Here is a 57,022-nt window from a genome sequence, read left to right on the forward strand (position 1 = left end):
GCCGATGCCGGGAGCGAAGGGCGCGTTCGAGCCGGACAGCAGGTCTCCGGTCTCCTCGCCATGGGCGTAAGCGGGCGTGACAACGATACTGACCCGCGGCGTTCGCGGCTCACCTTCCAGAACGATCTCCGCGATATCCACCTGCCCGGCGGCCGGTGCCAGGATGCCGTGACCGGTGGGTGCCAGCTTACCCCCCACAGGCACCGCGAATTCGAGTGTATCGTCGTCGAAATTGACTTCGAGCTGTTCACCCTCGAGTTGGATCTCCGCCTCGTGCCAGGCGCCGCGGGCGATATTCGCGCGTTCGTCCCTCAGGACGGTTTCCCGGCCGCCAACGACGCGGATGACGCGAATATGCCCGTCGGGGTCGAACTGGATACGGCCGTGATTGTTGGCGTCGACATAGCCGAAGACTAGAGCGAAGCCCTCGCGGGCATCGACCGGCAAACGGAAGCGGGCGCCCAGGGTGAACTCCGGCAGCGGCCAGGGCGCCTCGTACAGAGCCACCATCCCGCGCTGGCCTCCGCCGGCTCGCATCACGCGGCGAGGTCCGTCTTCGACGACGGCCAGGCCTTTCGGCGCTCCCGCCACAACGACCCACCCCGGCGGCGTCGAACCGGGAGCTCCCTCATCGAAGTCGAGCTTCAGCTCGCGTTGGGGATAGGGAAAGTCGTGCGCTTCCACCGTCTCCCAGCGCCCCCCGTTGCGGCGCGCCTGCAATCGGTAGTCCGCCGGGGCCCGGCTCTGCTCGATCTCCATCCGCAGCCGGAACGGCCGGTCGGCCGGCACCGTGACCTCCGCGTTCGGCTCGCCCGCCCAGCCGGCATCGGCATTGAGCGGCGCCTGAAAATCGGAGCGGATGCGAAAGGCGGGGTCTTGCGCATGGGCGGCGCCCGCCAGCATCAGGGCCGCTGCCGCGCTCGCCAGCCGGAGGTGCCGCAAACGGTGTGCGCTCGCATCGATGGGATGAGCCAACGGGTCTTCTCCTAATCTATTGCTTCATCGAAAACGGGGCGCGCCCGTGGAGACGGCGCACGAAATTGTCCGGGGGGCGCGGCCGATGGCTTGCCGCCACCGGATGCACCCGGTGACGGCGGCACGACCAATCGGAAAATCAGTTGCCCGGCGTCGTATCCGCCTTCCAGCCCCAGGCGCCCAGCATCACATCGAACAGATAGGTGTTGGGGAAGTAGCCACGAACGCGTTCCGCCCCGGCGCCGATCGCCAGCGCGGGGACTTCCTCGGCGGTGTGGCTGTCATTGACGAGCACGTTCTTCAGGCGGACGATGCCCTCCTCGGTCCCGGCCGCTTTCCACGCGTCATAGCCTTCCAGCACCTCGCCGCCGCGCGTGCCGCCATCGACCTGGAGGCCGAAGCTATGGTCGGCAGTGAACAGCAGCAAAGTATCGTCGAGGTCGACGCGCTTTTCCACTTCGGCGATCAGCTTGTCGAAATCGACGACGTTCTGCAGGCCCTCGCGCGGGTCATCGGTGTGAGCATCCCATTCGACGACCAGGAAATAGCCATTGGGCGACTTCTCCAGAATATCGAGCGCGCGATGAGTGGCCGCGCGGACATCCATCTGGTCGGCGACGACCACGGGCCGTATATTGGAAACGGGCACTTGCTCCAGCGCCGAATAGATCGGGCGGCGATGATTCTCGCTCAACGCGTCGAAGCTGGTGCCCTTCACGGTCAATTGCTCGCCGATCTTCCGCCGGCCGGCGCCGAACATCACGTCCACTCCGTCGCCGAACCGCGGCGAAAAGGCCTGTGGGAAGATTTCACCCCACTTCCCGCGATCGTTGGAATGGGCATAAGCGGCGGCCGGCGTCGCATCGGCGATGGATTGCGTCGAGATCACCCCGGTGAGCAGCCCGCGCTCCTCGGCATATTCGAGCAAAGTCTTGGTGGGCGCGCCGTCCCTTTCCCGGCGCACGGCATCGGCGGACTGGCTGATCACTCCGTTGCGCGTCTTGAAGCCGGTCATGATCGAGGACATGCCATTGGCCGAGTCCGACACGAACCCGTCCACCGGCGAAGTCTCGCTCAAGCCGAGATGCGGCCATTGCTGAATTCGCAGCTTCAGAGGCTCGCCATAGCCCATCAGGCTGGCGCCGTTGATGGTCGACACGCCGCCGGCGTCGGCGAGGAACAGGATGACGTTCCTCGCTTGCCCTGTATCCCGCGCCTGGGCTTCCTGAGCCTGAGCCTGAGCCTGGGCATTGGCCGCGGGCGCCACCAACAGGGTGGCCGCCAGCAGCGGAAAAACGGAACTGAACATAATATTTCTCATGGCAATGCGCTTCCCCATCAGAACGTATATTGAAGGCCGATATTATACTTCCGGCCTGCGAGGCTGGCGTCTTCGACAAACTGCCGATAGCCTTGATAGGAGACCTGGGGCTCATCGGTCAGGTTGGTGACGGCGGCGAAGGCTTTCAGGCCGTTGAGGAAAGTGTAGCCCGCTTCGATGTCCACCCGCTGCTCGGCGGCATAGAATTCGTCGCTCTCGATATCGTCGCCCAGACCTTCGATATAATCGTCGCGGTAACGATAGTCGCCACGGATGTTGAAGCCCTTCCAGACCCATTCCAATGTTCCGGTAATCAGGAACTTGGAGAAGCCGGGAACCGGCAGTTTCCGGTCGTCGGCGCGATCGGGATAGGTCGCTTCGCTGTCCGAGAAGGTCGCGCTCACGGCGGCGCTCAGGCCACGGAGCGGGCCAGGCAGAAAGCTCAGGCGCTGCCGCGCAATCAATTCGATGCCGTAATTCTTCGCGGTCGACCCGTTCGTCGGGCGCTCATATTCGAAATCGCCTTCCGGATCCCGTATCGGAATGCCGTTCGCATCCAGCTCATTGAAGTTGTAGACGCGGGTGAAGGAGAAATCCTTCACGTCCTTGTAGAACAGGCCGACGGAATACAGGCCGCCGTTGCTTGTATAATATTCCAGCTGGACGTCGAAATTGTCCGATATGGCCGGCTTCAGGTTGGGGTTGCCTTCATAGATATCGCCATCTTCGTTGACGAACCGTCCCTCGGTGAGTTCTCCCAGACGCGGGCGCCCATAGCTTCTGTTATAGCTTTCACGAAGGATCAGGTTGGGCACAAGCTCGTGGCGGAAATGAATGCCCGGCAGCCAGTGGCCATAGGAATCGCCGGAGCGGATTTCGGTTACGGCGGCTTCTCCGTCGAGATAGCTTACGAACTTGTTGGTGTTCTTCCAGTCGACACGCTCGTAACGCACACCGGCAAGCACCGAATGGCCGTCCAGCCGCCAAGTTCCCATGACGTACCCGGCAGTGGTCTGCTCAACCGCATCATAGTCCGAGAAATTGCTGTCCTCCAGCGAGTCCTCCTCCTCGAACTCGAAGAGGTCCGGGCGTGAGGAAAGGAGCGCCAGTCCGCTCCTGGGGCTGACTTCGAAAATTCTTGTCCCGCCCAGCAGGACCTCGTCATTGCGGGTAAGGATTTCCGCGTAAGGGAAGCTCTCGTCCATGCTGTACACGTCGGTGCGCTTGTCGAAGCGGGGGGCGCTGCGACGATATTTGGCGCCGGTCTTGAACGTAAACACGCTCGGCCCACTGTCGAAACTACGCTCCCAATCGGCCTGGGCGCTGAACACCGTCTCGGTCTTGACGGAGGTTTCCGCGATCAGCTCGCCTTCCGAGATAAGGGACAGATCGCCGTGATCCTGCCCATCCAGCGGATTGATGATGACCTCGCCGCGAGAAACGTTGATGAGCTCATATTCGAAAAGGAGCCATGGATCCGTCGGTTCCATCAGCACGCTCAGTTCGGTGTCGCTGGTCACCGTCTGCTTGCTCCTCGAGTAGAACAAGTCATAGGTGAGCAGGCTGTTGGGACGCTCATGGCGGCCGCCGAAATTGATGGAGTAGAGGTCGTTGTGGCGGTCGTCTTCCGTGCCGATCCAGCCGCGCGAACCTTGCGAACCGTCGTCGCCGGGGGTGCCGCGCCCATAATCGGGGGTCAGTTCGCCGTAGGTCTTGTCCCCGTCGATCGCATCCTGGAACTGGGTATCGATATCGATATCGCTCTCATTCTTCACGCCCTTGCGCTGCGCATTGCTGTAGAAGCCGCGAAGATAGAAGGAATTGAAAGGATCGGCCCTGAAGTCCAGCGCGGCGTTCACGGTCGTGGTGTCGGTTACCCGGCTATCATATTCCCAATGCGATGATTCCATGAACCACACCGGTCGGTCATACTGATCGAGGCCCAGGCTGGGGTTGTTCTCGGGGGTGACCTGCACCCAGTCCATGTCGCGGTTCCTGGAAGCGCGATCGGTTCGATAGCTGCTGACGGTCGCGCTGATGCCGAGATTCCGGTCGCCCCCGCCGACGCTCAGAATATCCGAATATTGCAGGCTGCCCGAATGGCCCCAGCTGTCGGGCAGGTCGCTATAGACGCCGCCGGCCGTGATCTTCACCTCCCGGCCGCTTCGCTCGAAGGCGCTGCGGCTGATGACGTTGATGATGCCGCCGATGGCATCGCCGTCGCGATCCGGCGTGGGCGCCTTGATCACCTCGATATTGCTGATGCCGTCCGCGGCGAGCTGGCGGGTGTCGAATCCGCGGCCCCCGCCGGAGGTGGGCATGCGATTCCCGTCTACCTGGAACGAATTATAGTCCGCTCCGATGCCGCGGATGTTGATGCCCGCGGCGGATCCGTCCTGATCCTCGTTCACGCTCAAGCCGGGCAGGCGCTGCAGGGCAGCGCCGATATTGCCGTCCGGCATCTGGCCGAATACTTCTTCGGAGATTATGTTGACGATGCCCGACGCGGTTTTCTGCTGGTTGATGGCGAGAGCCTGTCCGCGGGCCGAGGCACGCACGATGATGTCTTCACTGGCGAGCGCCTCGCTGACCAGGCCGACATTTGCCACCGCATTGCCGCCGCTGGGCACGGTCACAACGTGGAGGACTGTATCGAGGCCCACATATTGGATTTGCAGCGTGACCTCGCCGGCGGGCGCGGCCACCTGGAAACGGCCATCCTCGGTGGTATAATCCTGAACGTTGGTGCCGAGCACCCGCACGACGGCCCCACGCAGGGAGGCGCCGGACTCGCTGTCATAGATTCGGCCCGTTACCGTGCCTTCGCCAGCCTGAGCCAATGCCATTGCTGGAAATGCACAGGAAATAGAAAGTGCTGCGATAATATTGCGCATCAGTTTGCCCCGTTTCAGATGTGATGGAGGGCGAACTAGAAGCGCACAGTTGCATTTTTGTTGCGAAACGATAAGTCAGAATTGTTACATTTCTATTTAACGAGTAAGAACATGTACTGTACAACTACACGATGCCAATAATGACTTAGGGACGCATTTCGGCATAGTGAGAACGATGTTGATAGCCCGGAACAGATATACGTTAGCTCGGCAGTATGAAGACGATATTTAACTTTTTCGGACGGGCTGAACGGTCGCAACGGGCCGATCCCGTTGAAAAACTCACGCTGACCATGGTGAGGAAGCGCTGATGTCAGCATTCCCAACGACCGCGGAGCGAAGCCGATGATGGGCGAACGAACCGCGATGCAGAAGCCGTTGCTCGACGCGTTCAATCCGGAGCGGCACTGCCGCCTGGCCACCTGCTTCGCTCGAGCGGCCGCTTCGTCGACCTCAGCGGCATTCGCGAGCATCTGCGAGCCTATTATAGCGATACAGGTCCGCCATCGATCGATCGAGAGTTCGACGCCATCAGCCGCTTCAGATGATCCGATCGGTCGAACCACCCAGCCTGAATAGGAGCCGAAGCTGAGCGTCTTCTGGAGCGGCTTTCCGGCGGCATTCTTACCCGCAGCCGCAAGGCGGCCATCCCCTACAACCGCGACGCTTATCGCGCCCGCAACCTCGTCGAACGTCTCTGGTGTCGCCTCAAGGACTGGCGAAGGATCGCCACCCCGATACGACAAGCTCGCCGCCAATTATCTCTCTGGCGTCTTCCTCGCCGCAACCATCGTATTCTGGTGCTGATCGAGTCCGGAGCCTAGTCTTGAGAACTCAAGGATTTGTGGACTGCTGCGAACGGAAGCGTTCGCAAAGTTGGCGGAGACGGAGGGATTCGAACCCTCGGTAGGAGTAATCCCCCTACGGCGGTTTAGCAAACCGCTGGTTTCAGCCACTCACCCACGTCTCCGCTAAGCGCCGAACCGCGGGCTATAGCGGGGGGTTCGAGACTGTTCAACCGATGACATGCAACCGTTCCGGCGCAAGATCGACTCGCCTCGTCGCCCGTTCATTGCGGGGCAAGGCGGGAAAAGGTTAATCTGCGCAAGCGAGGTTCGGGGGACGATTATCATGTTGAGATCCGCTTTTCTTACACTGCTGGCCGCGGCCGGCCTGGCCGTGGCGGCGACGCCGGCGGCGGCCCAGATCACCCAGATCGATCCCAACAGCGCCGACCAGTATCAGGTGCCGGCGGAGGATCCGTATGCCGATCCCTTCGTCGATCCTTACGCGGCCGATACCGCCGCGACAGTGGACGAGGGCCAATACCAACCGGTCGATCCGGGGGCGCGGGACGAGCAGGCCGCCCAGGCCGCACCGGCCATCGTCGCGAAGCCCGGGCAGACCGTTCCCCGCGAAGACATTTTCAGCGCCGCCGAGGGCGTGTTCGGCCAGGGTGCCGAGGGCCTCGCCGGCATCATTGAGAATATCCTCCGCGACCAGGGCGAGCCCGTCGCCTACATCACCGGCCGGGAAGCGGGCGGCGCGTTCGTCTTCGGCGTCCGCTACGGTTCGGGCACGATGCACCACCAGGTCGAGGGCGAGCGCATCGTCCATTGGACCGGTCCGTCGCTCGGCTTCGACTTCGGCGCCGACGCCAGCAAGGTGTTCGTTTTGGTCTACAATCTCTACGACAGCCAGGACATCTTCAAACGCTATCCGGGCGCGGAGGGGAATGCCTATGTGCTCGGCGGCTTCACCGCCAGCTACCACCGCAGCGGCGACGTGGTGCTGATCCCGGTGCGGCTCGGCGTCGGCCTGAGGCTCGGCGTCAACGCCGGCTATATGCGCTTCACCGAGAATAATCGCTGGCTGCCCTTCTGAACAGCTCGTCACCCCAGCGAAGGCTAGGGTCTCGGGCCGGAAAGGACCCGGCGTCTTTCACTCGCTGAGATCCCAGCCTTCGCCGGGATGACGGCTAATCGGCAAAGCGCCAAGCGAGCGTTTCGCCGGCATGGAAGGGCACCAACGTGCTTCCGGCGGCCGGGAGCTTCTCGGGAACCTCGACCGGCACGCGCTCCAGCGCCACCCGCCCCTCGTTCAGCGGCAAACCGTAGAAGAGCGGGCCGCTCTCCGAGGCGAACTTTTCCAGCCGGTCTAGCGCGCCTTCTTCCTCGAACACCTGAGCGTAGGATTCCAGCGCGAACGGGGCGTTGAAGATGCCGGCGCAGCCGCACGACGCTTCCTTGCGCTCCACCGCGTGCGGCGCGCTGTCCGTGCCCAGAAAGAATTTGGGCGAGCCCGAGGTCGCGGCGCGGCGCACGGCCAGCCGGTGATGCTCGCGCTTGGCGACCGGAAGGCAATAAAAATGGGGCCTGAGACCGCCGGCGAACAAGGCGTTGCGATTGATGAGGAGATGCTGCGGGGTGACGGTCGCCGCGATGTTCGGCCCGGCGGCTTCGACGAAGGCCACGCCCTCGGCGGTGGTGATATGCTCGAACACGATCTTGAGGTCCGGCAGGTCGCGAACGAGGCCCGACAGGATTCGGTCGATGAACACCGCTTCGCGGTCGAAGATGTCGACTTGCGGATCGCTTACCTCGCCATGAACGAGGAGCGGCATGCCGATCCGCTGCATCGCCTCCAGCGCCGGATAGAGGGTGCGGACATCGGTCACGCCATGAGCGGCGTTGGTGGTGGCATGGGCGGGATAGAGCTTGGCGGCGGTGAACACGCCTTCGCGAAAGCCGCGCTCGATCTCGGCCGCGTCGGCATGGTCGACGAGATAGCAGGTCATCAGCGGCGTGAAATCGCTGCCCTCGGGAAGGGCTTCGAGGATGCGCCGGCGATAGGCCAGCGCGTCGGCCACGCCGATCACCGGCGGCACCAGGTTCGGCATCACGATCGCGCGGGCGAACTGCCGCGCGGTATATCCGGCCACGGCTTTCAGCATCTCGCCGTCGCGAAGGTGGGCGTGCCAGTCGTCGGGCCGGCGGATGATGAGGCGGGTGGGTTGGGTCACGTATCGCTTCGCCTTTAGTTTCTCGGCGGATGCCCTTAACAGGCCTCCATGAGCGGAACCACCCTGACCGACCGTGCCGTCCTCCGCCTGTCCGGCGAGGATGTGCGCGGCTTCCTGCAAGGGCTTGTCACCAACGATGTCAATCTGCTGCCGCGACCGGTCTGGGCCGGACTTCTGACGGCGCAGGGCAAGGCGCTGTTCGACTTCATCTTGTGGGCGGACGGCGAGGACGTGCTGATCGATTGCGAGGCCGAACAGGCCGAAGCGCTCGCCAGGCGCCTCAAGCTCTACCGCCTCCGCCGGCCCATCGCGATCGAACAAGACGAGAGCCTGGCTGTCCATTGGTCGCTCGGTTCCCCGGCGCAAGCCGGGGCCCAGTCCGGCGCCCACACTGGACCCCGGCTTGCGCCGGGGAACGACCCGCGCCTTCCCGAACTCGGCCAGCGGTGGCTCGGCCCACCGTCCGACCCCGCTTCAGGCTGGCTCCAGCATCGCCTTTCGCTCGGCGTCGCCGAGGGCGTGGCGGAGCTGGGCTCCGACAAGATTCTCTGGCTCGAATGCAACGCCATCGAATTGAACGGGGTCAGCTTTTCCAAGGGCTGCTATGTCGGCCAGGAAAATACCGCGCGGATGAACTACCGCAACAAGGTCAACCGCCGCCTGGTCGTGGTGCCCGCGGACACGCTCGGCCCCCGAGTCCGCATCCACTATCCGGACCTTGGCCTCGCTGTGGAACACCGCCGCGTCGACGATCTCGGCGAGGCGGTCATTCCGGCCTGGCTCGCTCCCGCGCTCAGCTGATCTCCGCGAAAGCCCGCACGGGGAAGGTGCCCATGCCGGCGATCTTCGGCGGGACGGCGGTGAATCGGAAGCCGTCGTCGGGAAGCGCGCCGAGGTTGGTCATATGCTCGCAAATGAGGATGCCGGCGCCGAGCAGGATCGAATGGACCGGCCGGGCACGGACCCGTGTATCGTCGATATTGTGGGAATCGATCCCGACCAGCCTCGCGCCGCCTTCCACCAGCAGGCGCGCCGCGGCGGCGGTCAGGAACGGATGGTTCGCCTGATAGGCGTCGGTGCGCCAATGCGCGTCCCAGCCCGTGTGGACGAGCACGGCCTTGCCGCGCACGTCGAGGCCGCCAATGTCGCGCGTATCGACCGTCAAACCTTGAGCGTGCGGCTTGCGGACCACGATCCCGTCGAGCGCGGCCAGTTGCTCGAGCTCCAGACCCGCCAGGTCCACGCCATCCTCATAGCGATGAAAGGGCGAATCCAGATAGGTGCCGGTGTTGGCCACCATGTCGATGCGGCCGATCTGGAACGTGGCGCCGTCGTCGTAATGCGCGGCCGACGTCTCGCGCGTCCAGTAATCGCAGATCGCCGGGCCGGGCAGACCCTTGTAGGTCGTCATGCCAGCCTCGATCACATGGCTGAGGTCGACGAGTCTCTTTTCCCGATCCGCCATAAGGCCACCGCTCCGATAAGCATCCAGATCACATTCAGCGACGCCGAAGGCAAGGCGCCATGCCACCAGCCGTTGATGGTGAAGCCGGCCGCCCCGACGACGTTCATCCACTGATAGAGCGGCGAGCGCCCCGTCAGCCTGCCCATCGACAGCAGCAGATAGGCGAGCAGGATCACGACCGCGCCGGCCCAGCCCGCTATCTCGACGAGGAGCGCCTCGGTGCTCAGGCAGCCAGATTCCTGAGCACATAATGGAGGATGCCGCCGGCGCGGAAATATTCGAGCTCGTTCAGCGTGTCGATCCGGCAGCGGGCCGTAAAGGTGAAACCGGTACCGTCGGCGCGGGCGACCTGGACGATCACGTCCTGGCGCGGCTGGAGATTCTCGACGCCGGCGATGGTGAAGGTCTCGTCGCCGCCGAGGCCGAGGGTCTCGCGATTGTCCGTGCCGGTGAACTGAAGCGGGACAACGCCCATGCCGACCAGGTTGGAGCGGTGGATTCTTTCGTACGTCTCGGCGATGACGGCGCGGACGCCCAGCAGGTTGGTGCCCTTGGCCGCCCAGTCGCGCGAGGAGCCGGTGCCATATTCCTTGCCGGCGATGACGACGAGCGGCGTCCTCGCCTCCTTGTAGCGCATGGCGGCGTCGTAGATCGGCATCACCTCGCCGGTGGGCACGTGCTTCGTCACGCCGCCTTCGATGCCGGGGGTCATCTGGTTCCTGATGCGGATGTTGGCGAAGGTGCCGCGCATCATCACTTCATGATTGCCGCGGCGGGCGCCGTAGCTGTTGAAGTCGGGGCGGGCGACCTGGTGGGAGGTGAGATAGGAGCCGGCCGGGCTGTCGAGCTTGATCGCGCCGGCGGGGCTGATGTGGTCGGTGGTGATGCTGTCGCCGAAGATGGCGAGGGGGCGGGCGCCGATGATGTCGGTGATGCCGGCGGCGGTCATCGACATGCCTTCGAAATAAGGCGGGTTCTGGATGTAGGTGGAGCCGGCCGACCAGGCATAGGTGTCGCCGCCGGTAACGTCGATCGCGCGCCACTGGTCGTCGCCCTTGTAGACGTCGGCGTAGCGGGCCTTGAACATGTCGGCGTTCACATGTTGATCGATCAGCGAGCGGACCTCGTCGTTGGTCGGCCAGATGTCACGCAGATAGACCGGCATGCCGGCCTTGTCCGCGCCGATCGGCGACGAGACCATGTCCTCGGTGACGGTGCCCTTGATCGCATAAGCGACGACGAGCGGCGGCGAGGCGAGATAATTGGCGCGGGTGTCGGGCGAGACTCGGCCCTCGAAATTGCGGTTGCCCGAAAGAACCGAGGCGGCGACGAGATCATGCTCGCGGATCGCCTTCGAGATCGGCTCGGGCAACGGACCCGAATTGCCGATGCAGGTGGTGCAGCCATAGCCGACCAGGTCGAAGCCGATCGCATTCAAATCCTCGGACAGGCCAGCGCGGTCGAGATAGTCGGTGACGACCTGGGAGCCGGGCGCGAGGCTGGTCTTGACCCAGGGCTTGCTGTCGAGGCCCCGCTCGCGCGCCTTGCGCGCGACGAGGCCGGCGGCGACGAGCACGGAGGGGTTAGAGGTGTTGGTGCAACTGGTGATGGCGGCGATGACGACGTCGCCATGGCCGAGATCGTGATCCTCGCCCGGAACCGGGTAGCGCTTGGCGGCATCCCCATTCTGGTCGAATTCGGTGCGGAGGTCTTCTAGAAAGGCGGTGTCGAGCTCGGAGAGCAAAACCTTGTCCTGGGGCCGTTTCGGACCCGCGAGCGAGGGCATGACCGTGGACATGTCGAGCCGGAGCGTATCGGTGAAGACCGGCTCCACCGCCGGGTCCAGCCACAGGCCCTGTTGCTTGCAATAGGCTTCGACGAGCGCGATCTGATCGTCCGGGCGTCCGGTGAGGCGGAGATAGTCGAGCGTCTTGCCGTCCACCGGGAAGAAGCCGCAGGTCGCGCCATATTCGGGCGCCATATTGGCGATGGTGGCGCGGTCGGCGAGTGAAAGGGCGGAGACGCCGGGACCGTAAAATTCCACGAACCGCCCGACGACGCCCTTGGCGCGCAGCATCTGGGTGACGGTGAGGACGAGATCGGTGGCGGTGATCCCCTCGGCGAGCGCACCCGCCAGGTGGAAGCCGATTACTTCGGGGATGAGCATCGACACCGGCTGGCCGAGCATCGCCGCTTCGGCCTCGATGCCGCCGACACCCCAGCCGAGCACGCCGAGGCCGTTGATCATCGTGGTGTGGCTGTCGGTGCCGACCAGAGTGTCCGGATAGGCCACCTCCACGCCCGACGCGTCCCTGCTGCTCCAGACGGTGCGGCCGATATTCTCCAAATTGACCTGGTGGCAGATGCCGGTGCCCGGCGGAACGACCTTGAAATTGTCGAACGCGGACGCCCCCCATTTGAGGAACTGGTAGCGCTCGATGTTGCGCTCATATTCGAGCGCCACGTTCTTCTCGAACGCGCGCGGCGTGCCAAACTCATCGACCATCACCGAATGGTCGATGACCAGGTGGACGGGGACTTGCGGGTTGATCTTCTGCGGATCGCCGCCGAGCGCCTTCATCGCGTCGCGCATCGCGGCGAGATCGACCACGGCGGGGACGCCGGTGAAATCCTGCATCAGGACGCGCGCCGGACGATACTGGATTTCCTTGGACGTGGCGCCCTTGTCCTGGCTCCAGTCGACGATCGCCTGAATGTCCTCGCGGGTGACAGTGACGCCGTCCTCGAAGCGGAGCAGATTCTCGAGCAGCACCTTCATCGAGAAGGGGAGCCGCGAGACGTCGCCGAGCGCGGCGGCGGCCTTGGCGAGGGAGTAATAAGCGTAGGTCTTGCCGCCGACGTCCAGGGTGCTGCGGGTGTTGAGCGTGTCCTGGCCGATGGCTGTCATGGCGCCTTTTTCCTTCTGTCGCGGGGCGTGAGTTTCGGCCGGGCTTTAGCAAGCGCGCGCGGGCGGGGGAAGGGCAGGCCGCCATGCCCCGATTGATAGCGCAGGCGCGCGGCCCATGGGCTTTGCTCAGGCGCAGGGAGGCCGCGGCTTCAGCCGTAGCGCTCGACGCATTGGCGCATGATCGCGACGGGGGAGCCGAGCTTCGCGAACTCGGACAGCGCCACCCGACGCGCCTGCTGCTGCGCCTCCAGGCCGGCGCCTGCCCGGCTGCGGAGGCCCGGACCGAGCGTCTGGTCCAGATTGCGGGCGACGGCGCGATACTCGCTGAGCTGGGCGCCATAATCGGCTTCCTGGCTGCGCAAGGCCGCACTCATGAAGTCGCCGATCTCGTCGCAGCCGAGCTGCGCGTCGAAGCGGTCTTCGGGGAGGGTCACGTCCTCATTCTCTACGACCGGAAAGGCAGCGCGACAGGCGGGCCCCAATTCCTCCCACTTGCCGCCGGTAATCTCTTCCTGCAGCTCCGACATGCGCGCATTGACCCGGGTCGCGGCCTCGGCGGAGAATTCCTCCCCCGCCGCGCCGGCGAGCAGGGCATAATGGAGGATGCGGCCCTGCGCGGTGAAAGGCAAAGGCTGGGTGATATCCGGGGTAGCGGCGCGCGCCTCGGCCGCCGCGACGACGCCGCATGTCGCTGCCCGATCGACCGGCTCCGCCGGCAGCGCCAGCGTCTTGGGTCCGCAGGACGCAAGCAGGAATGCCGCGCCTGTCGCGAGCGTTGTGGAGAGCTTCATCCTGCCGCCTTTCCGACCGTTTCGGCCTCACAACGGACGATGAATGCGGCTGTTCCTTCAGATGTGGATCGGCTTGCCGGTCACCGCCATCGCCGCTTCCTTCATCGCTTCCGAATGGGTGGGATGGGCGTGGCAGGTGTAGGCGATGTCCTCGCTGGTCGCGCCGAACTCCATCGCTTGGGCGGCCTGGGCGATCATCGTGCCGGCGACGGAGGCGATGATGTGGACGCCGAGGACGCGGTCGGTTTTAGCGTCGGCGACGATCTTGACGAAGCCGTCGCCCTCGCGGTTGGTCTTGGCGCGGCTGTTGGCCATCATCGGGAACTTGCCGACCTTTATCTCGCCCCGCTCCTTCGCCTCCTCCTCGGTGAGCCCGACGGCGGCGATCTCGGGCATGGTGTAGACGACGCTGGGGATGACGTCGTGGTTCACGATTCCGGTCAGCCCGGCGATATTCTCGGCAACCGCGATGCCCTCGTCCTCGGCCTTGTGGGCGAGCATCGGGCCGGGCGCGACATCGCCGATCGCCCAGATGCCGCGCACCTTGGTTTGGAAATCATGGTCGATCTCGACCTGTCCGCGCTTGTTCGTCTCGAGGCCCGCCTTGTCGAGCGCCAGTCCGTCCGTGTTGGGCCGCCGGCCGATCGAGACGAGGACGGTGTCGGCCTCGATCGTGGTCGTCTCGCCCCCCTTGGCGGGCTCCACGGTCAGGACGACGCCCTTCTTGGTGCGCGCGGCCTTGGTGACCTTGGTGCCGGTCTTGATGTCGAAGCCCTGCTTCTTGAAGAGCTTCGCCGCTTCCTTGCGGACCTCGCCGTCCATACCGGGCAGGATCTGGTCGAGATACTCGACGACCGTCACCTTGGCGCCGAGCCGCCGCCAGACGGAGCCCAGTTCCAGCCCGATGACGCCGCCGCCGATCACGACCATGTGGCCGGGCACCTTCTTCAGCTCCAGCGCGCTGGTCGAATCGACGATCGCCTCATGGTCGATCGTGACGCCGGGGAGCGGCGTGACCGAGGAACCGGTAGCGATGACGATATTCTTCGCTCGAACCTCGCGGTCGCCGACTTTCACTGAATCCTTGCCGGTGAAGGCAGCGTGGCCCTTCAGCCATTCGACTTTGTTCTTCTTGAACAGGAATTCGATGCCGCCGGTCAGCCCCTTGATCGCCTCGAGCCGCGTGCCGTGCATGGCATCGAGGTCGAGTTCCACGTCCCCGGTCTTCACGCCCCATTTGGCGAGCGTCCCGTGCGCGGCTTCCTCGAAAAGCTCCGACGCGTGGAGCAAAGCCTTGGACGGAATGCAGCCGACATTGAGGCATGTGCCGCCCAGGGTCTCGCGGCTCTCGGCGCAGGCGGTCTTGAGCCCCAGCTGCGCCGCGCGGATCGCGGCCACATAGCCGCCGGGGCCGGCGCCGATCACCAGAACGTCGAAGTCGTATTCAGCCATAGTCATTTCCCTTTGTCGTCATTCCGGCGAAAGCTGGAATCTCCCTTCTCGAGAAAAGTGAGACCCCAGCTTTCGCTGGGGTGACGGTGAAGTTCACAGATCGATCAGAAGCCGCGTCGGGTCTTCCAGCGCTTCCTTCATGCGGACGAGGAAAGTGACCGCCTCGCGGCCGTCGACCAGGCGGTGGTCGTAAGAGAGCGCCAGATACATCATCGGGCGGGCGACGATCTGGCCGTCCTTCACCACCGGCCGCTCCTCGATGCGGTGCATGCCGAGCACCGCCGACTGGGGCGGGTTGATGATCGGAGTGGAGAGCAGCGAGCCGAACACGCCGCCGTTGGAAATGGTGAAGGTGCCGCCCTTCATGTCCTCCATCGTGAGCGTGCCGTCCTTGGCGCGCTTGCCGAAGTCGGCGATCGTCTTCTCGATCTCGGCGAAGGACAGCGCCTGCGCGTCGCGGATCACCGGGACGACCAGGCCGTTGGGCGCGCTCACCGCGACGGAAACGTCGAGATAGTCGCGATAGACGATCTCGTCGCCCTCGATCGAGGCGTTGACCGAAGGAACGTCGCGCGCGGCGAGCGCCGCCGCCTTCACGAAGAAGCCCATGAAGCCCAGACGGATGCCGTGCTTCTTCTCGAACAGATCCTTGTAGCGGCTCCGCGCCTCCATGACGGCCGACATGTCGACATCGTTGAAGGTGGTGAGCAGGGCCGCCGTATTCTGCGCCTCCTTGAGCCGCTTGGCGATGGTCTGCCGGAGCCGCGTCATGCGCACCCGCTCCTCGCGCCGCTCGCCGACGACGGCGGGCTTCGCCTGCTCGGGAGCAGGGGCCGCAGCCGGCGCGGGCGGGGCCTTTTCGGCCTGCGCGGCAGCGAGGACATCGTCCTTGGTCAGGCGGCCGTCCTTGCCGGTGCCCTTGATCCTGGAAGGATCGAGGCCGTGCTCCAGCACCACCCGGCGCACCGCCGGCGACAGCGTCAGCGATCCCGCCTCGCCCTCGGCATGGGGCGCCGTCTCATCGTCCTTTGGCGCGGGAGTCTCGCCCGGCCCCGCGGGGTTGACCGCGCCCGCCTCGGCCGGCGCTTTCGCCGGAGCGCCCGCGCCTTCCTCGATACGGGCGATCAGCGCGCCGACATTGACGGTATCCCCTTCGGCGACGACCTGCTTGCTCATCGTACCCGCGACGGGCGAGGGCACCTCGACGGCGACCTTGTCGGTCTCCAGGCTGGCGATCGGCTCGTCGGCCTTTACCGCGTCGCCCGGCTGCTTCAGCCACTGGCCAAGGGTCGCCTCGGTGATCGATTCGCCCAGCGTCGGTACAATTACGTCGGTCGCCATTCTCTTTCCTCTTAGCTCGCCTTGCGCCGCGGTTCGGCTTCGCTGCCACCGGCCCCCGACTTTGTCGAGGGGTGGCCCAGCGCATCCGCGATCAGGGCCGCCTGCTCCGCCGCGTGCCTCCGGGCGAGCCCGGTGGCGGGCGAGGCCGACGAGGCCCGGCCCGCATAGGCAGGACGCGCCGGCTTCGCGCCCGCGTCGGAGAGGCACTGCTCGATGAAGGGCTCGACGAACGTCCAATAGCCATTGTTCCTCGGCTCTTCCTGCGCCCAGACGACCTGTTCGACATTGGTCATCTTGCGGAGGCGCGCGGTGAGCGGCTCCGACGGGAAGGGATAAAGTTGCTCGACCCGGACGATGGCGGTGGACCGGTCGCCGGCCTGGTCGCGCGCCTCCATCAGATCATAGGCGACCTTGCCCGAACAGAGGACCAGCCGCTTCACGTCCCCGTCCGCCGGCGCCGCGGGATCGGACAGGATGCGCTTGAAATGGCTGTCGCCGCTGAAATCGGCGAGCGTCGAGACCGCAGACTTGTGCCTGAGCAGCGATTTCGGCGTCATGATGACCAGCGGCTTCCTGAAATCGCGCAGCATCTGGCGGCGGAGCAGGTGGAAATAATTGGCCGGGGTCGTGCAGTTGGCGACCTGCATATTGTCCTGCGCGCACAATTGCAGGAACCGCTCGGGCCGCGCCGAGCTATGCTCCGGCCCCTGGCCCTCATAACCGTGCGGAAGCAGCATCACGAGCCCGCTGGCGCGCAGCCACTTGGCCTCGCCGCTGGCGATGAACTGGTCGATCATCACCTGTGCGCCATTGACGAAATCGCCGAACTGCGCCTCCCACAGCACCAGGGTCTTCGGATCGGCGATCGCATAGCCATATTCGAAGCCGAGCACGCCGAACTCCGACAGCGGCGAATCGCGCACCTCGAAGCGTCCTCCGTCGACTTGGGCGAGCGGCACATATTGGCTGCCGTCGCGCTGATCGACCCAGACCGAGTGCCGCTGGCTGAACGTGCCGCGGCCGCTATCCTGGCCCGACAGGCGAACGCCGTAGCCGTCGCCCAGCAGGGTGCCGAAGGCGAGCGCTTCGGCGGTCGCCCAATCGAAGCCTTCGCCGGTTTCGAACATCGCCCGCTTGGCGTCGAGGATGCGGCCGAGCGTCTTGTGGATGTCGACCTTATGCGGGACATGGGTGAGGATGCGGCCGATAGCGCGCAAACCGTCCTCGCCGACCGCGGTGTCGACGTTGCGCCGCTCGGTCTCGTCGGTGGCCGGCTTGCCAAGGCCCGCCCAGCGGCCCTCGAACCAGTCCGCCTTGTTGGGCAGATAGGATTTGGCGGCCTCGAACTCGCCCTCCAGCAGGTTGGTGAACTGCTCGACATGGGAGTCGATCCAGGCCTGGTCGACGACTCCTTCCTCGATCAGGCGGGCGCCGTAGAGGGCGGATACGGGCGGGTGCTTGCGGATCGCGGCGTACATGAGCGGCTGCGTGAAGCTGGGCTCGTCGCCTTCATTATGGCCGAACCGGCGGTAGCACCACATGTCGATGACGATGTCGCGCTTGAAGGTGTGGCGATAGTCGATGGCGAGCTTGCAGGCGAAGGTCACCGCTTCGGGATCGTCGCCGTTGACGTGCAGGATCGGCGCCTGGACCGCCTTGGCGACGTCGGAGGGATAAGGCGACGACCGCGCGAATTGCGGGCTGGTGGTGAAGCCGACCTGGTTGTTGATGATGAAGTGGACACAGCCGCCCGTGTCGTAGCCGGGCAGGTCCGAAAAGCCGAAGCATTCCGAGACGATGCCCTGGCCGGCAAAGGCCGCGTCGCCGTGGAGGAGGACGGGCAGCACCTCGCTGCCGTCCTCGTCGCCGCGCTGCGTCTGCTGGGCGCGAACCTTGCCGAGCACGACGGGGTCGACCGCTTCGAGATGGCTCGGATTGGGAACCAGTGACATGTGGACGCTGATCCCGTCGAACTCGCGGTCCGACGAAGTGCCGAGATGATATTTGACGTCGCCCGATCCGCCGACATCCTCGGGGTTGGCGGAGCCGCCGGCGAATTCGCTGAAGATGGCCCGGTAAGGCTTGGCCATGACGTTGGCGAGGACGTTGAGACGGCCCCTGTGGGCCATGCCGAAGACGATCTCGCGGACGCCGTATTGGCCGCCATATTTGATGACGCTTTCGAGCGCCGGAACCATCGATTCGCCGCCGTCGAGGCCGAAGCGCTTGGTGCCGACATATTTCTTGGCGAGGAATTTCTCCCACTGCTCGCCCTCGATCACCTTGGCGAGGATCGCCTGCTTGCCCTCGGGGGTGAAGTGGATGGCGGCGTCGCGCCCCTCCATCCGCTCCTGTAGGAAGCGCCGCTCCTCGACATCGTTGATGTGCATATATTCGAGGCCGACGCGGCCGCAATAATTGGCGCGCAGGATGTCTACGAGCTCGCGCACGCTCGCCTGTTCGAGACCGAGCGCGCCGCCCAGATAGACGGGCCGGTCGAGCGCTTCGCCCGTGAAGCCGTGATATTCGGGCGTCAGATCGTCCGGCATCTCGCGCTGGGCCAGGCCGAGCGGATCGAGATCGGCCGCGAGATGGCCCCGCACCCGGTAGGTGCGGATCAGCATCATCGCGCAGATCGAATCGTCGGCGGCCTGGCGGATGGCGGCCTCCGACTTGCCGCTGGCGGCGGCCACGTCCCGCGCCTTCGCCGCGACCTTCTCGATCGTCATCAGCGTGGGATCGAGGCCGGCATTGACCTCGTCCAGCACGCTCAAGGGCCAATTATCACGCGCCCAGCTCGGGCCTTCCTTCCGCTCGATCTCGCCGAAACTGTCCACGATCACTCGCTCTCTTCGCTGGCGCCTGCCCGGGGCGACCAATTATCCGATTGTACCTAAGCCTGCAAAAGCCCGGCCAGGGTAGTCCCGAGCTCAGATGGGCTCGGGCTGACCGTAATTCCAGCCGCTTCCATCGCCGCGATCTTGTCCTCGGCGCCGCCCTTGCCGCCGGCGACGATCGCCCCGGCATGGCCCATGCGTCGGCCCGGAGGCGCGGTGAGGCCGGCGATGAAGCCGACCATCGGCTTCCTGCGCCCGCGCTTCGCCTCGTCGGCGATGAACTGCGCCGCTTCCTCTTCGGCCGAGCCGCCGATCTCGCCGATCATGATGATCGACTTCGTCTCGTCGTCGGCCAGGAACAATTCGAGCACGTCGATGAAGTTGGTGCCGTTCACCGGATCGCCGCCGATGCCGACCGCAGTCGTCTGTCCCAGGCCCGCATTGGTCGTCTGGAACACCGCCTCGTAGGTGAGCGTGCCCGAACGGCTGACGACGCCGACCGAACCCTTGGAGAAGATGTTGCCCGGCATGATGCCGATCTTGCACTCACCCGGCGTCAGCACGCCCGGGCAGTTCGGCCCGATGAGGCGCGATTTAGAGCCGGAAAGCGCCCGCTTCACCCGCACCATGTCGAGCACCGGAATGCCTTCCGTGATCGCGACGATCAACGGCACCTCGGCATCGATCGCCTCCAGGATGGAATCGGCGGCAAAGGGCGGCGGCACATAGACGACCGAAGCATCCGCTCCGGTCTTCTCCACCGCCTCGGCGACCGTGTTGAACACCGGCAACCCGATATGCGTCTGTCCGCCTTTGCCCGGCGTGACGCCGCCGACCATCTGCGTGCCGTAAGCCAACGCCTGCTGCGTATGGAACGTGCCGGTCTCGCCGGTCATGCCCTGCGTGATGACTTTGGTGTTCGAATTGACGAGAATACTCACTGCTATTCCTTGTCTTTAACCATGCGTGCTACTTCGTGGCACGCGCTGCTATTGAAATTTGGAGAACCTTCAGGCCGTCCTTGTTCGATAGCCGAAGGAAAAACTGCGCTTCTCCTTCGGCTGTAGAAACATTCCATGTCAGGCCATCGGGAATCGCTTCATGGCTTACAGGCAGTTCGACCGATTGAGCTAACAAGCGCTGAGCCGTCTCGAAATCAGCTTCGGCGGCAACTCCACTCATCACGTAGCAGAGATTGACTTCGCCATCTTTTCTTAATTGAAGTTGTATCGGCCACGCATTGAACGTTTCCCGGTCTGGTATACGAGGGACCAACTGGTATCGCCGGGAGGATTCAGATATCGCCTCCCTTTGCGCGTCCTGATCCCTCGGGTGGGCCGCGCAGATGTTTGCGAACTCGTTGACAACGACGGCGACGTCGGAAATCTCGTTAGCATTTGCGGCGGTGGGGCTGCCGAGGCAACTTGCTAACAATAGCCAGATTCCCTTAATTCTCATTCGAGCCGCCGTCAGGCTAGCGAGCTATCGATGCCCTTGCAGGCAACCAAGAGCTCTTTCACCGCATCGACCGAGACCTCGAAATTCTGCTTGGCGGTCTCGTCCAGTTCGATCTCGACGATGCGCTCGACGCCGCCCGCGCCGATCACCACAGGAACGCCGACATAGAGATTGTCGACCCCGTACTGGCCGGTGAGGTTCGCAGCCGCCGGGAGGACGCGCTTCTTGTCCTTGAGGAAGCTCTCGGCCATCATGATCGCGGCTGTCGCGGGGGCGTAATAAGCCGAGCCGGTCTTGAGCAGGCCGACGATCTCGCCGCCGCCGCTGCGGGTGCGCTGGACGATGGCGTCGATCTTCTCCTGCGTGGACCAGCCCATCTTGATGAGGTCGGGGATCGGGATGCCGCCGACGGTCGAATAAGCCGGGACCGGGACCATCGTGTCGCCATGGCCGCCGAGCACGAAGGCAGTGACGTCCTCGACCGAGACGCCGAACTCCTCGGCGAGGAAGTGGCGGAAGCGGGCGCTGTCGAGCACGCCGGCCATGCCGACCACCTTCTCCGCCGGAAGGCCGGAGAATTCGCGCAGCGCCCAGACCATCGCATCGAGCGGGTTGGTGATGCAGATGACGAACGCGTCCGGGGCGTGCGCCTTGATGCCCTCGCCGACGGCCTTCATCACCTTCAGATTGATGCCGAGCAGATCGTCGCGGCTCATGCCGGGCTTGCGCGGCACGCCGGCGGTGACGATGCACACGTCCGCGCCGGCAATGTCGGCATAATCGTTGGTGCCCCGAAGGTTCGCGTCATAGCCCTCGACGGGTCCGGCCTGCGCCAGGTCCAGCGCCTTGCCCTGGGGAATGCCCTCGGCGATGTCGAACAGGATGATGTCGCCCATCTCGCGGATCGCGGCCAAATGGGCCAGCGTGCCGCCGATCATGCCGGCGCCGATAAGCGCGATTTTCTTCCGAGCCATGCGGAGTGCAGCCTTTCTTCTCTACCAGCGGGATCGGCCGCACACGGCCGCAAGAATAGTGGCGCCCGCTTAGCCCCAAGGTGCAGGAGGGGCAACCGCTCTATTAGCCTTACCGTCATTCCCGCGAAGGCGGGAGTCCAGCCTGACTCGGTGCAGGCGGCGCCGCATGGATTCCCGCTTTCGCGGGAATGACGAGGTTAGGGCGCTTGGGCATCCTCGCCGTGTCCCTTGGCCAGATAATCCTCCGACTGCATCTCGATCAGCCGCGAGGCGGTGCGCTCGAACTCGAAGATGCCGTCGCCCGCCGTGTAGAGCTCGGCCGGCGCCGCGTCGGCGGAGGCGAGCAGCTTGACCTTATGCTCGTAGAGCGCGTCGATCAAAGTCACGAACCGCGCCGCCTCGTTGCGATTCTCCGGGCCGAGCCTGGGGATGCCGACGACGATGACCGTATGATAGCGCCGGGCGACGGCGAGATAATCGGGCGCGCCGCGCGCCTCGCCGCACAGCCGCTTGAACGAGAAGACGGCCACCCCCTTCAGGCTCTTGGGCACATGCAATGTGCGGCTGCCCTGAACCGGGATATCCTCGGACGGGACATGCGCCCTGTCCTCGGGCGGAAAGTCGGTCAGGCGGAAGAAGGCGTCGCGCATCGCCACCGTCGCGACGGGACCATTGGGCACATGCCAGGTCGGCATGCCGCCGAGGCGCTCCAGCCGATAATCGACGGGGCCGTTCAGCGGGACCACGTCCATCTGCTTCTCGATCAGGTCGATGAAGGGCACGAACAGCGCGCGGTTGAGGCCGTTTTTGTAGAGGTCGCGGGGCGGACGGTTGGAGGTGGTGACGACGGTCACGCCTTCGTCCAGCAGCTTCGAGAAGAGCCGCGACAGGATCATCGCGTCGGCGGTGTTGTTGATGACCATCTCGTCGAAGGCGAGGAAGCGCGCATCCGCCGCGACCGCCTGAGCGACCGGCGGGATCGGGTCGCCTTCCTCCTTCGCCCGCTCGGCCCGCAGCCGCTCGTGCACCTCGAGCATGAATTCGTGGAAATGGACGCGGCGCTTGGGCGAGACGTCGATCGTCTCGAACGCCAGGTCCATCAGCATCGATTTGCCGCGTCCGACGCCGCCCCACATATAGACGCCGCGGTGGCCGTCCGGTTTCGCGCCGAAGAGGCGGGAGAGGAAGCCGGGCCTTTCCTGACGGTGAAGATCGGCGGCGAGGCGATCGAGCACGGCGACCGCGCGGGCCTGGTCGGGATCGGGCTTGAGCTCGCCCGAGGAAAGAAGGGCCTGATACCGGGCTGAGACGGCGGTCATTCTGCTTCCCCGAGCCCGCTCGTCCCGAGCGTAGTCGAGGGGCGCTGCCACGGAGTCATCACATGCGCCCCTCTACTTCGCTCGGGACGAACGAAATCCTTTGCGAACCGGTTCTGACCTATACCGCCCGCTCGACCAGCATCTTCTTGGTCTCGGCGATCGCCTTGGCCGGGTTCAGCCCCTTGGGGCACACGTTGGCGCAGTTCATGATCGTGTGGCAGCGATAGAGGCGGAACGGGTCCTCCAGCTCGTCCAGCCGCTCGCCCGTCATCTCGTCGCGGCTGTCGGCGAGCCAGCGATAGGCCTGGAGCAGGATGGCGGGGCCGAGGAACTTGTCCGAATTCCACCAATAGCTCGGGCAGGAGGTCGAGCAGCAGGCGCACAGGATGCATTCGTAGAGGCCGTCGAGCTTGGCCCGGTCCTCCGGCGATTGCAGCCTTTCCTTGCCCGAAGGCTCGGGCGACACCGTCTTCAGCCACGGCTGGATCGACGCATATTGCGCGTAGAAATGGGTAAAGTCCGGCACCAGGTCCTTGACGACGTCCATGTGCGGCAGCGGGGTGATGCGCACTTCGCCCTTCACATCCTCGATCGCGGTGGTGCAGGCGAGGCCGTTGCGACCGTCCATGTTCATCGAGCAGGAGCCGCAAATCCCCTCGCGGCAGGAGCGGCGGAAGGTCAGGGTCGGGTCCTGCTCGCTCTTGATCTTGATGAGCGCGTCGAGGACCATCGGCCCGCAGCTGTCGAGATCGACCTCGAACGTATCGTAGCGCGGATTTTCCGCCGTATCGGGATCGTAGCGATAGACCTTGAACTTCTTCACGCGGGTGGCGCCGGCCGGAGCCTTGTGCGCGCGCCCCTTGCTTTTGATCTTGCTGTTCTTCGGAAGCGTGAATTCGGCCATGTCTTTTCCCTTGCTGCGGGCGGGATAGCGCGTCGCGGGCGTTCGCTCAATGGGCCGATGGACAGGTGTCGTTGACGCCCTCCTCCGTTGGCCCTGAGCTTGTCGAAGGGCTGCCCTTCCCTTTGGCGCTCAAGGAAAGCGAGGGCTTCGACGAGCTCAGCCCGAACGGATGGAGTTGCGAGTCTATGCCTCCAGCAATCCGTGCCGCCTCAGACTCTCGCACAGGATCGTCTCGATGAGCTGCTCCTGCGTCCACCCCGCCGCTTTGGCCGAGCGCCCATAGACCTTCTCCGACCACAGGTTGCAGTTGAGATTGACCTCCAGCATCCGGACCTCGCCTTTCTCGAGATCGAGCCGGAATTCGTAGCGGCCATAATCGAAGGGACGGAAGACATCGACCATCTTGCGGGTCAAAGCGTCGATCTTCGGCTGCCACTCGGCGTCGTCGAACTCGATCAGCCGGTATTTCTGGGCGCGATCGACCAGGTCGCGCTTCTCGTAATAGGTGCGAAGGTGCGACGGGTCGGCCTGCTCGAACAGCATCATCGGCATCACCACCGGCTCGCCGCCGACCGTGATAACCGGCACCTCGACATCGCTGCCGTTGAGGAACGGCTCGACGATCGCGTCATGACCCTCCGCGTGGATGCCGGCGACGGCCTCGGCCACCCCCTTCCAGTCGTGCGCGTCGGACACGCCCCAGCTCGCCGAGGAGGCGTTGGGCTTGATCACCATCCGCTCGGCCATCGGGCAGTCCGCTTCGCGCACCGGCGCGCCGCGGCGGTAGATCGCCCAGGGGCTGGTCGGCACGCCGCGCGCCTTCGCTTCCAGCTTGGTCGAATGCTTGTCGTCCGAAATGCCGCGCAGGATCGGGCTCGCGCCGAGGAAGGGGATGCCGTGGCGCGTGCACAGCAAGGGCAGCATCATCTCGCTGTTGAGGAAGCCGCCGCGGTTCAAAAGCGGGAAGACGAAATCGACGTTGGGCTTGTCGAACAAAGCCTCGTAGCGATTCTCCAGCACCAGGTTCAGCCCGAGCCCCTGCAATATCTCGCGCACCTCGACATGGTAGAGGGCGTGATTGCCGTCCTCCGGATGCAGCCCGCCGCCCCATTTGGCGTGCTTGGCGATGAACATGATCTTCAGGCGCCGCTTCGCTTCGTCGGGAAGGGTGAGCGGCCGGACGGACTGGAGCACTTGCGAATTGCCTTTCGAGGGTCGGCGGCCGCGGCAGAGGATGCCGAGCCGGCGCCAGAGCTAATAGTGCCGAGATGGACCAAGGCCAAGGGGCGGCTTATGGGGAGACGATGAAGCAGGACAGTGCCGCCAGCAGGGCGATGACGGAGGGCGGCGACGCCCGTCTCCATCTGGACCCGCAAACGGGTCTCAATCGCTATTTTTCGGCGCCCCGGCCGAGCGACGTGCTCGCTTATGCCTCCTCGACCGCCAACGACATTTCGGCGGACGCCTTCGTCCATGTCGACTCGGTGATGAAGGAGTTGGCGCCCGGCGGGGAGCTTGCGCCCAAAGGCTATGCGGCGCATCTGGAGCAGCTTCGCCGGCGGATTCGGCAGGCCTATTCCATCCCGCATGACGTTGAGATCGTCTTCGCCCCCTCGGGCACGGACCTTGAATATGTCGCGCTCGCCTGCGTCGCCGGCAAGGCGGCGGGCGGAACCCACAACATCCTGCTCGGCGCCGACGAGGTCGGGAGCGGCTGCATCCACTCCGCCCATGGCCGCTATTTCGCGAACGAGACCGCTCTCGGCGTGGCGACGAAGCCCGGCGAGGGTGTGCCGGGCCTCGACGACACCCATGTCGACCTGATCGACATTCCGGTGCGCGACGCGCGCGGCTATGGCCGGCCATCGTCTGACATCGCCGCCGCGACCGAGGAAGTGATCGGCGCGGCGCAGGCGGCGGACCGCCATCCCCTCATCCACGTCGTTCACGGCTCCAAGACCGGGCTGATCCTGCCCTCCATGGCCGATATCGACCGCCTGCGCGCCGCCCATGGCGAAGACGTCACCTTCGTCGTCGACGCCTGCCAGGCGCGGATCACCTCCGCCGCCATCGCCGATTATCTGGCGCGGGACGCGATCGTCTTCATCACCGGCTCGAAATTCATGGGCGGCCCGCCGTTCAGCGGTTTCGCGCTGGTGCCGCCGTCGCTGGCGAAGGGCGCGGCCCCGCTCCCCGCAGGCCTCGCCACCATCTTCCGCCGCGCCGAATGGCCGGATGACTGGCCGGGCGCGGGGCGGCTGCCGGACGGCGCCAATCTCGGCCTGTCGCTCAGGCTGGAAGCGTCGGTGTTCGAGCTGGAGCGTTTCCAGGCGCTGCCGCTGGAGACGGTGACGCGAGTCATCCTCTCCTTCCACGCCGCCGTGCGGGGGGCGATGATCGGGCCGCTGCCTATCCGCCGCGTCGCGCCCTATCCGCCGGGCGACCGCGCCGAGGCCGACAGCCACCCGATCGAGATGCGCACCTTGTCCACCCTCGACCTCTCGGCGCTCGGCGGCGGAGCGACCTTCGAGGACGCCCAGCGCTGGCACAGGGATCTCCTCGCCCACGGCATCCGCCTGGGCCAGCCGGTCAAATGCGTGACGCTCCCCGACTCCGGATCGGCGTCCGGGGCAGGCGGCCGCTGGGGCGCGACCTTGCGCATCGGCCTGTCGATGCCGAACATTGTGGCGCGTTCGGCCTTGTCGGACGCCGCGCTCACCCGCGCCTTCGAGGCCGACATGGACAGGATCGAACTGGCTCTGGCCGCGGTCTCCGGCCAGCAAGGCAGGCCGCCACTCGCCGAGGCCTGTTAGAGCGACGTCTCGACCGTTCGTGTCGAGCGAAGTCGAGACACCCCTTCGAGCGAAGTCGAGAAACGAGCCTCGGCTACGCTCGGCAGAGCCCCTCGACTTCGCTCGGGGTGAACGGACCATTGAAACCGAGTCGATCCGTTCGCTTCAGACGGACCCCTCCACCGTCTCCCTCGCGCCCCAATTGAGGTTGCGGGTCAGGTACATCACCGCCGCCAGCGCCGCGAACAGGAGCAGCGAGCCGATCAGCAGCGAGAAGGCCTCGAGGCTCAGGAGCACGTAGAGCACGACGTAGAGCGCAACGAGCAGGGCGCCGATGAACAAGGCGCGCCGCCAGCTTTTCAGCACCGCCGCCGAATAAGCGGTGACGAGCCCGATGATCGCCGCGCTCGCCGCCACATAAGCGGCCGCGAAGCCGATCACCTCGGCAAAAGCGAGCAGCAGCACGAAGAACAACACCAGACCGGCGCCAACCAGCAGATATTCCACCGCCGACACGCGGACGCCTCCGATCACGTCGAACAGCAGGAAGGCGAGGAAGGTGAAGCCGATGAACAGGAAGCCGTATTTGGTGGCGCGGTTGACGCGGGAATAGAGATCGACCGGCTGGACCAGATTGATCCGCGCCTCATAGCCTCCAGCAGGCGCGCCGACGGCATAGGGATCCATGACCGGCTGGCCCGGCGCCCGCTGCGTGTCGGCCGGTGCCCCCGTCCCGACCAGCGACTGGCCGAGCGCGAGGTTGCCGACCCGGTAGGTGGCGGTGAAGCCCTGTTCGGAAACGCTCCGCTCGACCGGCAGGAAACCGCCCTGGAAAGAGGGATGCGGCCACGGCGACGTGACGCGCCACCTTGTGTCACCCGCCTGCGGCGAGAGGCTCAGCCAGCCATTGCCGCGAAAGTCATAGGCGAAATCCACGAGGATCGGCGATCCCGCCAGCGCGGCCGCGTCGAGCCAGGCGAAGAAGCCGGAGCCGCCCGTCGCCGGCGTGCCGCCGCCCGGCTGGAGCCGCAAGGCCCGTCCTGCCACCGACACGCGCGGCGGCTGCCCGAACAGCCCGCGCGGATCGCCGAGGCCGAAGCGCAGCTCGGCGCGGTCGAGCGCCATGTCGGACACGGCGACTCCGAAGCGCGACAGGTCGGCGGGCATGGCGAAGCGCGCCTTGCCGCTCATCGTGGCCTCATAGACCACCGCCTCATAGATCGAACGCTGGCGCCGCTCCGGGCGGATCGCGGTGGCGAGGTCGGCGGTCTCCGGAGAGAGGCTGAGCTCCTGCCAGACCTGCCGCGAACGCACCACCGGCCGGCCGGCCTCGGTCACCGTTTCCGTCACCGTCGCGCGATAGGGAATGACGAGCAAAGGCCCGGCCACCTGCTGCGGCCCGCCCCAGCCCTCGGCAATCGACGCCCGCGCCGTTTCCGACTGCATCTGGCGGTCGTAGACCAGCAGCCAGACCGAGAAGAGCGGGATGGAGAGGAGGAGTCCGATCAGGATGGTGAGGCCCAGCTTCGCGCCGGGTGAACGATCGGCGGCCAAGATTCCCATGCGGCGATTCCTCTTTCTTGCTCGATTCATCGCTGCTTATGCACGGTTCGTCGACAGGATGCCAGAGCCAATATCATGCGGGCGGGCAAAAGCGCCGCCGCTCCTCGGGCGCCGAGCGCAGCCGCGTGTCGAGATAATAGCCCGCCATCTCCGCCACGCGCGCCTGGTCGCTAGCCGGAATGAAGCGCGCCGCGTCGCGCTGCCAGCCGGCGACGCATTCGGCCCTGCTCCGGTCGGACTCGGCGCAGTTGAGGAAGTGATTATAGGCCGCGCGCCATGCCAGGAAATCCGAGCGGTCCATCACGTCGCCATGGCCCGGCACCAGAATCGTGAACGGAGTCGCGGCGATGGCATCGAGCGCATCGCGCCAGCCTTCGGGGCAGGCCGTGTCCATGAACGGCACCAGCCCGACGACGAGATCGCCCACCACGGCGAGCCCGCTGGCTTCGTCGAATATCCAGATGTCGCTCTCTGTGGCCGCATAAGGCGCGAGGTTCACCGCCAGCGTCCGTCCGGCTATCGTCATCGTCCCGGATCGGCTGACGATATCGGTGGCGCGGAGCGAATGCGGATCGTCCATCGCGGCGAAGTCGCGTCGGATCTCAATCTCCCGCTCGGCGCTGGCCTGCCCCGATTCGAGATAGGCCTCGGCCGCGGCCCGGCTCTTCGGGAAGAAGTCCTTGAGCGCGCCCTCGACGGCGGCGCTCGCATAGAGCTTCGCGTTCGGATAGGCGGCGCGAATCTCGGCATTCCCGCCATTGTGGTCGAGATGCCAGTGGGTGTTGACGATCGCGACGATCGGCCGGCCCTTCGCCTTCGCGAAGGCCAGCAGCTTCCCCTGATGCACCGAATGACGCCCGGTATCGACCAGGATCAGCCCCTCCGGCGCGTCGAGGAACACGCTGTTCCCGTCCGGCCCCCTGCCCGGAGCGAAGCTGCCGGGAATTACATGATAACCGAGCGGATCGTCGGCTTTCGCGGCGATAGGCGAGCAAGCCGCGAGCACCGCCGCAACGGCCCATCTCCATTTCCCGACAATCGACATGGCGCCCCTCCCATGCGCGCGCCGGATCGTGCGCGCGTAGATCGACGCCGAAATCGAACGTCGCTTCGCGCCAGCACTCTGATTCAGCCGGTATGATTCTCCACCCGCTCTTCGGCGGATGCGATCGTTGGTTCGACCAGATGCAGATTGGACCCGCCCGAGTCATCGCGCGGCGATCTCGCGCCAAAGGAATTAGCCGCTAAAGTTTGTGGCTGATGCCGGCCTGCTTCAATATGCGCATGGCCGCCTTACGAGACCGAGTCCCCCGATCCACGCTCACCCGTCGACCCGTGGCGGGATTGGTCCAGATTTCGTGATTGCCCTTCGCATGACGCAGGAACTCCCAGCCATTGTCCGCCAATATCCTCCCCAGGAGCTTTCCATAGCCCTCGACCATCAAGCAGCGGCGGGTCGCTGCAGTTCGTGATGTGCGACGAGCCTGAATTCATGAGGCCCCTGGCGCCGCTCCGGGGCAATGAATTGCCCGTTGGCATCGACCATCTCCGGCACCAGATATTCCAGCTTCTCGGCGAGTTGCTCGAGCGTGTCCGCTTCGGCCACAAGCCCGGGCACCTCGCTGTCCGAGGTCCACCAGACCTTTGCCTCGGGATCATAATCGGCTCGAATCGTCCACAATGTCATGGCTGCCTCGCGCGGTGAGCTTTCGACAGTGAATATGTATGCGCCGGCCTGGCTTGCAACCACGGCCGATCATGGGAATGCCGGTCTGGCGCCGTCAAGCCTCCGCGCGGAGCCGCGTCTCGATGCCTCTTCGTAAATCCGAAAGACGGCGATGGTCGTCGGACTGGATGCAATCACGCAAATTGAGAGGCGGCGCGAACCGAGCGATCAGCCGGGGCTCAATCTGGGCTGCCTCGGCGCAAGGCACGACCGACACATAGAGATTCCGGTGCATCCATCGATCGAGCGCGGCCTCGGACGCCTTCTCGAGCGCCCATGTCTTATAGGACCCGTCGCGCGCGTTCACGCGGCGAGGCGCCAGCTCCAGAGTCTGGACCAACAGGGCGGCGAGGCTCTTGCGCGGCGAATGATTTCGGGTCTTGCCGTTGAAGTGGCATCGGGTCGCGAGACCGCCGGCCCCGTCGGCCTTGCCGATGTATATCAGACCGTCAGGGCCGGGGCACACAACCGGCAAGGAGCATCCCGCGCGCAGGAAAAGCGCATAGAGACCCGGCGACCCATCGAGCGTCTGGTCGGCGCGCGGCTTGCGGTTGGCCGGCTCGAACAGCCGGACAACCACATTTTCCATCAATAAACCCGTGCCTTGGGCTTGATGTAGGCGATGTCGTCCGTGAGCGTGTAATCGTGGACCGGGCGGTAGTCGATCGTCACCCGCCCCTTATCGAACCACGCCACTGTATGCTTCATCCACTCGGCGTCGTTCCGCTCCGGATAATCCTCGTGCATGTGGGCGCCGCGGCTTTCCTTGCGGTTGGCGGCGCTGTGCATCGTGACGACGGCCTGCGGGAGCATGTTGTCGAGCTCCAGCGTCTCGATGAGGTCGGTGTTCCAGATCAGGCTGCGGTCGGTGACGTGGATGTCGGCGAGGCGCTGGTGCACCGCGTCGATCTTCGCCTTGCCCTCGTTCAGCAGGGCCTCGGTGCGGAAGACGGCGCAGTCGGACTGCATCACCTTCTGCATGGCGAGGCGCAGGTCCGCGGTCGGGCTGCCGCCCTTGGCGTGACGGTAGCGGTCGAGACGGCCGATCGCCTTTTCTTCCGAGCCCCTGGCGAGCGGCCGGTGCCTGGCGCCCTTGTCGATCACCTCGCCGAGGCGATGGCCGGCGGCGCGGCCGAAGACGACGAGGTCGATCAGGCTGTTCGAGCCGAGGCGGTTGGCGCCGTGGACGGAGACGCACGCCGCCTCGCCGACCGCGAAAAGCCCGGGGACGACGCTGTCGGGATTGCCGTCCTTCAGGGTCACGACCTCGCCGTGGAAGTTGGTCGGGATGCCGCCCATATTATAATGGACCGTCGGCACCACCGGCAGCGGCTGGCGGGTGAGGTCGACGCCGGCGAAGACCTTGCCGGTCTCGGTGATGCCGGGAAGGCGTTCGGCGAGCACCTTGGGATCCAGATGATCGAGGTGCAGGTAGATATGGTCCTTGTCCTTGCCGACGCCGCGACCTTCGCGGATCTCCATCGCCATCGAGCGGGAGACGACGTCGCGTGACGCCAGATCCTTGGCGGACGGGGCGTAGCGCTCCATGAAGCGCTCGCCTTCGCTATTGGTGAGATATCCGCCCTCGCCGCGCGCGCCTTCGGTGATGAGGACGCCGGCGCCGTAGATGCCGGTCGGGTGGAACTGGACGAACTCCATGTCCTGGAGCGGCAGGCCGGCGCGCAGCACCATCGCATTGCCGTCGCCGGTGCAGGTATGCGCGGATGTCGCCGAGAAATAGGTGCGGCCATAACCGCCGGTGGCGAGCACGACGGCCTGCGAACGGAAGCGGTGGACGCTGCCATCCTCCATGCACAAAGCGATGACGCCCCGGCACTCGCCGCCCTCCATGATGAGGTCGAGCGCGAAATATTCGATGAAGAAGTCCGCGTCATATTTGAGGCTCTGCTGATAGAGCGCGTGGAGCATGGCGTGGCCGGTGCGGTCGGCGGCGGCGCAGGTACGCTGGGCGGGCGGGCCTTCGCCCATATTCTGCATCATGCCGCCGAACGGGCGCTGGTAGATGCGGCCCTCGGTCGTCCGGCTGAACGGCACCCCGGCATGTTCCAGCTCATAGACGGCGGCCGGCGCCTCGCGGCACAGATATTCGATCGCATCCTGGTCGCCGAGCCAGTCGGAGCCCTTGACGGTGTCGTACATGTGCCAGGTCCAGTGATCCGGGCCCATATTGCCGAGGCTCGCCGCGATTCCCCCCTGCGCGGCGACGGTATGGCTGCGGGTCGGGAACACCTTGGTGATGTTGGCGGTCTTGAGCCCGGTCCCGGCCGCGCCCATCGTCGCGCGCAACCCCGCCCCGCCGGCGCCGACGACGACGACGTCATAATCGTGATCGATGATCTTGTAGGCGTCGGCCATCGCGCATTCCCCAAAAAGTGATGGGACGGATCCAGAGCGGCTTCCGGGGGAAGCCGCGCCATCCCATTTTACGGGGGCCCCAGAGGAACAGGTGAAAGCGGCCCCGCGGAGTACCCCGTCTGCGGTGCTTTTAGGACTAAAGCGGGAGGTTGCAAGGGTGGGGGCTATGGATGGCTTCCTGGCGGCGATCGGCCAGAGTGAGCGACCGCCTCTCCGCCATAGCGATCGACCAAGATGCGGGAGAGGGCGATGACGTTCTTCGCCTTGGCCCCCTATCCCTTTGCCCTTACCGCCGCGCCTGCTAGCAGAGCGGCCGGAAGGATATTTCATGCCGACGCTGGAGTTCAAGGGTAAGCCATTCGTCTATTCGCACCATCTGTCGGTGCCGTTCCGCCAGTTTGTGATCGATGCGGACAAGTCGCTGCCTTCGGAGGGCAGCGCTCCATCGCTCGACGACAATCTCATCATTCACGGCGACAATCTGGAGGCGCTGAAGGCGTTGCTGCCGCGCTACGCCGGCAAGGTCGACGTCATCTATATCGATCCGCCCTACAATACGGGCAACGAAGGCTGGGCCTATAACGACAATGTAAATGCGCCCCAGCTAAGGGCGTGGTTGGGCAAGGTTGTCGATGCCGAAGACATGGAACGCCACGACAAATGGCTGTCGATGATGTGGCCGCGATTGCAGTTACTGAAGGAATTACTTTCGCCGAACGGATACATGTTCATCAGCATCGATGACAAAGAGGTTCACAGATTGCGGACCATCGCGGAAGAAATTGGCTTCTTATTGGTCGTTGAACTCGTGTGGAAAAGTCGAAAATTTGTAGACGCGCGGGCAAAAACAGGTGTGTCTAATGACCACGAGTATATCCTCACATTCGCTTTAGACGAAGCTGAGGGCTTCCGCGGCGTTGAACGTGACGAGTCTAAGTTCTCCAATCCGGATGGAGACCAACGCGGAGACTGGATGAGCCGCAGTATTCTGGGTTTGGCAAACCCAGAGCAGCGTCCCAATCTACATTTTGAATTTACTGATCCAGAGAGCGGCTTCAGCTTTTCACCTCCCCAACAGACAGGATGGCGTTACAGCAGGGAACGGATAGCGACGATGATTGCAGAGAAACGGATTCTCTTTCCTGCGACGCCTGACGGTAGGCCACGAGAGAAGAAGTTTCGATCCGAGATGTCACGCGAGTTTTCGACGTTTCCGTCAATCATCGATGACGTATTCACGTCGGATGGAACGGCAGAAGCACGATTGATCATTCCCGAGCAATCGTTTGATTTCCCAAAACCGTCTCAGCTCGTTCAACGTCTTTTGCGGCAGGTCGATAGTAACGACGCGCTGATCCTCGACTCCTTCGCCGGTTCCGGAACCACCGGCCACGCTGTCCTCGCGCTCAACAAGGCCGATGGCGGCAACCGCAAGTTTATCCTGATCGAAACCGAAGATTACGCCGACGCGCTGACCGCCGAACGGGTGCGCCGCGTCATCAAGGGCGTGCCGGGGGCGAAGGATGCGGCGCTGAAGGAAGGGCTGGGCGGCAGCTTCACCTATTGCGACCTGGGCGAGCCGATGGACCTTGAACGCTTCTTCGGTGGCGAGGGGACGCCGCCGACATTCGAGCAGGTGGCGGATTATGTCGCCTACACGGCGACGGGGAAAACGTTGGAGCGCGCGAGCGGCCAGGACGGCTTCGTCGGCCATGCGGGAGGATATCGGCTGCATCTGATCTATCGCCCCGATCCCAAGTGGATGCGCGGGGAGGAGGCTAAGCTCGACCTGACCGTTGCCGAACGGATCGCCGCAGCGGCGAAGGCCGATGGCGGCAAGCCAGTGCTGGTCTTCGCTGCGCAAAAGATGATGGGGCAGCGCTGGCTGACCGATCTCGGGATTACCTTCTGCCAGCTTCCCTATTCGATCCACCGCATACTTGGCGACGGCAGCGAGGGGGTAAGCGGGGTCGATGCGGCTTAAGGAATATCAGCTCGATACGCTCGATACGCTTGACAAATTCGTCGAGCGTTTGGTGGCGGCGCGCAGCGACCTGACTGGCACGATTGCGGCACTCGCCAATGTGCCGGAGCCAACCCGCAGCGAACTCGTCTCAAAGCTCGATGACCCGGCAGTCGCAGCCTGGAACAAGGCCCGCGCAGATGGCGTCGCAATCTCACCCGCCGATTGGCGACCGCTCGCGGACGGGCATGGAGAGCAAGTGCCGCATGTCTGCCTGCAACTGCCGACGGGTTCTGGGAAGACGCTGATCGCGGGCCATGCGGTCGGGCGCGTGCTGTCGGGTCTCGACAAGGCGATGACCGGCTTCGTGTTGTGGATCGTTCCGTCCGAGGCGATCTACAAGCAGACGCGGAGAGCGCTGCGTGACCGGGGCCATCCGCTGCGGCAAGCATTGGAGGTGGCGAGCGGCGGGCGCGTCAAGCTCCTGGAGAAAGGCGACGACTTCACCGCCGCCGATGTCGCCAACGAGCTGCCGGTGATGCTCCTGATGTTGCAATCGGCGCGGCAGCCGAAGGCCACTTCCGAGCAAAAGGCGCTCAAGGTGTTTCGCGAGAGCGGCAATTACGCGAGTTTCTTTCCCGATGCCGACGACGCCATCGCGATGGGCAAGCTGCGAGCGGCGGTGCCCAATCTCGAAAGCTACGATCTGGGCGGCGGTGGCGTTGCGGGGGCGGTGATTCAGAGCCTCGGCAACACGTTGCGGATCGTCCGTCCGCTCGTCGTGCTCGACGAAGGCCATACGGCCTACAGCATCGACCGGCGCAAGCTGCTCGGCACGTTCAACCCTCGCTTCCTGCTCGAATTGACAGCAACGCCATCGGCCGAACATTCGAACATCCTCGTCAAAGTCGGGGGCAAGCGACTTCGCGATGCCGAAATGATCAAGCTGCCGATCGAGCTGATCGCCGACCATAAGGCGCAGTGGAAGGACACGCTAAAGGCAGCACTCGACAAGAGGGCGGAACTGGAGACGCGGGCACGCGAAAACCATGCGCGCGGCGGGGCCTTCATTCGCCCGATCATGCTGGTGCGAGTCGAACGTACCGGCAAGGACCAGCGTGACGGCGTGCATATCCATACCGAAGATGTCGTCGCCGCCTTGAACGACATGGGCGTGCCAACCGGGGAATGGGTGCGGCGGCAGACCGCGAGCGTCAAAGAACTCGACGGCGAGTTGATGAGCGACACGAGCCAGGTACGTGTGATCGTCACCAAGGACGCATTGCGCGAGGGCTGGGATTGCCCGTTCGCCTATGTGCTGGCTTTGCTGTCGAAGACCCAGGCCCGCAACGCTCTGACACAGATGATCGGGCGAGTGCTGCGCCAGCCGTTTGCCAAGCGAACGGAGGTGGACGATCTCAACAGCGCCTGGGTCTATTGCGCCGATCTGGCGGTCAAGGATGCTGTCGAAAGCATCCGCAAAGGCCTCGAACAGGAAGGCATGGGTGACCTCAAATATTCGATCAAGGGAGCGGGGGCGCCGGCCGAGACGAAGCGGATCGAGCGGCGAGACGTGTACAAGGGCGAGCGTATCCTGATCCCGCGCGTGACCCATGTCGACGGCAAGGGTGGCTGCCGAGAACTCGATTTCGACCTCGACATCCTAAGCGAGGTGCAATTCGATGCGCTGACCTATGACAAGGCCGCGACGCTGACGCTCGACGATCTGGGCGCGCAGCGGCGGGCGGCGCGGTTCGATTATTCTGACGAAGGCGCGATCGAGCGGGTGGGCGCGGTGGTCCGCGAGACGCTTGGCAACAGCATCGACAAGCCTGACCTTGCGCGCCGACTGCTCGGGCTAATCCCCAATCCCTGGATCGGTTACAAGCTTGTCGACGAAGCGGTGGCGACGCTGAAAGAGCGCGGGATCGACGAGGCGGAAATCGCCAAGGGCCGGCTCGATTTGCTCGATTCGATGCGGGTCGAGCTGGCGGCGAAGGCCGACACGGCCGCGCGGGCGATCTTCGAACGCAAACTGAAGACCGGAGTGATCGCATTCCGGCTGACTGGGGCTAAGGCCGATTGGGAGATGCCCCCTTGGGATGAAGTCGAATTCAGGCCCTTGTCGGACACTTGGGAAACCGATGCCGACGGCGAGCTCTTGCAGCGCACTCTTTTTGAGCGGATTAAGCATGGCGAGTTGAACGGGTTCGAAAGGGACGTTGCCCTCTATCTCGACGGCTCGAACGCCATTGCCTGGTGGTGGCGGCTTACTTCTCGCGGCGCATGGGGCCTGCAGGGCTGGCGGAGACATAAGGTCTATCCCGATTTCCTGATGCGCCTCTCGGGCGACGGCCGGCGGATGGTGGTGCTCGAAACCAAGGGTAAGCAGCTCGACAATGAGGATACGGCTTTCAAACGCGAGCTAATGGAGGCGCTTGGAGCGACCTACCAAAAGCCGTCACCGGGCGAAGAGGAGCTGTTCGACGATTCGCCTGACGCCATTCGGTTCAGGATGCTGATGCAGGAAGAGAATTGGAAAACGGAACTCAGCACTGAACTGACTTAGGAGCGCCAATTATAGCACGTCGCGACGATGTGCTGAACGTCGCCTGAGCTATCCAGCATCCCCGCCAAACGCGATCTTGAGGACCGCGAAGAAGGCCAGCGCGCCCACCGCGATGGTGAAGAAATTGAGCAGGGTGATGGAGAAGAATTTCATCCCTTCCTCATGGACATAATCCTCGATCACCACCTGCAGGCCCAATTTCAGATGCCAGAAGGTCGAGACGATGAGCAGCAGCATCGGCACCGCGCCGAGCGGGGCCGCCAGCCATTCGGTCACCGCCGAATGTTCGAGGCTCGGAAGACGCAGCAGCGAGACGACGAACCAGACGAACAGCAGCAATGTCGAGACCGAGGTCAGCCGCTCCAGCCACCAATGATGCGCGCCGGAACGGGCCGAGCCCAGCCCGCGCACGCGCGCGATCGGCGTCTCCATCCTCATGCCCTCACTCCCAATATATAGAGCCAGGTCAAAGCGGTCAGCACGATCGCGACGGCGACCGTCACATTGGCCCAGAATTTGTTGGTGGAAAGCTCATAGCCCGCGCCCATATCCATCACGAAATGGCGAAGGCCCGAGGCGGTGTGCTGGAAGAAGGCCCAGGTGAGGCCGATCCACACGACGATCCCATACCAGCTGCGCGCATGGCCGACGAAACTCTCATAAGCCTCCGGCCCGCTCGCCGTCGCCGCCAGCCACCAGGTGAACGCGAGCGCGCCCAATGTGGCGAGGCCGGTGCCGGTCACCCGGTGCAGGATCGAAACCAGCATCCCCGGCCCCCAGCGCCAGATGCTGAGGTGGGGCGAAAGCGGGCGCGACGGATTGCGGTGCATGGACTTGGCTTCCCCTGTGGACGCGCCCCGCTATTACGCGCGACGCGGTAGGTTGCAAGGGCGCGGCGTCGCGATATCGCCCGCGCCCTGCGGGAAAGCCCGCGTCGTCACCCGGGCCGTTTCACTCGGCGGCGGCGGTCGCCACGTCCCGGCGCGGGCGGCGGCTCGCCCGGAAGCCCAGGATGACGATAGCAAGCGTCAACAGCTGGGCGCCAACGGCCTCGGCGGTCGGAACGACGCCGAGGATCGGGATGCGCGGCACCGAATATAGCAAGGTCACCGGGATCATTCCGGCCTCCTGCAACGCGCCCACGCCCTTGCCGGCGAGGACCACGGCGAGGATCGCGATCAGGATCGAGCTATAGGCGAAGAATTGCGTGATCGGCAGCTTCCGGCTGTAGCGCAGCATGATCCAGGCGATGATCGTGAGCAAGATTGTGGCCGTGAGGGCCCCGGCGAGGATCGTCCCGCCATTCCCCTGCGTCCACAAAGCGGCGAAGAAAAGGATGGTCTCGAAGACTTCCCGATAGACAACCACGAAGGCCAGCCCGAACAGGAACCAGGCCGAGCCGCGCGACAGCGCCTTGTTCATCTTGGCGCTGATGTAGCGCCGCCATTCGTCCGCCTGCGACTTGCCGTGCATCCAGATGCCGACGGAGAGGAGCACGACCGCCGCCAGCAGGGCGCCGAAGCCCTCGGTCATTTCCCGGCTGGCGCCGCTGATGGTGATGAAACTGGTCGCGGCGAACCAGGTGGCGACGCCGGCGAGCAGCGCCACGATCCAGCCGCCATGGACGTAGCGGAGCTGCTCGGCCCGATCCGACTTGCGAAGGAAAGCGATCATCGCGATGACGATCAGCAACGCCTCCAGGCCCTCGCGCAGCAGGATGGTGAAGGCGCCCAGGAAAGTGGAGATGTCCGTGGCCGCCTCCGGCGCGAGCGCCGTCTCGGCCTCGCCCAGCAGGACGTCGATCTCCTGGAGCTTCTGCCGCAGCTCGGCTTCCGGCCTGCCGGCGGCGATGGCCGCCCTATATTCGCTCAGCGCCCGCTCGACGCGGACCATGAGATCGCCGTCGCGAGTCGCGAGCACCGCTTCCACCGGCTCGAAGCCGTCGAGATAGGCGGAAAGCGCAAGTTCGTTGGCGGCGCCGCGATCACCCGCCTGATAAGCGGCGAGGCTGCGGCGGAGCGTGTCGCGGACCATCTCCAGCGAGCCGGGGCTTGCCTCCGCCACGACCGCGCCCGGATTGGCGCGAAGATAGGCCGTCACCGCATAAGCGCGGTCTTCGCCGATCTGCTCTGCGAGCGCGGCCGGGGTGATCGCGGTCAGCGCCGCGAGATCGGGGACGAGGCGGCGGACGCTCTCCTCCGCCTTCCAGATGCGCTCGCCCTCGGCGACGGCGGGGAAGGCGGCGCTGCCGACATGGAAGGCCAGCGCCCAGCGATCCTCGTCCGGAAGCGAGGCGAAGCTCTGCATCGTCGTGCCTTCGAGCCCCTGGGTGATCACCTGGTAGAGGCCGAAAACGCTGCGCTCCTTCGCCCGCTCGCGATCGTTGAAGTCGATGGGCGGCGGGTCGAGCTGGGCGAATTCCGGCGGCGGGCCTTCGCTCTGCGCTCCATGGCAGGACGCGCAATTCTGGGCATAGAGCGCGCCGGCGCGTCCGAGATCGGGCGTGCCGGCCGGGGCCAACGGCACCGGGTGCGCGGCGAGGAGCGCGTCCGCCAGCGCGCGCGCCAGCGCCGCCACTTCCGCGGGGGGTCGCTTCGCCTCGATCGCCCCCTGAAGACCGTCCGCTTTGGCCTCGAGGTTCTCGCGCGCCGGCGTCACCGGGAGCGTACCGATCCTCTCCCTCGCCGAACGGGAGAATTCCAGCATCTCGTCATATTCGAATTGGCTGACGATCTCGCCGTCCGACACGGCGGCGCTATAATCAACGGCGATATAATCCAGCAACCGCCAGGTCGTCGGCACACCGGCCGTTGCATGGGCGATTCCAGCGAAGCCAAAGGCCAGGCTGAGAAGGAGGCCCGCATGGAAAAGCACACGGTTCAGCCCACTGGGGAGGCGGCGACGGAAACTGGAGAGGCAAGCAGTCATGGCGGGACGCTTACCACGCTGCGACTGATTATCAATAGCGCGCAGCGAAGGCGAGGTCAGGCCACCGGGTAGCGGAGGCGGCCGAGGAAGCGGCTTAGGCTGGGAAGACGCTCCCGGCTGCCGCGCCAGCTCGCCTTGAACTTCTCGAAGCGCATGACGTCGTCGATGCGGCGGTCGAGGAAGCCGCGAGTCTCCGACAGGCTCTCGCTATCGTCGTCGAGGAAGACCAGCATCGTCGAGGTGTAGAGGGCGGATAGGATGCCGCGCTTGCTGTAATGGTTGAAATCGGTCGCGGTGTCGCCGGCGATGCGCCACATCCGGTCCGCCGCCCGCCATGCAAGCCGGGCCGCGCGCATCGCGTTCTGCGGCTGCGCAAGGATGGCGAAGGCGCGGCGCAGCGCCTCCTTGTGCGGGTTTATGATCTCGATCCGGTGGATGACGAGGTCGCGGATGCGCTGGCGGATCTTGAGCGTCTCGATCCGCTCCGGCGGATAGGCCGAAGCGGTGGCGCGATCGATGGCATCGAACCAGGCATCGATCATCTCGATCGCACCTCCTGGAAAGCAGAGCCTGGCCCGCTCGGCAGGAACGCCCAATTGAGACGCCGCCATGGCCAGCGCTCCGTCGCTCCAGCCGTCGAACACCGCGTTGGCGGGGATGAGCGGAGCGAGCGCCGCGCGCAATTCGTCGAGGGTCATCTCGCCGGGCGGGATGGGAGCTGGGGTCATGCGGGCGTCTCCGATCATACTCAAGATGTGACCCGGCGGCCCAACTTACAAGCCGCGCGTCACGCGATCGGGCAGCCGGATCAGCACCAGAGCGGCGCAGATGAGCAGGGCGCCCGCCACGTCGCTCGCGCTCAGCCGCTCGTCATAGGCGAACCAGCCGATGAGCGCCGTTACCGCCGGCTGGGTCAGCAGTGCGATGCCGACGACGACGGGGCTCAGATGCCCCATCGCATAGACCAGAAGCCCTTGGCCGATCACCTGGCTGCCGAGCGATAGCAGGATGAGAGGCGTCCAGTCCCGCGGCATCACCGGTTCGCCGAGCAGCAGCGCAAGGACGAGCATCGGCAGGGCACCCGCCGTCGTCGCCAGCGCCAGCACCGGCATCGGCGCGAGCCGGGCGCGGGCTCGGTCGATGACGACGAGATACAGGAAATAGAAGAAACCGGCGAGGATCGCCAGCAGGTCGCCGGTGAAGTTGCGCGGCGACAATTGGTAGCTGCTTCCGAGCATCAAGGCGGTCCCGACGACGGCGAGGCCGAAGGCGGCGACCTGCATCCTGCGCGGCAGGGTGCGGGCGAGGACGAAGCCGTAAAGCGCGAACAGGAAGCTCGACGAATTGCCGAACAGGGTCGCGTTGGCGAGCTTGGTGCGAAGGATCCCTTCGTGCCAGGCAGCGAGATCGGCGGCGAAGAACAGGCCGGAGAGAAGGATGAGCGCGATCATGCCCCATTCCGGTCGGATGCGCCCTTTGGCGCCGCGACTGGCGAACAGGAGCAACAGGGGCATTGCAAGCGCGAGTCGCCAGAAACCCGCCGCCACCGGTCCGACGTCGGCCAGCCGCACCATCCACGGCCCGAGCGCAAGGAACAGGTTCGACACGATCAGCGCCGCGAAGGCGTGGCGTCCGGGAGAGAGGGAGGGTGACGGCTGAAGCATTGGCTCGAAAGGCCGCTAGGAGCCCGGGCGCCGGCGCGTCAAGCGATGCCTTTCGCGCCCGCCATTCGCTTGCCCGGTGCTAGGCGAAACGTTCCTTCAGCGCCATCATCGCCAGCGCCGCTTTGGCGGCCTCTCCGCCCTTATCCTTGTCGTCGGGGCGCGCGCGCGCCAGGGCCTGGGCCTCGTTTTCGACCGTGAGGATACCGTTGCCAATTGCGAGACCGTCCATGGTTAGCGCCATGATGCCGCGCGCGCTCTCGCCGGCGACGATCTCGAAATGCCAGGTCTCGCCCCGGATCACGACGCCCAGGGCGACGAAGCCATCATAGCGGCCGCTCTCGGCGGCGAGCCCGATGGCGGCCGGCACTTCGAGCGCGCCGGGGACGGTGATCGTCTCGTGGGAATGCCCCGCCGCCTCGATCGCGGCGCGGGCGCCTTGCAGGAGCAAGTCGTTCAAATGGTCGTAGAAGCGCGCCTCGACGATCAGCAGTTTCGCCATCGTCAGGCTCCGCTCACGGGGATCGGCCGCTCGCCGACGATGGTCAGGCCGTAGCCGCCCAGCGCCACCGGCGTGTGGTGGGTGTTGGTGAGGAGGATCATGTCCTGCACACCCAGCGCCGAGAGGATCTGCGCGCCGACGCCATAGTCGCGCAGCTGCTCGATGTCGTCGCTCGGCCCCTTCCCGGCGCGGCGATCGAGCGCGACGGAGAGCGCATTGGGCATCGGTCGGTTGATGACGACGATGACCCCCGCCCCCTCCTCGCCGATGATCTTCATCGCGCCTTCGAGCAGGCCGCCGCGCTGTCCCGCTTCGGCGAAGGCATCGGAGAACAGGCTGAGCGCGTGCATCCGCACCAGCGTCGGCTTGTCCGGGTCGATATGGCCCTTGACCAGAGCCACCTGCTCGTTGCCGAGCGCCTTGTTGAGGAAGCTCTTGGCGGTCCAGGTCCCGCCCCAGCGGCTCTCGAACGGCGCTTCCGCGGTCTGTTCGACGAGATGATCCTTCTTGAGGCGGTAGGCGATCAGGTCGCGAATGGTTCCGATCCTGAGGCGATGAAGCTGTGCGAATTCGATCAGGTCGCCCATCCGGGCCATCGTGCCGTCCTCGCGCATGATCTCGCAGATCACGCCCGACGGGTTGAGCCCGGCGAGGCGCGAGACGTCGACGGCGGCCTCGGTATGGCCGGCGCGGACGAGGATTCCCCCTTCCTTCGCCACGAGCGGAAAGACGTGGCCAGGCGTCACGATATGCTCCGGACCCTTGGACGCATCGATCGCGACCGAGATGGTGCGCGCGCGGTCGGCGGCGGAGATGCCGGTGGTGACGCCTTCCCGCGCCTCGATCGACGTGGTGAAGGCGGTCTCGTGGCGGGTGCCGTTGTGCCGGCTCATCAGGCCGAGACCGAGCTGGTCGATCCGCCCCTTCGAGAGCGCGAGGCAGATGAGGCCCCGCCCGTGCCTGGCCATGAAGTTGATCGCGTCCGGCGTCGCCATCTGCGCGGGGATGACGAGATCGCCCTCATTCTCCCGATCGTCGTCGTCGACCAGGATGAACATGCGGCCGTTGCGGGCCTCGTCGATGATCTGCTCGGGCGTCGCCATCACACCGCGGCTGCCGCTGGCGAGGAACTTCTCGAGCTTCAGCAAGGTGTCGGCGGTTGGGTTCCAGTCCTCGTCGCCGAGCTTCCTCAGCGAATTGGGGTGGAGGCCGGAGGCGCGGGCAAGGCCGGAACGGGACATCTCGCCGGACGTCACCAATTCGCTCAGCCTGTCGATCAGGAGTGTGCTCATGCGGCGCTGCTATCACAGTGCAATGTGATATTGCAAGCGACAATCACACTCGGCTGGCACGAAGCTCCATCATGCGGCCGAGATAGCGCGCGAGAATGTCGATCTCGATATTGACCGAATCCCCTGCGCCGAGGGTCTTGAAGGTCGTCGCTTCCGCCGTATGGGGAATGATGTTGACCGTGAAGCGGGCGCCGTCGGAGAGGTTCTCGACGTCGTTGACGGTCAGCGATACGCCGTCGAGCGCCACCGACCCCTTCGCCGCCAGATAGGGTGCGACCGCATCGCCGGCGATGAGCGTGAGCCGGGTGGAGCCGCCGACGGCGAGCATCGCCTCGACCTGCCCGAGCCCGTCGACATGACCGGTGACGATATGGCCGCCGAGCTCGTCGCCGACCTTGAGCGGGCGCTCGAGATTGAGGAGGCGCCCCTCCTTCCACATGCCGGGCGCGGTGCGGTTCCTCGTCTCGGCGGAAACATCGACCGCGAACCATTGCTCGCCTTTGTCGACGACGGTCAGGCAGACGCCCGAGCAGGCGATCGAGGCGCCGAGGCCAACGGTCGAGTGGTCGTAGCCGCAGCCGATCCGCACGCGCAGATCCCCGCGCTCCTCGATGGCCTCGATCCGGCCGATGTCGGTGATGATCCCGGTGAACATAGGCTGCGGTCGCTCCTGATTTCCTCCGCCCATCCCGAGGAGCCGCTGAGCTTGGCGAAGCGGCGTCTCGAAGGACGTATGCCAGCCGATCCTTCGAGACGGGCCTTCGCCGGGCTCAGTCCCTCCTCAGGATGAGGGAGGGATAAGCATGGTAAGAACTATCGCACGCGCTCGTAAACTTCGAGGCGGTCGATGCCAAGCGGGCGCGTATCGGCCAGCGCCCAGCGGCGGTGTGCGTCGGCGAGAGAGGTGAGACCGACATAGCCGAGCGCCGACTTACCCTCGCCGACCAATATAGGGGCACGGTAGATCAACATCCGGTCTACGAGATCGGCGGCGAGGAAGGCCGAAGCCGCGCCGGAGCCGCCCTCGACGAGGAGATCGTTGACGTCGGCGAGCGCGAACACTTCTTCCGGCCCGCCCAGCCGCGTCCAGCCCTCTACCGTCTCGCCCCGCGTCAGGATCGCGCGGCGGGGCGAGCGCTCCTCCAGCCCCGGCAGCCGCACGTCGAGCTTCGGCCGATCCGCCTCATAGGTGCCGCGGCCGACCAGGATCATGTCCGCTTTGGCGCGCTCGCCATGGACGTGCGCGCGCGCGTCCTCGCCGGTGATCCAGCGGCTCTCGCCCGAGGGAAGCGCGATCTTGCCGTCGATCGATAAAGCCAGCTTCAACGTGACGAACGGCCGTCCGATGGCCTGTCGCCACAGGAAGCCGGCGAGAGAAGAAGCAGCGGCATCGGCCCCAATTCCGACATCCGCCGCGATGCCTGCCGCGCGCAGCCGCGCCAGGCCCAGGCCATCGGTCCTCTTGTCGGGGTCGCCCAGCGCCACGACCACCCGCGCCACGCCGGCGTCGATGAGCAGGTCGGCGCAGGCCGGGCCGCGCCCGTTCCTGTGGGCGCAAGGCTCCAGCGTTATGTAAGCGGTCGCACCGCGCGCTTCGTCCTTCGCTTCTGCGAGCGCCATCGCTTCGCCATGCGGACGCCCGCCGGGTTGGGTCCAGCCGCGTCCGACGACCCCGCCATCCTTGACGATGACGCAGCCGACATGAGGGTTGGGCGCGGTTCGGCCCCGGCCGCGCTCGCCAAGCGCGATCGCCGCCCCCATCCAGCGCCGATCGTCCGGGTCAAAGGCCGAGTCGGCGCTCAAGCTTCTGGAACTGGCGCTGGCGCTCGTCGGCGATCTCCTGCTTGCGCGCCTCGCGCTGCTGCTGGGCCTCGACGATCTCGGCGTCGGTGCGGTTCGCGCTCCAGCTCTCGGCGTAGATGACCTGCTCGCCCGGCAGCACGTTGGTGCGCGCGTCGACGATGAAGCCGACCACGATCACCACCGGCATCAGGATCGCGAAGACGGCCGCGATCCACTTGACCCCGCTGCGCTCGCCGGCGAAGGCGCGGAGATCGGACCAGAGGGCGCGGGGCGAGGCGGGGCGGGGCAGCGGCATGTCCTGAAAGATAGGGCCGGCGCCGCCCGAGCGCCAGCCCCTTGCATCGTCAGCCCTTGAGCTGGAACTGGACGACAAGCGTCTTCCAGCTCTCGACCGGCCTGCCGTCCAGGGTCGCCGGCCGGAAGCGCCAGTGGCGCAGCGCATGCCGCTCGGTGGCGCGATAGAAAGCGTCGCTGGTCGCGCGAACCTTCTCGGCCGCCTTCACCCGACCGTCGGCGCCGATCAGCAAGCGAATGGCGACCGAGCCTTCGGCGCCCGCCCTTTGCTCCGATGCCGGATAAGGCGGCTGCGGCTCGCTCCGCGGGTGCATCGCGGCCGCCACTCGCACCGGCTCCGCTTTGGGCGGATCGGCCGGCTTGTCGACAATCACGGGGCCGGGCGGCGGCGTCCACACTATGACCCGCTCCGGCTCGGGAAGGACGGTCTCGGTGGGCCGGGGCGGTACTTCCATAACCGGCTTCACCGAGGTCAGCATCGCCCCCCGCTGCGGTTCCGTCACCTCGGGCGGCACCGGCGGAGGATCGGGCTCGACGGGGATATGCTTGGTCTTGAGCGGCGTGAAGTCTTCCACGAAAGGCACATCCATCTTGGATAGGGCCAAAGCGGTGATCGCCGCGCCATGAAGCGCGATCACGATCAGGAGGCTGGTGGGGCTTTTGCGCTTCTGTGCCAGGAAACCGGCTTCGGACATGATGACTCTCCTTGCCAACGCACCGCTTTTCGCGACTGCTATAGCACGTTACATCATCTCATTATGATATACTATACCCTTTGCCCTGAGCCGGTCCGGGGTCGCGCTATGTCATTGAATCAATGAACGCCGTGGCTAAGCGGCCGAGTCCCGCAATCGCCGGACGCTCTGCTCCTTGCCGATGAGCAACAGCAACGGCGCCATTTCGGGTCCGCTGTCGCGGCCGGTGAGCGCCTGGCGGAGCGGCAGGAAGAGGCCCTTGCCCGAACGGCCGGTGCGCGCCTTGAGCGCCGCCGTCAGCGCCTTCCAGGGCGCATCGTTCCACTCGATCGCCTCGGCGACCTCCGCCGCACTCGCCACGAAGGCGCGGTCGTCCTCCCCCGCGCGATGCTCCACCGGCCCCTCGACAATGTGCCACCAGTCGGCCGCCTCGGCGACGTTGTGCAGATTCGGGCGGATGACGGCCCATGCCTCTTCGTCCATGCCCCGGGGCAGGCGGCCCCTCACCTGCTCATAGTCGAGCTGGTGGACGATGCGGGCGTTGAGGGCGGCGAGCTCCTCCATGTCGAATCGGGCCGGGGCCCGGCCGAACGTCGCAAAGTCGAAGCTCTCGATCAGAGGTTTGGCCGTCGCGAACGGCTCGACCGGCAGGCTCGTGCCGATGCGCGCGAGCTTGGCGACCAGCGCCATCGGCTCGATTCCCGCCTCGCGCATCGCTTCCACCCCGAGCGAACCGAGCCGCTTGGAGAGCTTGCCCTCGGAGCCGACCAGCAATGCCTCATGCGCGAAGGCAGGCGGCGCCGCGCCCAAAGCCTCGAACATCTGGATCTGGAGCGCGGTATTGGTGACGTGATCCTCGCCGCGCACGACATGGCTGATGCCCATATCGATATCGTCGACGGCGCTCGGCAGCATGTAGAGCCAGCTCCCGTCCTCGCGGCGGATAACGGGGTCGGAGAGCAGGGCCGGGTCGAAATGCTGCCCCCCGCGGACGAGGTCGCGCCATTCGATCGGCGCGTTATGGTCCAGCCTGAAGCGCCAGTGCGGGCGTCGGCCTTCGCCGTCATAGCGGGCAACCTCCTCCGTCGTGAGCGCCAGCGCCGCGCGGTCGTAGACGGGCGGCCTGCCGCGGCCGAGCTGGATCTTGCGCTTGAGATCGAGTTCCTGCGCCGTCTCGTAAGCGGGGTAGGCGCGGCCCGACGCGCGAAGCCTTTCCAATGCCGCCTCGTAGCGGTCGAACCGATCCGATTGGCGATGCTCCGCGTCGGGGGCGAGCCCGAGCCAGGCGAGATCGGCGCGAATCGCTTCGGCATTCTCTTCGGTGGAACGTCCGGCATCGGTATCGTCGAGGCGGAGGATAAAGGTGCCGCCGTTGCGGCGCGCCCACAGCCAGTTGTGGAGCGCGGTGCGGATGTTGCCGACATGGAGGCGTCCGGTCGGCGACGGGGCGAAGCGGGTGGTGACGGACATGGGCTGAAGCCTCTAGGCAAGGCGCGCATTCGCGGCAACGCCTCTTGCCATCGGGAAAGTCACGCGTAAGGCAGTTCGGGCAGCCGCTTTTCCGGGAAGTCTTCGCATGAAATTGATGTCGGGCAATTCGAACCTTTCGCTGGTGAAGGACATCGCCCACTATCTCGAACTACCGATCACCGAGGCGAGCGTGCGCCGCTTCGCCGACGAAGAAGTGTTCGTCGAAATCCACGAAAATGTCCGCGGCGAGGACGTGTTCGTCGTCCAGTCGACCTCTTACCCCGCCAACGACAATCTGATGGAGCTGCTGATCTGCATCGACGCGCTGAAGCGCGCCTCGGCCAAGCGAATCACCGCCGTCGTCCCCTATTTCGGCTATGCGAGGCAGGATCGGAAACCCGGGCCGCGCACGCCCATCTCCGCCAAGCTGGTCGCCAACCTCATCACCGTAGCCGGTGCCGACCGCGTCCTCTCGGTCGATCTCCATGCCGGCCAGATCCAGGGCTTCTTCGATATCCCGACCGACAATCTCTACGCCGCGCCGGTCATGTCGGCCGATATCCAGGCGCGTTTCGCCGGGCGGCCGATCACCGTCGTCTCGCCCGACGTTGGCGGCGTGGTCCGCGCCCGTTCGCTCGCCAAGAGGCTCGACAACGCGCCGCTGGCGATCGTCGACAAGCGGCGCGAGAAGCCGGGCGAATCGGAAGTGATGAACATCATCGGCGACGTCACCGGCCGCTTCTGCATCCTGATCGACGACATCGTCGATTCGGCCGGCACCTTGTGCAACGCGGCTGCCGCGCTCAAGCAGGCAGGCGCAGAGGACGTGGTCGCTTATTGCACCCACGGCGTGCTCTCCGGCGCCGCGTTGCCGCGGGTCGAGAAATCGGCGCTGAAGGAACTGGTCATCACCGATTCGATCGGCGCCACCCAGGAAGCCGCGGCCGCGACCGACAAGATCCGCGTCCTCACCATCGCGCCCTTGCTCGCCGAGGCGATCCGCCGCATCGCCGACGAGAGTTCTGTCTCCAGCCTGTTCGACTGATTGAGGTTTCTGGGCGGGCGATCCGGGGGGATCGCGCGCGACGGAACTCTCTCCGTGTCGAGCCTGTTCGACTGAGGCTCAGCCCTCCTGGAACACCTCGAAGGGATCGTAGGTGCCGAAGCTCCACACATTGCCTTCCAGGTCGCGCGCTTCGTAGCTGCGGCCGCCATAATCCTGGTCGGTCGGCGGGTTGATGATGCGGGCGCCCGCCGCCGCCGCGCGGGCGTGATGGGCGTCGGGATCGCCGAGGACGACATAGATGCAGGCGGTGACTTTCCCGCCCGTCTCCGCCGGCGTCGCCATGCCGAGCCTGTCCTCGGACTGGCGCGAGGCGGAGCTCAGCATCACCATATTGCCGTCGAGCGTCAGCTGGGCGTGGTCGACCCGGCTCTTGTCCTCGCTCTCGTAGATGGCGTTGCGCGCGAACCCGAAGGCGTCGCACAGGAATTCGATCGCGGCATGGGCGTCGCGATAGGCGAGGCACGGGATGATCGCCGGCTGGACGGGCATTGCTGAAATCTCCGTTGCTGCGGCAGGGCGATAGCATGTCCGTTCACGGCGGCGAAGCTTGCCTTCCGCCTGGCTCCGCCCTATAGGCACGCGCTTTCCAGCTTTGGAAGAACCGAACCGCCCGGCCAGTAAGGGCTGCCGTGGCTGTTCTTAAACGTCCGCTCCTGTAGCGGTAGAGGAGACGAAAATGCCCAAATTGAAGACCAAGAGCGGTGTGAAGAAGCGCTTCAAGCTCACCGCGACGGGCAAGGTGAAGCACGGCGTCGCCGGCAAGCGTCACCGCCTGATCAGCCACAATGCCAAGTACATCCGCCAGAACCGCGGCACCGAAGTTCTCGCCAAGGCCGATACGGCCCGGGTGAAGCTCTGGGCGCCCTACGGTCTCGCATAAGGAGGATTGAGACATGGCACGTGTCAAACGCGGCGTTACCACCAAGGCGCGCCACAAGAGATTATTGGATCAGGCGAAGGGCTATTATGGCCGTCGCAAGAACACGATCCGCATCGCCCGCCAGGCCGTCGAGAAGGCCGGGCAATACGCCTATCGCGACCGCAAGGTTAAGAAGCGCAGCTTCCGCGCCCTGTGGATCCAGCGCATCAACGCCGCCGTCCGCGTCGAGGGCCTGACCTACGGCCAGTTCATGCACGGCCTGAAGCTCGCCAATATCGACCTCGACCGCAAGGTCCTGGCCGACATCGCGATGCACGAGGGCGACGCCTTCAAGGGCATCGTCGCCCAGGCCCGCGCGGCGCTTCCCGCCCAGGGCTGAGCTTTCTTGCGATCTAAAAATGGAAGGCGCGGAGAGGGCATCATGCTCCCCGCGCCTTTTCCATATCCGCTCATTCTGAGGAGCCGCTGAGCTTGTCGAAGCGGCGTCTCGAAGGACCGTGCTTCGAGACGGGCCCTCGTCAAGCTCGGTCCCTCCTCAGCATGAGCGGGAGGTGATTTCGCCTGCTCCCGATGCTCAGTGCAGAGTCTCGGCCGCGATCGCATAGCGGGTGGTGGCGTTGCCGCTCTTCTCGGGGCAGCAGGTGAGGCGGGTCCATTCGGTGCGGGCCTTGTGCTCGTCGTCGAACGGGCCGGCCATCTTCTCCGTGCCGGGGACGAGATGGCCGAACTCGGCATCCTCATATTCGCCCCCGATCACCCAATAACGTTTGGTCATGACGGGTCTCCTCATTCTGCCGCGACGGCGGTGATGAACTGGTCGGCCTCGGTCGATTCGGCGAGCGCCGTGGTGGATGCCTTGCCGCCCGACACGGTCTGGGCGACCAGGTCGAAATAGCCGGTGCCGACCTCGCGCTGGTGGCGGGTGGCGGTATAGCCGTCGGCCTCGCTGGCGAACTCGGCCTGCTGCAGTTCCGAATAAGCCGCCATGCCGCGATCCCTGTAGCCGCGCGCCAGCTCGAACATGCCGTGGTTGAGCTGGTGGAAGCCGGCCAAAGTGACGAACTGGAACTTGTAGCCCATCGCGCCCAATTCGCGCTGGAACTTCGCGATCGTGGCCTTGTCGAGCTTGGCCTCCCAGTTGAAGCTGGGCGAGCAATTATAGGCCATCATCTTGCCGGGATGCGCTTTCTGCACCGCCTCGGCGAAGCGCTTCGCATCCTCCAGATTGGGGTGGCTCGTCTCCCACCAGAGGAGATCAGCATGCGGCGCGAAGGCGATGCCGCGCTTGATGCAATGATCGACACCGGTGCCTTCCCTGAGGCGGAAGAAGCCCTCCGGCGTGCGCTCTCCGGTCAGGAATTCATGGTCGCGCTCGTCCACGTCTGAGGTGATGAGCTTCGCGCTTTCCGCATCGGTGCGGGCGACGAGCAATGTGGGGACGCCGCACACGTCCGCCGCCAGCCGCGCCGCGTCGAGGTTGCGGACATGCGCCTGGGTCGGGATCAGCACCTTGCCGCCCAAGTGGCCGCACTTCTTCTCGGACGCGAGCTGGTCCTCGAAATGGACGCCCGCCGCGCCCGCCTCGATATAGGCCTTCATGATCTCGAAGCAGTTCAAGGGGCCGCCGAAACCGGCCTCGGCGTCGGCGACGATCGGGACGAACCACTCTCGTTGCGCCCCGCCCTCGCTATGCTCGATCTGGTCGGCGCGCTGCAGGGTGCGGTTGATCTTGCGGCAAAGCTCCGGGCCGGCATTGGCGGGATAAAGCGACTGGTCCGGATACATGGCGCCGGCGGTGTTGGCGTCGGCGGCGACCTGCCAGCCGGAAAGGTAGATGGCCTTCAACCCCGCGCGGACCATCTGCATCGCCTGATTGCCGGAAAGGGCGCCGAGAGCGTTCACATAATCCTCGGATCCCAGCAGCTCCCACAGCCGCTCGGCGCCGCGCCTGGCGAGCGTGTGCTCGACAATGAGCGAGCCGCGCAGGCGCTCGACCTCGGCGGCCGTGTAAGGCCGCTTGATGCCGTCGAAGCGGCCGACGGGAGCGGGGACGAGATCGGCGAAATCGGTCATCACGTTCCATCCAAAAGTGAGACAAAGGTCAGGCTAGGAACACCGAAATGCCGCCGAGTGCAGCAGCGAAAAGGGTCGCGCTGTCACGATGCGTCTTGCGACTCTTGTAAATATTTGACAATGTTCCCGACATGGCCGGGCAGGGCAAACTCTATCTTGGTGGTCGCCTGAAGCGGCTGCGGCGCGAGCTGGGGCTCAATCAGAGCGCCATGGCGGCCGAGCTTGCCATCAGCCCGAGCTACCTCAACCATCTGGAGCGCAATCAGCGTCCGGTGACGGCCGGGGTTCTGCTGAAGCTCGCCCAGGCCTATGACGTCGATCTCAAGGGCTTCACCGCCGAAGGCGAGGGCACCGGCCCCGAAGCGCTGGGCGAGATTTTCGCCGATCCGATGTTCGCCGACATCGGCATCCCGCGCTACGAATTGCTCGAAGTGGCGGACAATGCCCCTTCGGTCGCCGACGCCGTCGCCCGCCTCTATGCCGCGCTCGCCCAGCGCCGGCAGGCACCGTCCGACGGCTCAGACGACGAGCGGGCGCCGGCGTTGTCGCCTGAAAGCTGGGTGCGCGACCACATCCAGGCGCAGCGCAATTATTTCCCCTATCTGGAGGAAGCCGCGGAGACGCTCGCCGGCGCGCTCGGCGGCCCGGCCGAAATCTTCGACAGCCTCCGCCGCCGGCTGCGCGAAGGCTATGGCGTCGACACGCGGATCGTGCCGCCCGAACTGCTCGACGCCGCCAGCCAGCATTATGATTTCCACAGGAAGCGCCTGATGCTGTCGGCGCTGCTTCGCCCGGAAAGCCGCACCTTCGGCCTCGCCTACCAGGTCGCCTTGTTCGAATTCCGGCCGCTGCTCGCCAAGATGCTCGATGGCGCGGCGGCGCCCGACGCGCCGACACGGCGCCTGCTCCACATGAGCCTCGCCAATTACACGGCGGGCGCGATCATGATGCCGTACGAGGCGTTCCTGGCCGCCGCCGAGCGCCACCGCTACGACATCGACCGGCTCTGCGCCGAATTCGGCGCCAGCGTCGAGCAGGTCGCCCACCGCCTCACCACATTGGGCCGGAGCGGCGCGCGCGGCATTCCCTTCTTCATGCTCAGGGTCGATGCGGCCGGAAATATCTCCAAGCGCTTCGCCGGCGAGAGCTTCCCTTTCTCGCGCTTCGGCGGCACCTGCCCCCGCTGGAACCTCCACGCCGCCTTCCGCACGCCCAGCCAGATCGTGACCCAGGTGGTGGAGACGCCCGACGGCCAGCGCTTCTTCACCGTCAGCCGCGCGGTGGAGCGCGCGGTCCGCCTCGACCCGCGCGAGAACAGCCAGCTCGCCATCGGCCTCGGCTGCGACCTCAAATATGCCTCGAAGATCGTCTATTCCGACGGCCTCGACCTCGCCGACCCCTATGTCACCCCGATCGGCCCCGCCTGCGCCATCTGCCCCCGCCTCCGCTGTCCCCAACGCGCCGCCGCCCCGGCCGGCCGCACCCTGGCGGTCAACGAGATGCAGAAGACGATCTCGCCTTATCCGTTCCTGGGGTGAAGCGGCCGCGGCACGCCGGGCCTTCCTCGTTCGCATTCCAGAGCGGCGCGATCCCAATGCGCGAGGTCGGCGGCGGCCGCGTAGGTGCTTTCAAGGAATGCGAGCAGGGTCGCGTCCGGATCGGCGGCGGTGCGAACCGCGTCGTAATCGAGTACGAATTCTCCCAGATCCTTGTCGAACCGCACCGCATCCGGCTGGACCCGGGTTTGGGGGAACCCTTCGGGCGCGGGATAGGCATAGGAATAGAAGATCGGATCGCCGCCGCCCGCGCCGCCGGGCCAGAAGCCCGCGCTGGACACTTCGTGGCTATAGGCCTCGCGGGTGACTTCGTCCGGCAGGTTGGGGATGCCGCCGGGATGGAGCGGCGCCGTCCGCCCCGAGAAGCGGGTGACGGCGTGATCGAAGCTGCCCCAGAAGAAATGGACCGGGCTCGCCTTGCCGAGGAACGAAGAGCGGAACAGGCGCAATAGCCGATCCGCGCTAAGCAGGGCGCGCCATATGCGGTGGGCGCTGTCCGGATCGTAGGGACGGGCCGCCGTGTCTTGCGGGAAGGGCATTGCAGGATCGAGCTCATTGGGCCGGCGGTCGATGGCGACCTCGTGCCCCATCTCCGACAGCATCGCCATCGCCGCCTCGTAGAAATGTGCCACCGACATCGGCTCCAGCGGCAGATCGCGGCGCGCGCCGCTCGAATCCTCGACGATGAAACGGTGATCGATGAGATCAAAGGCAAGTTCAAACGCGCCGGATGCCATGTGGATGGGTTCGCTCCTGAAGCCGCGCGCCGAGAGATGCTGGGTCAAATGCCAGCCGTGGTTGCGCCAGGGTACGACCGCCGTCGCGACCTTGCCGGCGACCTGCGAGAAGAGGTGCAGGGCGGCGATCGTCGGCCCGTCGGCCTGGGCGCTGATTTCGGGCCAATGCCTTTGGTGCATGCCAATCTCTCCCAACCGTTCGGGCTGAGCCTGTCGAAGCCCCTCCTCTCGACCTGCCACGGGAGAAATGAAAGCCCTTCGACAAGGCTCAGGGCGAACGGTGGTGGGTTCAAAGGCCAGGATTTCTCCGTTAGGGGCGGGCCATGGCAAGCGATACACAGACTCTCGAAGAGATGAGCGGCGACTGGCTGCGGCGGATCCAAGGCGCACCAGATCTTTCGAGCCTCGAATCCGAGCGGGTGGCCGCGCTCGGCAAGCAAGGCGCGGTGACCGCGCTCCTCAAGAGCCTCGGCGGAATGACGCCAGAACAACGCCAGGCGGAAGGGCCGCGGATCCACGCCCTTCGCGAGGCCGTGACCGACGCGATCGGCGTGCGCAAAGCCGGGCTGGAAGCCGCCGAGCTCGAACGCAAGCTCGCCACCGAGACGCTCGACATGACCTTGCCGGTCAGCATCGGCGAGCAAGGCAGCGTCCATCCGGTGAGCCAGGTGATGGACGAGCTCGCCGAAATCTTCGCCGATCTCGGCTTCTCGGTCGCGACCGGGCCGGAGATCGAGGATGACTGGCGCAATTTCACCGCGCTCAACATCCCCGAGACCCACCCGGCCCGGGCGATGCACGACACTTTCTATTTCGACAGGCACGATGCGGAGGGGCGCCGGATGCTGCTCCGCACGCATACCTCGCCGGTGCAGATCCGGACGATGCAGTCGCAAGAGCCGCCGATCCGGATCATCGCGCCGGGCCGCACCTTCCGATCCGACAGCGACGCCACCCACACGCCGATGTTCCACCAGGTCGAGGGCCTCGTCATCGACCGCGGCATCCATATGGGCCACCTCAAATGGACGCTTGAGACCTTCCTCAAGGCCTTTTTCGAGCGCGACGACATCGTGCTCCGCCTCCGCCCAAGCTATTTTCCGTTCACCGAGCCGTCGGCCGAGGTCGATGTCGGTTACTCGGTCGAGAAGGGCCGCCGGGTGATCGGCGGTTCCGAAGGCTGGATGGAGGTGCTGGGCTCGGGCATGGTCCATCCCCGGGTGCTCGAAGCCTGCGGCCTCGATCCGAACGAATGGCAGGGTTTCGCCTTCGGCTGCGGCATCGACCGGCTCGCCATGCTCAAATACGGCATGGACGACCTGCGCGCCTTCTTCGACGGCGATTTGAGGTGGCTCAGACATTACGGCTTCCAGAGCCTGGACGTGCCCACGCTTTCGGGAGGAGTGGGCGCATGAAGTTCACCCTGTCATGGCTGAAGGAACATCTGGAGACGGATGCCGGCCTTGAGACGATCCTCGAGACGCTGACCGGCATCGGCCTGGAGGTCGAGGGTGTCGAGAATCCGGCCGAGAAGCTCGCTCCCTTCGTCGTCGCCGAGGTGCTGACGGCCGAGCGGCATCCGCAGGCGGACAAGTTGCAGGTGCTGACCGTGAACACGGGAGCGGGCGAGCCGGTGCAGGTCGTCTGCGGAGCGCCCAATGCGCGGGCGGGCCTGAAGGGCGTGTTCGGCGGCCCCGGCGCCTACGTGCCGGGGAGCGATCTCACGCTGAAAATCGCCGCCATTCGCGGCGTCGAGAGCCGCGGCATGATGTGCTCGGTCCGCGAGCTGGAGCTGGGCGAGGAACATGACGGCATCATCGAGCTTCCCGCCGATGCCCCGGTCGGCGCGGGCTTCGCCGCCTGGCGCGGGCTGGACGATCCGGTGATCGACGTCGCCATCACGCCCAATCGGCAGGATTGCATGGGCGTCCACGGCATCGCCCGCGATCTCGCCGCCGCCGGGCTGGGAACGCTGAAGGCCGTCGAGCCGCATGAAATCGCCGGCGCCTTTCCCTGTCCCATCGAGATTCGCACCGACGATATTGAAGGATGCCCCGCTTTCTACGGCCGCGTCATACGCGGCGTCAGCAACGGCCCCTCTCCCGCCTGGCTGCAGCAACGGCTGAAGGCGGTTGGCCAGCGGCCGATCAGCGCGCTGGTCGATATGACCAACTACATCATGCTCAGCCACGGCCGGCCGCTGCACGTCTACGACCTCGCCCATCTGGATGGCGCGATCGTCGCCCGCCGCGCGCGGGACGGCGAGGAAGTGCTGGCCCTCAACGGCAAGAGCTACATCCTCGACGCGACGATGACCGTGATCGCCGACAACGCCCAGGTCCACGATATCGGTGGCATCATGGGCGGCGAGCATTCGGGTGTGACCGAAGCGACCACCGACATCCTCATCGAATGCGCCTATTTCGACCCGGAGCATATCGCCCGCACCGGCCAGAAGCTGGCCCTCACCTCGGATGCGCGGACGCGTTTCGAGCGCGGCGTCGATCCGGAATTCCTGGAAACCGGGCTCGCGCTGGCGACGCGGATGGCGATCGAGCTTGCCGGCGGCGAGGCGTCGGAGATCGTCCGCGCCGGCAAGCCTCCGCGCGCGGAGAGGACGGTCGATTATCGTCCCGGACACACGGCCGAGCTGGCCGGCGTCGCCGTGTCCGAAGACCGCCAGAAGGACATTCTGGCGCGTCTCGGCTTCGGCGTGAACGGCGGACATCCGTGGAAAATCGCGGTGCCTTCATGGCGCCGTGACGTCATCGGCTCGGCGGATATCGTCGAGGAGGTGGTCCGCATCGAAGGACTCGACAGCGTGCCTTCGACGCCGCTGCCCCGCGCCGAGGGCGTCGCCAGGCCGACCGCCACTCCGGAGCAGCTCGTCGAGCGCCGCGTCCGCCGCGCCGCCGCCGCTCGCGGCCTCCACGAAGCGGTGACCTGGAGCTTCATCGGCGAGGCCGAGGCCGCCTTGTTCGGCGGCGCCGACTGGATCCTCGCCAACCCGATCAGCGAGGAGATGAAGGCGATGCGGCCCTCGCTCCTGCCCGGCCTGCTCGCCGCCGCCCGGCGCAACATCGACCGGGGCGCGGAAAGCGTCCGCATGTTCGAGGTCGGACGCCGCTATCTCGGCGACCGGGAGCATCCGACGCTCGGCCTCGTCCTCGCCGGCGACCGCGACCCGCGCGGCTGGCGCACGGGACGGAGCCGGAGCTTCGAGGCTTATGATGCCAAGGCGGAGGCGCTCGCCATTCTCGCCGCCGGCGGCGCGCCGGTCGGCAATCTCCAGGTGCTGGGCGGCGCCTCCGGAGTCTATCATCAGGGCCGCTCCGCGCGCCTCTGCCTCGGTCCCAAGAACGCTCTGGCCGAGTTTGGCGAACTCCACCCGGCGACGCTCAAGGCTTTCGACCTC

The 57,022-nt window shown here is 65.5% G+C and carries 50 protein-coding genes, 1 tRNA gene and 1 pseudogene (2 of these 52 running past the window's edge); 12 read left to right on the forward strand and 40 right to left on the reverse strand.

The annotated features are described in order from the left end of the window. The 3 genes from ACFQRC_RS08340 to ACFQRC_RS08350 all read right to left on the reverse strand — a co-directional run. On the reverse strand, positions 1-975 hold the start of the coding sequence (locus ACFQRC_RS08340) for a hypothetical protein (protein WP_379959952.1). The gene continues 1,284 nt to the left of window position 1, outside the view; only the first 975 of its 2,259 coding nucleotides appear in the window; its start codon is at positions 973-975; the stop codon falls past the left edge of the window. 139 nt (positions 976-1,114) lie between these two features. Then, positions 1,115-2,284, reverse strand: coding sequence for an alkaline phosphatase (locus tag ACFQRC_RS08345; protein ID WP_379959954.1), 1,170 nt, complete (start codon positions 2,282-2,284; stop codon positions 1,115-1,117). 29 nt (positions 2,285-2,313) lie between these two features. Then, a complete protein-coding gene (locus ACFQRC_RS08350) occupies positions 2,314-5,142 on the reverse strand; it encodes a TonB-dependent receptor (protein WP_379959956.1) in 2,829 nt (942 codons plus the stop codon). 393 nt (positions 5,143-5,535) lie between these two features. Here ACFQRC_RS08350 and ACFQRC_RS08355 point away from each other — a divergent pair. Next, a pseudogene (locus tag ACFQRC_RS08355) lies at positions 5,536-5,711 on the forward strand (IS5/IS1182 family transposase); the annotation flags it as partial. Positions 5,712-6,067: 356 nt separating this feature from the next. Here the strand turns inward: ACFQRC_RS08355 and ACFQRC_RS08360 are convergent. Continuing rightward, positions 6,068-6,160: transfer RNA gene (locus ACFQRC_RS08360), tRNA-Ser, on the reverse strand. Positions 6,161-6,321: 161 nt separating this feature from the next. Between ACFQRC_RS08360 and ACFQRC_RS08365 the strand changes: the two genes are divergently transcribed. Further along, entirely contained in the window at positions 6,322-7,074 is a 753-nt protein-coding gene (locus ACFQRC_RS08365; RefSeq protein ID WP_379959958.1) for a DUF1134 domain-containing protein, read from the forward strand. 94 nt (positions 7,075-7,168) lie between these two features. Here the strand turns inward: ACFQRC_RS08365 and pyrC are convergent, their stop codons facing one another. Beyond that, a complete protein-coding gene (pyrC, locus tag ACFQRC_RS08370) occupies positions 7,169-8,212 on the reverse strand; it encodes a dihydroorotase (RefSeq protein WP_379959960.1) in 1,044 nt (347 codons plus the stop codon). A gap of 48 nt (positions 8,213-8,260) precedes the next feature. Here pyrC and ACFQRC_RS08375 point away from each other — a divergent pair, with 48 nt between their 5' ends. After that, a complete protein-coding gene (locus ACFQRC_RS08375) occupies positions 8,261-9,013 on the forward strand; it encodes a YgfZ/GcvT domain-containing protein (RefSeq protein ID WP_379959963.1) in 753 nt (250 codons plus the stop codon). Here ACFQRC_RS08375 and ACFQRC_RS08380 read toward each other — a convergent pair. The 13 genes from ACFQRC_RS08380 to ACFQRC_RS08440 all read right to left on the reverse strand — a co-directional run bounded on the left by ACFQRC_RS08380 (position 9,006) and on the right by ACFQRC_RS08440 (position 24,855). After that, a complete protein-coding gene (locus ACFQRC_RS08380; RefSeq protein WP_379959965.1) occupies positions 9,006-9,623 on the reverse strand; it encodes a cyclase family protein in 618 nt (205 codons plus the stop codon). The two genes, ACFQRC_RS08375 and ACFQRC_RS08380, sit on opposite strands and share 8 nt — an antisense overlap. An 11-nt stretch (positions 9,624-9,634) precedes the next feature. Next, entirely contained in the window at positions 9,635-9,853 is a 219-nt protein-coding gene (locus tag ACFQRC_RS08385; protein WP_379959967.1) for a hypothetical protein, read from the reverse strand. A 47-nt stretch (positions 9,854-9,900) separates the two neighbouring features. Next, positions 9,901-12,585 (reverse strand): aconitate hydratase AcnA, encoded by a 2,685-nt coding sequence (acnA, locus tag ACFQRC_RS08390; RefSeq protein WP_379959970.1) that lies wholly within the window; start codon positions 12,583-12,585, stop codon positions 9,901-9,903. Positions 12,586-12,734: 149 nt separating this feature from the next. After that, positions 12,735-13,376 (reverse strand): hypothetical protein, encoded by a 642-nt coding sequence (locus ACFQRC_RS08395; RefSeq protein ID WP_379959973.1) that lies wholly within the window; start codon positions 13,374-13,376, stop codon positions 12,735-12,737. A 57-nt stretch (positions 13,377-13,433) separates the two neighbouring features. Further along, entirely contained in the window at positions 13,434-14,828 is a 1,395-nt protein-coding gene (gene lpdA / locus ACFQRC_RS08400; RefSeq protein ID WP_379959975.1) for a dihydrolipoyl dehydrogenase, read from the reverse strand. Between the two features lie 93 nt (positions 14,829-14,921). Beyond that, positions 14,922-16,169 carry a 2-oxoglutarate dehydrogenase complex dihydrolipoyllysine-residue succinyltransferase gene (odhB, locus tag ACFQRC_RS08405; RefSeq protein WP_379959978.1) on the reverse strand — a complete coding sequence of 416 codons (1,248 nt, stop codon included), beginning with the start codon at positions 16,167-16,169 and terminating at the stop codon, positions 14,922-14,924. 11 nt (positions 16,170-16,180) lie between these two features. Next, positions 16,181-19,012, reverse strand: coding sequence for a 2-oxoglutarate dehydrogenase E1 component (locus ACFQRC_RS08410; protein WP_379959981.1), 2,832 nt, complete (start codon positions 19,010-19,012; stop codon positions 16,181-16,183). A 50-nt stretch (positions 19,013-19,062) separates the two neighbouring features. Next, complete coding sequence (gene sucD, locus ACFQRC_RS08415) at positions 19,063-19,947, reverse strand: succinate--CoA ligase subunit alpha (RefSeq protein ID WP_379959984.1); 885 nt, start codon at positions 19,945-19,947, stop codon at positions 19,063-19,065. Between the two features lie 28 nt (positions 19,948-19,975). Continuing rightward, on the reverse strand, positions 19,976-20,464 hold the full coding sequence (locus ACFQRC_RS08420) for a hypothetical protein (RefSeq protein WP_379959986.1): 489 nt from the start codon (positions 20,462-20,464) through the stop codon (positions 19,976-19,978). An 11-nt stretch (positions 20,465-20,475) separates the two neighbouring features. Next, positions 20,476-21,438: a malate dehydrogenase gene (gene mdh, locus ACFQRC_RS08425; protein ID WP_379959988.1), complete on the reverse strand. Its 963-nt coding sequence runs from the start codon at positions 21,436-21,438 to the stop codon at positions 20,476-20,478. A gap of 197 nt (positions 21,439-21,635) precedes the next feature. After that, the gene (gene zapE / locus ACFQRC_RS08430; protein ID WP_379959991.1) at positions 21,636-22,757 is read right to left on the reverse strand and encodes a cell division protein ZapE; all 1,122 of its coding nucleotides are present in this window, start codon (positions 22,755-22,757) and stop codon (positions 21,636-21,638) included. A gap of 118 nt (positions 22,758-22,875) precedes the next feature. After that, positions 22,876-23,661: a succinate dehydrogenase iron-sulfur subunit gene (locus ACFQRC_RS08435; RefSeq protein WP_379959994.1), complete on the reverse strand. Its 786-nt coding sequence runs from the start codon at positions 23,659-23,661 to the stop codon at positions 22,876-22,878. A 183-nt stretch (positions 23,662-23,844) separates the two neighbouring features. After that, positions 23,845-24,855: a phosphoribosylglycinamide synthetase gene (locus ACFQRC_RS08440; protein WP_379959996.1), complete on the reverse strand. Its 1,011-nt coding sequence runs from the start codon at positions 24,853-24,855 to the stop codon at positions 23,845-23,847. Between the two features lie 110 nt (positions 24,856-24,965). Here ACFQRC_RS08440 and ACFQRC_RS08445 point away from each other — a divergent pair, with 110 nt between their 5' ends. Continuing rightward, positions 24,966-26,474: a hypothetical protein gene (locus ACFQRC_RS08445; protein WP_379959999.1), complete on the forward strand. Its 1,509-nt coding sequence runs from the start codon at positions 24,966-24,968 to the stop codon at positions 26,472-26,474. Positions 26,475-26,618: 144 nt separating this feature from the next. On the opposite strand, the gene creD is transcribed toward ACFQRC_RS08445, so the two are convergent. From creD to sdhA, 6 genes are all read right to left on the reverse strand, one after another. After that, complete coding sequence (gene creD / locus ACFQRC_RS08450; protein WP_379960002.1) at positions 26,619-28,016, reverse strand: cell envelope integrity protein CreD; 1,398 nt, start codon at positions 28,014-28,016, stop codon at positions 26,619-26,621. A gap of 73 nt (positions 28,017-28,089) precedes the next feature. Continuing rightward, positions 28,090-29,061: an MBL fold metallo-hydrolase gene (locus ACFQRC_RS08455; protein ID WP_379960005.1), complete on the reverse strand. Its 972-nt coding sequence runs from the start codon at positions 29,059-29,061 to the stop codon at positions 28,090-28,092. A gap of 199 nt (positions 29,062-29,260) precedes the next feature. After that, positions 29,261-29,458 (reverse strand): type II toxin-antitoxin system HicA family toxin, encoded by a 198-nt coding sequence (locus ACFQRC_RS08460; RefSeq protein ID WP_379960008.1) that lies wholly within the window; start codon positions 29,456-29,458, stop codon positions 29,261-29,263. Beyond that, positions 29,458-29,766, reverse strand: a complete 309-nt coding sequence (locus tag ACFQRC_RS08465; RefSeq protein WP_379960010.1) for a DUF1902 domain-containing protein — start codon at positions 29,764-29,766, stop codon at positions 29,458-29,460. The genes ACFQRC_RS08460 and ACFQRC_RS08465 overlap by 1 nt, the downstream gene beginning before the upstream one ends. Positions 29,767-29,797: 31 nt before the next feature. Then, complete coding sequence (locus tag ACFQRC_RS08470) at positions 29,798-30,331, reverse strand: GIY-YIG nuclease family protein (RefSeq protein ID WP_379960012.1); 534 nt, start codon at positions 30,329-30,331, stop codon at positions 29,798-29,800. Beyond that, complete coding sequence (gene sdhA / locus ACFQRC_RS08475) at positions 30,331-32,118, reverse strand: succinate dehydrogenase flavoprotein subunit (RefSeq protein ID WP_379960015.1); 1,788 nt, start codon at positions 32,116-32,118, stop codon at positions 30,331-30,333. Before sdhA ends, ACFQRC_RS08470 begins: the two co-directional genes overlap by 1 nt. Before the next feature lie 328 nt (positions 32,119-32,446). Between sdhA and ACFQRC_RS08480 the strand changes: the two genes are divergently transcribed. Together ACFQRC_RS08480 and ACFQRC_RS08485 are read left to right on the forward strand one after the other, a co-directional pair. After that, on the forward strand, positions 32,447-34,102 hold the full coding sequence (locus tag ACFQRC_RS08480) for a site-specific DNA-methyltransferase (RefSeq protein WP_379960017.1): 1,656 nt from the start codon (positions 32,447-32,449) through the stop codon (positions 34,100-34,102). Further along, a complete protein-coding gene (locus ACFQRC_RS08485) occupies positions 34,092-36,650 on the forward strand; it encodes a DEAD/DEAH box helicase (protein ID WP_379960019.1) in 2,559 nt (852 codons plus the stop codon). Before ACFQRC_RS08480 ends, ACFQRC_RS08485 begins: the two co-directional genes overlap by 11 nt. A gap of 48 nt (positions 36,651-36,698) precedes the next feature. Here ACFQRC_RS08485 and sdhD read toward each other — a convergent pair whose 3' ends face one another. The 12 genes from sdhD to gltX all read right to left on the reverse strand — a co-directional run bounded on the left by sdhD (position 36,699) and on the right by gltX (position 47,295). Beyond that, on the reverse strand, positions 36,699-37,088 hold the full coding sequence (gene sdhD / locus ACFQRC_RS08490; RefSeq protein ID WP_379960021.1) for a succinate dehydrogenase, hydrophobic membrane anchor protein: 390 nt from the start codon (positions 37,086-37,088) through the stop codon (positions 36,699-36,701). After that, the gene (sdhC, locus tag ACFQRC_RS08495) at positions 37,085-37,480 is read right to left on the reverse strand and encodes a succinate dehydrogenase, cytochrome b556 subunit (RefSeq protein ID WP_379960023.1); all 396 of its coding nucleotides are present in this window, start codon (positions 37,478-37,480) and stop codon (positions 37,085-37,087) included. The genes sdhD and sdhC overlap by 4 nt, the downstream gene beginning before the upstream one ends. Positions 37,481-37,601: 121 nt before the next feature. Continuing rightward, positions 37,602-39,452 carry an FTR1 family protein gene (locus ACFQRC_RS08500; RefSeq protein ID WP_379960026.1) on the reverse strand — a complete coding sequence of 617 codons (1,851 nt, stop codon included), beginning with the start codon at positions 39,450-39,452 and terminating at the stop codon, positions 37,602-37,604. Between the two features lie 182 nt (positions 39,453-39,634). Then, positions 39,635-40,306: a COQ9 family protein gene (locus tag ACFQRC_RS08505; RefSeq protein ID WP_379960029.1), complete on the reverse strand. Its 672-nt coding sequence runs from the start codon at positions 40,304-40,306 to the stop codon at positions 39,635-39,637. 45 nt (positions 40,307-40,351) lie between these two features. Further along, on the reverse strand, positions 40,352-41,242 hold the full coding sequence (locus tag ACFQRC_RS08510; protein WP_379960031.1) for a DMT family transporter: 891 nt from the start codon (positions 41,240-41,242) through the stop codon (positions 40,352-40,354). Positions 41,243-41,321: 79 nt separating this feature from the next. After that, positions 41,322-41,741 (reverse strand): 6,7-dimethyl-8-ribityllumazine synthase, encoded by a 420-nt coding sequence (gene ribH, locus ACFQRC_RS08515; RefSeq protein ID WP_379960033.1) that lies wholly within the window; start codon positions 41,739-41,741, stop codon positions 41,322-41,324. A gap of 2 nt (positions 41,742-41,743) precedes the next feature. After that, on the reverse strand, positions 41,744-43,033 hold the full coding sequence (gene ribB, locus ACFQRC_RS08520; protein WP_379960035.1) for a 3,4-dihydroxy-2-butanone-4-phosphate synthase: 1,290 nt from the start codon (positions 43,031-43,033) through the stop codon (positions 41,744-41,746). Positions 43,034-43,076: 43 nt separating this feature from the next. Beyond that, positions 43,077-43,688, reverse strand: a complete 612-nt coding sequence (locus ACFQRC_RS08525; protein ID WP_379960037.1) for a riboflavin synthase — start codon at positions 43,686-43,688, stop codon at positions 43,077-43,079. 158 nt (positions 43,689-43,846) lie between these two features. Continuing rightward, on the reverse strand, positions 43,847-44,836 hold the full coding sequence (ribD, locus tag ACFQRC_RS08530) for a bifunctional diaminohydroxyphosphoribosylaminopyrimidine deaminase/5-amino-6-(5-phosphoribosylamino)uracil reductase RibD (protein ID WP_379960039.1): 990 nt from the start codon (positions 44,834-44,836) through the stop codon (positions 43,847-43,849). Next, on the reverse strand, positions 44,814-45,131 hold the full coding sequence (locus ACFQRC_RS08535) for a hypothetical protein (RefSeq protein WP_379960041.1): 318 nt from the start codon (positions 45,129-45,131) through the stop codon (positions 44,814-44,816). Before ACFQRC_RS08535 ends, ribD begins: the two co-directional genes overlap by 23 nt. 49 nt (positions 45,132-45,180) lie before the next feature. After that, positions 45,181-45,825 (reverse strand): energy transducer TonB, encoded by a 645-nt coding sequence (locus tag ACFQRC_RS08540; protein WP_379960043.1) that lies wholly within the window; start codon positions 45,823-45,825, stop codon positions 45,181-45,183. A gap of 135 nt (positions 45,826-45,960) precedes the next feature. Continuing rightward, a complete protein-coding gene (gene gltX, locus ACFQRC_RS08545) occupies positions 45,961-47,295 on the reverse strand; it encodes a glutamate--tRNA ligase (protein WP_379960045.1) in 1,335 nt (444 codons plus the stop codon). Positions 47,296-47,401: 106 nt separating this feature from the next. Between gltX and ACFQRC_RS08550 the strand changes: the two genes are divergently transcribed. Then, complete coding sequence (locus tag ACFQRC_RS08550) at positions 47,402-48,340, forward strand: ribose-phosphate pyrophosphokinase (protein ID WP_379960047.1); 939 nt, start codon at positions 47,402-47,404, stop codon at positions 48,338-48,340. 78 nt (positions 48,341-48,418) lie between these two features. On the opposite strand, the gene ACFQRC_RS08555 is transcribed toward ACFQRC_RS08550, so the two are convergent. Next, positions 48,419-48,850, reverse strand: coding sequence for a VOC family protein (locus ACFQRC_RS08555; RefSeq protein ID WP_379960050.1), 432 nt, complete (start codon positions 48,848-48,850; stop codon positions 48,419-48,421). A gap of 187 nt (positions 48,851-49,037) precedes the next feature. Here ACFQRC_RS08555 and rpmI point away from each other — a divergent pair, with 187 nt between their 5' ends. Next, a complete protein-coding gene (gene rpmI / locus ACFQRC_RS08560; protein ID WP_379960052.1) occupies positions 49,038-49,241 on the forward strand; it encodes a 50S ribosomal protein L35 in 204 nt (67 codons plus the stop codon). 13 nt (positions 49,242-49,254) lie between these two features. Next, a complete protein-coding gene (rplT, locus tag ACFQRC_RS08565) occupies positions 49,255-49,620 on the forward strand; it encodes a 50S ribosomal protein L20 (protein WP_379960054.1) in 366 nt (121 codons plus the stop codon). Positions 49,621-49,815: 195 nt separating this feature from the next. Here the strand turns inward: rplT and ACFQRC_RS08570 are convergent, their stop codons facing one another. Then, positions 49,816-50,016, reverse strand: a complete 201-nt coding sequence (locus ACFQRC_RS08570; RefSeq protein ID WP_379960056.1) for a hypothetical protein — start codon at positions 50,014-50,016, stop codon at positions 49,816-49,818. An 11-nt stretch (positions 50,017-50,027) separates the two neighbouring features. Further along, positions 50,028-51,314 (reverse strand): isocitrate lyase, encoded by a 1,287-nt coding sequence (gene aceA / locus ACFQRC_RS08575; protein WP_379960059.1) that lies wholly within the window; start codon positions 51,312-51,314, stop codon positions 50,028-50,030. 131 nt (positions 51,315-51,445) lie between these two features. On the opposite strand from aceA, the gene ACFQRC_RS08580 reads away from it, so the two are divergent. Next, complete coding sequence (locus tag ACFQRC_RS08580; protein ID WP_379960061.1) at positions 51,446-52,852, forward strand: short-chain fatty acyl-CoA regulator family protein; 1,407 nt, start codon at positions 51,446-51,448, stop codon at positions 52,850-52,852. Here the strand turns inward: ACFQRC_RS08580 and ACFQRC_RS08585 are convergent. Further along, positions 52,834-53,787 (reverse strand): DUF5996 family protein, encoded by a 954-nt coding sequence (locus tag ACFQRC_RS08585; RefSeq protein WP_379960063.1) that lies wholly within the window; start codon positions 53,785-53,787, stop codon positions 52,834-52,836. The genes ACFQRC_RS08580 and ACFQRC_RS08585 overlap by 19 nt on opposite strands. Before the next feature lie 143 nt (positions 53,788-53,930). Between ACFQRC_RS08585 and pheS the strand changes: the two genes are divergently transcribed. Beyond that, complete coding sequence (pheS, locus tag ACFQRC_RS08590) at positions 53,931-55,022, forward strand: phenylalanine--tRNA ligase subunit alpha (RefSeq protein WP_379960065.1); 1,092 nt, start codon at positions 53,931-53,933, stop codon at positions 55,020-55,022. After that, positions 55,019-57,022: the 5' portion of a phenylalanine--tRNA ligase subunit beta gene (gene pheT, locus ACFQRC_RS08595; RefSeq protein ID WP_379960067.1), read on the forward strand. The gene runs 375 nt beyond the window's last position; only the first 2,004 of its 2,379 coding nucleotides appear in the window; its start codon is at positions 55,019-55,021; its stop codon lies off the right edge, out of view. The genes pheS and pheT overlap by 4 nt, the downstream gene beginning before the upstream one ends.

The organism is Enterovirga sp. GCM10030262 (assembly GCF_042666435.1).
In the GTDB taxonomy this organism is placed as follows: domain Bacteria; phylum Pseudomonadota; class Alphaproteobacteria; order Sphingomonadales; family Sphingomonadaceae; genus Allosphingosinicella.

What these genes read in the sequence shown, in the direction of transcription:
- ACFQRC_RS08480 (WP_379960017.1), top strand. Translation starts at nt 32,447, where the DNA reads ATGCCGACGCTGGAGTTCAAGGGTAAGCCATTCGTCTATTCGCACCAT.
- ACFQRC_RS08445 (WP_379959999.1), top strand. Translation starts at nt 24,966, where the DNA reads ATGAAGCAGGACAGTGCCGCCAGCAGGGCGATGACGGAGGGCGGCGAC.
- aceA (WP_379960059.1), bottom strand. Translation starts at nt 51,314, where the DNA reads ATGACCGATTTCGCCGATCTCGTCCCCGCTCCCGTCGGCCGCTTCGAC.
- creD (WP_379960002.1), bottom strand. Translation starts at nt 28,016, where the DNA reads ATGGGAATCTTGGCCGCCGATCGTTCACCCGGCGCGAAGCTGGGCCTC.
- mdh (WP_379959988.1), bottom strand. Translation starts at nt 21,438, where the DNA reads ATGGCTCGGAAGAAAATCGCGCTTATCGGCGCCGGCATGATCGGCGGC.
- ACFQRC_RS08485 (WP_379960019.1), top strand. Translation starts at nt 34,092, where the DNA reads ATGCGGCTTAAGGAATATCAGCTCGATACGCTCGATACGCTTGACAAA.
- pheS (WP_379960065.1), top strand. Translation starts at nt 53,931, where the DNA reads ATGGCAAGCGATACACAGACTCTCGAAGAGATGAGCGGCGACTGGCTG.
- odhB (WP_379959978.1), bottom strand. Translation starts at nt 16,169, where the DNA reads ATGGCGACCGACGTAATTGTACCGACGCTGGGCGAATCGATCACCGAG.
- sdhD (WP_379960021.1), bottom strand. Translation starts at nt 37,088, where the DNA reads ATGAGGATGGAGACGCCGATCGCGCGCGTGCGCGGGCTGGGCTCGGCC.
- ribB (WP_379960035.1), bottom strand. Translation starts at nt 43,033, where the DNA reads ATGAGCACACTCCTGATCGACAGGCTGAGCGAATTGGTGACGTCCGGC.
- ACFQRC_RS08460 (WP_379960008.1), bottom strand. Translation starts at nt 29,458, where the DNA reads ATGGTCGAGGGCTATGGAAAGCTCCTGGGGAGGATATTGGCGGACAAT.
- ACFQRC_RS08525 (WP_379960037.1), bottom strand. Translation starts at nt 43,688, where the DNA reads ATGTTCACCGGGATCATCACCGACATCGGCCGGATCGAGGCCATCGAG.
- zapE (WP_379959991.1), bottom strand. Translation starts at nt 22,757, where the DNA reads ATGACCGCCGTCTCAGCCCGGTATCAGGCCCTTCTTTCCTCGGGCGAG.
- ACFQRC_RS08540 (WP_379960043.1), bottom strand. Translation starts at nt 45,825, where the DNA reads ATGTCCGAAGCCGGTTTCCTGGCACAGAAGCGCAAAAGCCCCACCAGC.
- ACFQRC_RS08435 (WP_379959994.1), bottom strand. Translation starts at nt 23,661, where the DNA reads ATGGCCGAATTCACGCTTCCGAAGAACAGCAAGATCAAAAGCAAGGGG.
- ACFQRC_RS08505 (WP_379960029.1), bottom strand. Translation starts at nt 40,306, where the DNA reads ATGACCCCAGCTCCCATCCCGCCCGGCGAGATGACCCTCGACGAATTG.
- ribH (WP_379960033.1), bottom strand. Translation starts at nt 41,741, where the DNA reads ATGGCGAAACTGCTGATCGTCGAGGCGCGCTTCTACGACCATTTGAAC.
- ACFQRC_RS08555 (WP_379960050.1), bottom strand. Translation starts at nt 48,850, where the DNA reads ATGCCCGTCCAGCCGGCGATCATCCCGTGCCTCGCCTATCGCGACGCC.
- ACFQRC_RS08420 (WP_379959986.1), bottom strand. Translation starts at nt 20,464, where the DNA reads ATGAGAATTAAGGGAATCTGGCTATTGTTAGCAAGTTGCCTCGGCAGC.
- ACFQRC_RS08380 (WP_379959965.1), bottom strand. Translation starts at nt 9,623, where the DNA reads ATGACGACCTACAAGGGTCTGCCCGGCCCGGCGATCTGCGATTACTGG.
- ACFQRC_RS08550 (WP_379960047.1), top strand. Translation starts at nt 47,402, where the DNA reads ATGAAATTGATGTCGGGCAATTCGAACCTTTCGCTGGTGAAGGACATC.
- ACFQRC_RS08585 (WP_379960063.1), bottom strand. Translation starts at nt 53,787, where the DNA reads ATGCACCAAAGGCATTGGCCCGAAATCAGCGCCCAGGCCGACGGGCCG.
- gltX (WP_379960045.1), bottom strand. Translation starts at nt 47,295, where the DNA reads ATGTCCGTCACCACCCGCTTCGCCCCGTCGCCGACCGGACGCCTCCAT.
- sdhA (WP_379960015.1), bottom strand. Translation starts at nt 32,118, where the DNA reads ATGGCCGACGCCTACAAGATCATCGATCACGATTATGACGTCGTCGTC.
- ACFQRC_RS08580 (WP_379960061.1), top strand. Translation starts at nt 51,446, where the DNA reads ATGGCCGGGCAGGGCAAACTCTATCTTGGTGGTCGCCTGAAGCGGCTG.
- lpdA (WP_379959975.1), bottom strand. Translation starts at nt 14,828, where the DNA reads ATGGCTGAATACGACTTCGACGTTCTGGTGATCGGCGCCGGCCCCGGC.
- ACFQRC_RS08570 (WP_379960056.1), bottom strand. Translation starts at nt 50,016, where the DNA reads ATGACCAAACGTTATTGGGTGATCGGGGGCGAATATGAGGATGCCGAG.
- ACFQRC_RS08395 (WP_379959973.1), bottom strand. Translation starts at nt 13,376, where the DNA reads ATGAAGCTCTCCACAACGCTCGCGACAGGCGCGGCATTCCTGCTTGCG.
- ACFQRC_RS08375 (WP_379959963.1), top strand. Translation starts at nt 8,261, where the DNA reads ATGAGCGGAACCACCCTGACCGACCGTGCCGTCCTCCGCCTGTCCGGC.
- acnA (WP_379959970.1), bottom strand. Translation starts at nt 12,585, where the DNA reads ATGACAGCCATCGGCCAGGACACGCTCAACACCCGCAGCACCCTGGAC.
- ACFQRC_RS08350 (WP_379959956.1), bottom strand. Translation starts at nt 5,142, where the DNA reads ATGGCATTGGCTCAGGCTGGCGAAGGCACGGTAACGGGCCGAATCTAT.
- ACFQRC_RS08455 (WP_379960005.1), bottom strand. Translation starts at nt 29,061, where the DNA reads ATGTCGATTGTCGGGAAATGGAGATGGGCCGTTGCGGCGGTGCTCGCG.
- rpmI (WP_379960052.1), top strand. Translation starts at nt 49,038, where the DNA reads ATGCCCAAATTGAAGACCAAGAGCGGTGTGAAGAAGCGCTTCAAGCTC.
- ACFQRC_RS08365 (WP_379959958.1), top strand. Translation starts at nt 6,322, where the DNA reads ATGTTGAGATCCGCTTTTCTTACACTGCTGGCCGCGGCCGGCCTGGCC.
- ACFQRC_RS08345 (WP_379959954.1), bottom strand. Translation starts at nt 2,284, where the DNA reads ATGTTCAGTTCCGTTTTTCCGCTGCTGGCGGCCACCCTGTTGGTGGCG.
- rplT (WP_379960054.1), top strand. Translation starts at nt 49,255, where the DNA reads ATGGCACGTGTCAAACGCGGCGTTACCACCAAGGCGCGCCACAAGAGA.
- ACFQRC_RS08535 (WP_379960041.1), bottom strand. Translation starts at nt 45,131, where the DNA reads ATGCCGCTGCCCCGCCCCGCCTCGCCCCGCGCCCTCTGGTCCGATCTC.
- ACFQRC_RS08470 (WP_379960012.1), bottom strand. Translation starts at nt 30,331, where the DNA reads ATGGAAAATGTGGTTGTCCGGCTGTTCGAGCCGGCCAACCGCAAGCCG.
- sdhC (WP_379960023.1), bottom strand. Translation starts at nt 37,480, where the DNA reads ATGCACCGCAATCCGTCGCGCCCGCTTTCGCCCCACCTCAGCATCTGG.
- ACFQRC_RS08510 (WP_379960031.1), bottom strand. Translation starts at nt 41,242, where the DNA reads ATGCTTCAGCCGTCACCCTCCCTCTCTCCCGGACGCCACGCCTTCGCG.